Below are 57,671 nucleotides of genomic sequence, written 5' to 3'. Positions count from 1 at the left end.
GCTCCTATGCATGAGGTAAAGCGAGAGTTCTATGTCGAATTACCTATTCAACTTGCAGTAACCGGACAGTATGAACAGTTGGCAACCTTTTTAAGTCGGGTGGAGTATTTGCCTTATTTGATAACTTTTGGGGATTTTAAAGTGAGTAAAATAGTCTCAAAGAGTGCGAAAGACTTATCCAATAAGTTATTAATGAAAGTAACATTTAAAGTTATTACTCATCTATAAAATGACTCCGATAAGAAAAATAGTTTTAGGAGGTTGTATTTTAATGTTGGTATCTTGTGGGGCATCAGACAATGATTTATTTCAATATATTCAAAGGATAAAAAGTAGAAAAACATTGTTTCAAGGAAATATAACTGTATTTAAATCATTAAAAAAATTTAATTATCCCGTAAGTAATAAAAGAAATCCCTTTATTATTAGTAGCGCTGTGGATAAACAAAATTTAGAAGAAAATTATTCAAGGGAATTTAGACAGTTTATTTTTAATTCTTTAAAATTTGTAGGCTCATTGCAGTCAAATTCTAAAAGTTGGGTTTTAGTCAAAGAGCCTAATGGAAAAATTTCAGTCGTTAAGCCGGGGGATTGTATTGGGAAAGAGAATATAGAGCTCGTTAAAATTAATAACGAGGTGTTGCTATTTCGTACCCATTTTTTTTCAGATGGGAAATGGCAACAAAAAATAGTTAGGGTTAGATTAGGTCGTAAGGCTAAGGGTTAAATTTGTATAAATTACTTCTAGGCTTATGCCTGTTCTTTCCTTTTAGCAAAGAGATAGTGGCTCATAATTTTTCAATACCACAACCAACCAAAATGGATGTAAAAAGCGAAAAGAAAGATGGAATTATTAAAAGTAAATTAGGTGATAAGCGAATTTCCTTAAATTTTCAAGATATCGAAGTGAGAGTTGTTTTACAATTATTAGCTGAATTTACTGGAAAAAATATGGTTGTCAGTGATACAGTAACGGGGAATATTACGCTGAGTTTGAATGATGTATCCTGGGAACAGGCTTTGGATATTATTTTAACAACCCAATCCTTAGAGAAACGACGAATGGGAAAGATCATGTTTATCGCACCTACTGACGAGCTGACTAAACGTGAGAAAAATATACGGCAGGCAAAATTTGAAACAACCAATTTAGCTCCCCTACAGTCAATGTTATTTCGAATTAATTATGCAAAAGCTGCTGACATTGCTATTGTATTACAAGAAAAAAAAGAAGCTTTTTTATCAGAACGAGGTAGAGTGGCTGTTGACATTCGAACCAATAGTTTATGGGTTCAAGATCACCATAAGCAACTAAACATTATCACAAGGCTCATCAAACAACTTGATATCCCAGTCAGACAAGTGTTGATTGAGGCGCGTATTGTTAATGTTACTAAAGATTTTGCTCAAGATTTAGGATTGCGTTTTGGCGTTGCTCGAGCGGGAGCTTTGCGTGATCATTTAAAATCAAACGACGGCGCGTTCAAAAACTCAAACTCTTCGAACATTGCGTCGCTAACAGATAGGTTAAATTTTGATCTAACCGGGTTGCCAGGGGCAAGTTCATCTGCTTCTGTTGGTATAGCCTTGGCGAGGCTCAGTAATAATATTTTATTGGATTTGGAATTGTCGGCTCTTGAAAGTGAGGGGCGTGGGGAAGTAATATCTAGCCCAAGACTGATAGCGACTAATCAACAGCCTGCGTTGATTGAGTCAGGAGAAGAAATTCCTTATCAAGAGGCCACATCGAGTGGAGCAACTGCTGTGGCATTTAAAAAAGCGGTGCTCAGTTTAAAAGTTACTCCGCAGATAACTCCTGATAACAGAATTTTAATGGATTTAAAAATTAATCAGGATATACCATCACCAAAAGTTTTTAATGGTGTGCCAACGATTTTGACAAAAGAAATCCAAACCAATGTTTTGGTAGATAATGGTCGAACAATTGTCCTGGGTGGGATTTATAAACAAGATAAAAATAATGAGATTAATCGCATCCCTTTTTTAGGTGAATTACCGGTTGTAGGTCCATTATTTAGAAATCAATCTGTCTCAACTAGAAATGAGGAGTTGCTCATTTTCATTACTCCTAGGATAATATCAAACAATTTATCGCCAAAATCCTTTGATAGCCAAAGGCAGCGTGCTGTAAGAGATGTAAAATTAAAAAAATTTGGTAGGCAGTTGGAAAAAAGGCATTAAATTTTTTCTGGGGTGTACTATGTTAATCAAGGCATAAGGGTTTTCATCTTGTGTCTCAGTGAAGGGGTATGTAATTAAAAATGAGCATAGTTAAAGTACGAAATATATTTTTGATAGGGCCGATGGGAGCGGGTAAAAGCACAATAGGCCGTACTTTGGCAAAGGAGCTCAAGCTTGAGTTCTATGATTCTGACGAAGTAATAGAAGAACGTGCAGGAGCCGATATCTCTTGGATATTTGATATTGAGGGAGAAGAAGGGTTTCGTCGTCGAGAGCAAAAAGTGATTGATGAATTGACACAAAAAACCAACATTGTGTTGGCCACCGGTGGTGGTGTGGTTATGACACCTGAAAATCGTAATGCTTTAGCTGGACGAGGAACGGTTATTTACCTAAAAACATCGTTACAACAGCAATATGAACGCACCAAGCGTGACACGAAACGACCTTTGTTACAAACGGAAGATTTGGAAAGTCGGTTAGAAATGTTGCGAGATGAGCGAGAACCTTTTTACGATGAATTAGCTGATATTAGTTTTGAAACTGATAAATTAACTGTCAAAGCAGTAGCAAATAATATAATTAAATACATTTATGGCGAAGTTTGACTTGTATAAGGAGATAGTGCTTCGTTTACCTAGCCATCAGTATCCCATTATCATAGGATATAACGCCTTAAATGACCCGGCAATACTGAATCGTTATTTAGCAGGTGAACAGGTTCTTATTGTAACGAATGAAAAGATAGCGGCGCTTTATCTTGGCGATCTGCAAAAGGCATTTGCTGATAAACAATGTGATGTTGTTATTCTTCAAGATGGTGAAGAATTCAAAAATCGAGAAAGTTTATTTGCTATCTATGATACATTAATTGCTAAACATCATCATCGAGATACAACATTAATTGCGCTGGGTGGTGGGGTAATAGGTGATATTACTGGTTTTGCTGCAGCAACGTATCAACGTGGAGTGCGATTTTTACAGATACCAACAACCTTATTGGCTCAAGTTGATGCCTCTATAGGTGGCAAAACTGCAATCAATCATCCACTTGGAAAAAATATGATTGGTAGTTTTTATCAACCAGCCGCTGTAATTATTGATTTAAATACATTAAATACATTACCAAAGCGTGAGTTTCATGCTGGATTTGCTGAAATTATCAAGTATGCCCTATTGTCAGGTGGAGAGTTTCTGGAATTGGTTAGGAGTTTTTTACAAGAAGGAATGAATAACTCTTCGAGTCTGGCTGCAGTCATTAGCCAGTGTTGCCAGATAAAGACAAATTATGTCGAACAAGATGAGCATGAGATCACAGGAGTGCGTGCTTTTTTAAATTTAGGCCATACATTTGCTCATGCTCTAGAAGCCTATACCAACTATAGTCGCTGGCTTCACGGAGAAGCAGTAGCTATAGGACTTTATTGTGCAGCACTATTGTCTGAGCAATTTGCTCAATTGGACAAAACAACAGTACAACGTATTGATGAAATGTTGTTAATGGCAGAGTTACCTCGGCGAATTCCTAAAGATATTGACCTTGATCAATTGCGGATTGCAATGTCTCAGGATAAAAAGATAAAAAATAAAAATTTGCGCTTCATATTAATGAGAGCACCAGGAGATTGCTATATAGAGGCTAATGTATCCGAAAACCTGTTGCGCTCGGTATTGGAAGATGCAGTTGAAGGAGATTAATAAAATGCAAAATGTGATGCATGAATCTGAGAATAAAGAAATGACCAGCACTAAAAATACGTTTAAACCCAGTGCCTGGCTTACCAAAATTGATTTCATCAATCACCTGGTTTTATTTAATAATGCTTTAATCGCCATATTGGCTGAAGAGGGAGGCGGTAAGACAACGTTTAGTGAATTGTTACAGACTAGTCTGGATTCACAAATCAAATCATATTTATTAAAAGCCACTCCTCCTTTTTCTCAAGCTGGTTTATTAGCACAACTTGCAACATTGTTGCATTTACGTGCTGACTCTGAACTGACTTTTGCGAATTTGATACAGCAAATCAACGAGAGGAAAGCCCACATTCTAGTCGTTATTGACGATGCCCAACACGTTAGTGACAGCTTCTTAGTGGATCTCTTAACTGAATTAAAACAGCAGGGTGAACAATGCTTTTTCCATGTATGTCTGATTTCTGACTTTTCATTGGTGGCTAGCTTAAATAAACTGGAAGCAGCCTCTTTAGATCATTTAGTTCATCGTGTAGAGCCAGGTGCTTTAACAGAAAATGAAACCAAGACGTATGTTTTAAACAACCTTCCCTCACTTAAACGCATTGACTTAACGATGTCAGATAAGCGATTGGAGCAATTTTATCAGTTGACTGGCGGTAATATTGCACGCATCAATAAAGAAATGATTAGCTATTTTTGCCCAGAAACATTAAATTCTGCAAGTTTGCAAAAATCGTCTTATTCAAAATATATAGGCTTAAGTGCAACATTGGCAGTCGCCTTATTAGCTTCAGTGTATGTTTGGCAAAACCAGGATTTATTCAGGCAAACAAAACCTCCTGTTCAGGAGAGTACTCAACGTGTAGCAGCTGCTGAGAAATTATTACCCTCTGTGATTACTAGTACGCCAGTATTTCCCAACGAAGAACGCACTCTGGCCAGTGAGATACCAAATTACAATGAAAGGACGGATAGTTACATTCCTTCATTAACAGTTTCGTCTACAAGACAAGAAACACAACCCTCCCCACTAAAACGTGTAGTGGATATTGTGCTAGATGAAGAAGAGGAAAACAGCTCATTAGTGGTTATGGATAAGGTAGTTGTAATACCTAAAACTATTGGCAACACACCCGCTAAGCAAGTAGCAAGCCTGGAAAGAAACGTGGTTTCCACCCGAGATACTCCGAAAGCTATGGCTCACCCTGCATTGGCTTCTGAAGTAACAACAACCGTTGCTGTAAAAACTCCTGATAGCACAACACAACAGAAGCAATATACAGTGCAATTGCTTGCAAGTTTGAATCTTGAGGACGTAAAGCGCTTTGTGAATGACCATCATTTAACGAATACAAAAATTCGTCTAACCAAGCGACAAGGGATTAATTGGTACGTCTTAACGCTGGGAGAGTATGGTCGTTTTGATCAGGCACAACAGGCGGCGAAAAATCTTCCTGCAGGGTTAACCCAGTATAAACCCTGGATTCGTTCTACCACAGGGCTTAATGCATTGGGTTAAGCGTACGGTTAAGGCCTGGCGGTAGATTTTTCTGCTGCTTGGCCCAAGCGCGATAGCCAATTATTGACATAACGATGTACAGCAGCATGAGTAAACAATGAAAGGGTAATTGTTTATGAAAATACATGTAGCTATAAATTGCATCTGTTACAAACCAAAGAATCCATGTTGCTCTAATTTTATAACACATTAACCATTGCGCGGTTAAGCTTAGTGAAGTTGTTAAGCCATCTAGTACTGTGATGTCAGAATGGGTAAAATTATTTAGTAGCTCTACGATAAGCACAAAAAGACTGAATGTAATACCGGAAAGTATCAGCCACTGCTTGATGGATAAACGATTAATTACTTTCGTTGCATTTGAAGTTGGACTCTGCCATAAATACCAACCGTAGCACGTGCTGACGAAATAAAATGATTCAAGTAACATATCAGCATAGATTCCCTTTTGCCAATATAACGAACCATTAATTAGAGTGGCTAACAGGCTAGCCGGCCATGCTTTGTTATTCAGTTGAATGAAATAATAAGTAGCTAATAAGGAAGCTATGGTTCCTGCAACATCTAAAAACATACATTATCCCTTCGACGGCATTACCCGAACAGGTTCAATGGGTATTTCTCAGTCCTTAAAAGCATGGTTAGCTTTAAGAACACCCCTAATCTCGTTAAATCCAAGTCTATTTGAATTTAAGAGCAGTAAATTTTATAGTAAACTGCTACTTATGAAAATTAAATTTTCTTTTTTATTAGAACTGATGGGGTCAAGGAGATAGATTATGTACAAAAGAGTGTTATTCGCGACAGATTTTGATGAAGTAGGAATAAAAGCAGCTCATAAGGCAAAAAAAATTGCTGAAGAAAATGGAGCGGATTTACTCTTGGTTCACGTTGTTGAACCTATTCCCGCTTATGCATACCCAGGTTTTGCAGGATTTGCTGAAGTTGAGGTTTCAATTCGTGAGCAAGCTGAGAAAGAATTGTCAGCATTAGCTAAAAAGCTAGGGGTGGACAGTGCACATTGCATGATTGAGTTTGGTTCTACAAAAAATGAAATTTTGCGTGTTGCCAAAGAAAAGAAAATTGATTTAATTGTTACAGGAAGTCATGGAAAACATGGCTTAGCTTTGTTACTCGGCTCAACCGCCAATGCTATTTTGCATGGTGCTGAGTGTGATGTACTTATTGTTCGTCCTAAAGTTGACTAATGAATTATCATCTCTGACTAACCCACTTTTCTCATTGTCATTTCCTTATAGGTAATGACAATGAGCAATTTGTTTGCATTGAGTCTTTATAATTAAGCAATCTCTAGTGTTTCTTCCTTAAGTGATTTCACAATAGCTGGTCTTTTATGGAGGTTAGTAAAGTAACCTGGTAAGTGATCCCAGCCTGATAAGTCAATTTTAAAGTTTTTTGCCCACAATAACATAACGAACATATAAGCATCAGGTAGGGTAAATTGTTCGCCCATAAGAAATTTATGTTTTAGGTGTTTATCAATATATCCTAATTTAGTTTTAATCATGGGGATGTAAACTTTGTCTTTCATCTCTTGAGGAATAGTTGGATTAAAGAGATTTGAAAAACTCTTATGCAGCTCGGTGGTGATGAAGTTTACCCATTCAAGAATTTGGTAGCGCTTAAAATCACCAACTGGTGGTAATAGATCACGAGCTTGGAATTTATCGGCCAAAAATTGTTGAATTACTGCATTCTCAGTGAGTATTTGACCGTCTAATTCCAGAGTGGGTACTGCACCCTTCGGATTGATTTTTAAGAAATCTCGATCTTCTTCGGTGCGTTTAGTTTTTAAATTGACTGCTTCATAGTCACAATCAATACCAATTTCATTAATTACAATTCTTACTGCTAGAGAACAAGCTCCTTTTGTGAAAAATAATTTCATGGTAATCCTTATGAGTTTATAGGCTTCTCATTTTTACCTTTTTAATTTTATTAGTACAAGAGTTATTAGATTATTATTGTTTTCAGCAATCAGGGTGTATTGATATTTCATCTTGAAGCCATGTCCCTTGCCTGTCGTGGTATCCCAGGGATACCGTGGATAAATCACGGCATGTCGGTAATCTAGGGGATTCTCAAGAGGCCCTGGCTAGTCGCGAAATCCATTTAGTCCACGTGCCGCGGCTCGTCCGCGGTATCCAGGGATATTGTGGATAAACTGCGGCATATTGATATTTTATAGTGTATTGAACAGACCTTAGATTTTGCTGGTTTTATTACCAGTTCGATTACTATTCACTAGCGAGATTTGTCTTAAATCAAGCCTGCCAATAAGTGACATCATCGTGGTATTATTTATTTTCCCACTTTTTCTTAACGCGCGTAATTCCTGACGTGCCCCTTCTAAACCTGCTAAGCGTAACTCCAATTCAATCTCCAAGGCTAATTTATTAGAGTCGCTTTCCGCTTCTACAGCAATATTCGATGCGAGGAATTGATTGAGTGTCGCCAGGATAGTATTTCCCACTTGCTTACAGATGTCGGCTTCCGATTCATTCATTGTTTCGCATAACTTATCCATCTTTTTTTCAATGGCTTTAATACCGGCATCTACTGCAGAAACAATCGCTTCTTTCTCTTCATCATTCGGTGAGTTTTTAATTAATTCTTTTAATCCGGGTAGAAGTAACGGAAGTATTACCATACTGACCAATAAAGAACAAAGAATTACGCCCACTGCTATTGTTATTAATAAATCATGCTCAGGAAAGGGTGCGCCATCGGGCATTAAGGTTGGCAGCGAGAGAATTGCTGCCAGGGCTATTGCTCCGCGCACGCCACCCAGTGATATTACAGCAATGACACGTAAGTGAGGACGATGCCAGGCTTTGTGACGATGGCGAGCAATTAGTGCTTCAAAAGGCAAAGTTAAATAAATCCATGCAAAACGTAAGGCAATAATGGAAAAAGTGAGAACAAAAACAATGAAAGCGCAGTGAGGAAAACTGCTACCTGTGTGGGATAATAAGTCATAAGAATTTGCGATATATATCCCTAAAAGAATAAATATGGCGCCGTTTAAAATGGTTTCAATCATTCCACGAACAAAATGACCTTCGATCCTCATTGTGGCAAGTGTTCTATCCAAAAAACCCGCGTTATCAATAGTAAATCCTGCTGCTACCGCAGCTAGTATTCCTGACACTTCAAATTTTTCTGCAACAAGATAGGCAGTAAATGGTAAAAGAATAATTAAAAGATTCTCTGCAGCTGTTTCTTGGGGGTGACCAATGTTAAGCCGCCCCAAAAGAATGATAAACAGATAAGTCATTAGCGCCCCAATGGCAAGCCCGCCCAAACCAATGAGTAATAAACTAAAGCCCACATTGGTGAATGAAAAAACACCGGTAAGCATAGCAGTGACTGCGAATTTAAAGGAAACAAGTCCAGAGGCGTCATTTAAAAGAGCCTCACCTTGTAGAATGTGAAGTATTCGCTCAGGAATAGGTGCGTTGGCAGCAAGAGATCGCAGCGCGACTGCATCTGTAGGGGAAAGAGCGGCTGCCAATGCAAATGAGGCAGGCAAGGGTATCAATGGAATTAACCAATGAATAAAATATCCCATTCCAATGACTGTAAAAAAAACCAGGCCAATAGATAACATAATGATGGGTCTGGTATTGGATAAAAATTCTCGCTTGGGAAAACGCCAACTATCAATAAAAAGAAGTGGAGGGATAAACAACAGCATAAAGAGCTCTGGATTAAATTCGACTTGGGAGCCTGGGAAAAAAAAACCAATTAAAGCACCAATGCTTATCTGGATGAGTGGGGCTGGTAGTGAAGGAATTAACCGCCTAATCATTTCTGCAATAACGAGTAAAAATAAAAATGTAAGGCAAATTAATGCATTTTCCATGTTCTAGAACTCCGATCCCGTTTTAATGGGTGATATAGAGAACAAATTAATTGCTCTTGCTGTGGATAGCAACTGTAATTTTTTTCATTTATTAATATCAAAGGAATTACACTCCAAATTGCTTGTGTTCTAGTGCTATAGTAAAAAGATATTTTATCTGCAAGATGGTTTGGTGCCTACAGGAATATTTGAAGCTATGAAAAAGAAAAGCAGTACACTTGGAGCCTTATTGATACTTTCAACGCTTCTACTTTCTAACTGTGGCGATAAAAAAGAAGCACCTCAGGACACGCCTGAGGTTGGAATAATGACTCTAAAAGAAGAGCCCTTTGTTTTGACTACAGTCTTGCCTGGACGCACTCGCCCTTATCGTGTGGCTGAAGTAAGACCTCAAGTCAGTGGTATTATATTAAAACGGCAGTTTGTTGAAGGAAGTGATGTTAAAGAGGGGCAATCCCTCTATCAAATTGATCCCGCTCCTTATCAAGCCGCCTATGACAGTGCCAAAGGCGATTTGGCTAAAGCAGAGGCTACTGCTGAAATTAATCATCTGACAGTAAAACGATATAAGCCACTATTAGGTACAAATTTTGTAAGCCATCAGGATTATGATACAGCTGTTGCTAATGCAAAGCAGGCAGATGCTACAGTTGTGGCGGCCAAAGCATCGTTAAAAACTGCTCATATTAATCTGATTTACACCAAGGTGATTTCTCCGATTAGTGGACGTATTGGTAAGTCGTCTGTAACAGAGGGAGCTTTGGTTACTGAAAATCAAACCACACCATTATCTACTGTCCAACAACTTGATCCAATATATGTTGATGTGACTCAATCAAGTAGAGATTTTTTACGATTGAGACGTGAATATGATCAAGGTTTTTATAAAAAAAGTACAAAAAATATAGCAGTCGAATTAATTTTAGAAGACGGTACTCTCTATAATCAACAGGGGGAATTGGAATTTTCAGATGTGACAGTTGATGAGACTACAGGGGCAATTACTGTTCGCGCCATTTTTCCAAATCCTGATCATATCCTTTTACCCGGAATGTTTGTTCGTGCTCGATTAAAAGAAGGCACCAAAGAGAAAGCAATTCTTGCTCCACAACAAGGCATCACCCGCAATCCACGCGGTGAAGCCACTGCCTTGGTGGTTGATGCAAACAATAAAGTTGTTCTGCGGGAAGTTAAAGCAGTACAGGCTGTTGGTGATAAATGGCTTGTTACCAGTGGCTTAAAAGCAGGAGACAAGATTATTGTATCCGGACATATGAAAGTTAGACCGGGTATGACAGTCAAATTCATTGAGGTAAAAGCTGATGAAAAAACTTAAGCTTTTCCGGTAAATAGGATAAAAAAAAGGTATATTAACAGATGTCTAATTTTTTTATAGACAGGCCTATTTTTGCATGGGTTCTAGCAATTCTTGTGAGTTTAGCAGGATTTATTGCCATTTTTAATTTACCCATCGCTCAATACCCAAGCGTTGCTCCGCCGGCTATTGAAATTCAGGCAACTTATCCAGGTGCTGATGCTGCTACGGTTGAAAACACAGTAACCCAGGTTATTGAACAAAACATGAGTGGCCTTGATAAATTAATGTATATGTCTGCTCAAAGTGATTCCTCTGGTACTGTGACTATTACACTCACTTTCGATGCCAGTGCTGATCCTGACATTGCTCAGGTGCAGGTACAAAATAAATTACAGTTAGCAATGCCAAGACTCCCGCAAGAAGTGCAGACACAAGGTATTAATGTCAAAAAATCAAGTAGTAGTTACCTGTTAGTCATTGGGGCAATTTCTGAAGACGGTAGTATGGATCAATATGATCTTGCAGATTACGTGGCTTCAAGTATTCAAGATCCTGTGAGTCGTCTTAATGGTGTCGGTGATGTGGAATTATTTGGGGCTCAATACGCGATGCGCGTCTGGCTCGACCCGCATAAATTAAATAATTTTCAGTTAATACCCTCTGATGTGCTTCTTGCAATTCAAGCGCAGAATAATCAAGTTGCAGCAGGTCAATTAGGTGGAACTCCTTCAGTAAAAGGTCAACAACTTAATGCGCCTATTATTGCGCAAACGCGTTTAAAAACCCCTGAGGAATTCGGTAATATTTTACTTAAAGTGAACAAAGATGGTTCCATTGTTCGCTTACGAGATGTTGCACGGATAGAATTGGGCGGAGAAAATTATTCGACTATTTCCAGTTACAATGGCAGACCCGCTGCTGGTCTAGGGGTAAAACTTGTTGTGGGCGCCAATGCTATTGAAACAGCGAATGCGATTAAACAAGAAATTGCGGAAATGGCCCCTTATTTCCCCAAAAGTTTTAAAATAGTCTATCCCTACGACACCACACCTTTCGTAAAGCTATCGATTAAAGAAGTGGTAAAAACGCTTTTCGAAGCAATTATCCTTGTTTTTTTAGTGATGTATCTTTTTCTTCAAAACATTCGCGCGACGTTGATTCCAACAATTGCAATACCTGTTGTATTGTTAGGAACCTTTGCCGTTCTGTCGGTTTTCGGATTTACTATCAACACACTAACCATGTTTGGTATGGTGTTGGCGATAGGATTATTGGTTGACGATGCCATCGTTGTTATTGAAAACGTTGAGCGTGTCATTGTAGAGGAGAAGTTAAATCCCAGGGAGGCGACACGTCGTTCTATGGGACAAATCCAAGGTGCATTAGTAGGAATTGCTACGGTATTGTCTGCAGTGTTTATACCCATGGCTTTTTTTGGGGGCTCAACGGGGGCAATTTACCGTCAATTTTCAATTACTATTGTCTCTGCAATGATTTTATCCGTTCTCGTTGCATTAATATTAACTCCTGCATTGTGTGCAACCTTATTAAAACCCATTTCCGAAGGTGAAATAAGTCATCGAAAAGGATTTTTTGGATGGTTTAATCGCAATTTTGAACGAGCCGTGCATGGTTACCATAATGCAGTTCAGAAAATTCTGTTCCAAACTGGGCGTTATTTAATTATTTATTTGGTGATAATTTTGGGGGTAGGGTATTTATTTTTAACATTGCCCTCTTCATTTCTACCCGAAGAAGATCAGGGGATGTTATTAACAATGATTCAATTACCTCCTGGGGCTACGCAACAGCGGACACAAAAAGTTGCCGATAAAATTACCGAGTATTACCTTACTCAGGAAAAAGACAATGTCATTTCAGTATTTACTGTGGTTGGTTTTGGTTTTAATGGACAAGGACAAAATAACGGGATTGCTTTCGTCACATTAAAAGACTGGGAAGAGCGTCAAGGTGATGAAAATAAAGTAGGCAGCATTATAGCGAGAGCCACACAATCTTTTTCACAAATCAAAGATGGATTGGTTTTTCCTTTTAATTTACCAGCAATTATTGAAATGGGAACAGCAACAGGTTTTGATTTCGAACTTATTGATAGGGCAAATTTAGGCCATGAAAAATTAACAGAGGCTCGAAATCAGCTCCTGGGGATGATAACAGATTATCCAGATACTTTAATTCGCGTAAGACCTAACGGCCTTGAAGATTCACCTCAATTTAAACTCAAAATTGATCAGGAAAAAGCAGAAACACTGGGGGTTTCTATTTCTGATATTAATCAAGCTATCTCAACCAATTTAGGGAGTACTTATGTCAATGATTTTATTGATAGAGGGCGAGTAAAAAAGGTATATGTTCAAGCAGATGCCAGATTTCGAATGCTACCCAATGATATCAAAACCTGGTATATCCGCGGGCGTGACGGACAAATGGTCCCTTTCTCGGCATTCACAGAGACAAGCTGGACATTTGGCTCACCACGCCTTGAACGTTATAACGGATTACCCTCAATGGAAATTCTGGGTGAAGCTGCCCCAGGGAAAAGTACAGGGGAAGCGATGAATTTGATGGAAAAATTGGCCTCGAAACTACCACAGGGCATAGGTTACGATTGGACAGGGATGTCTTTTCAAGAACGATTATCAGGTGCCCAAGCCCCAATGCTTTATACAATTTCATTAATTGTCGTTTTTCTTTGCCTGGCAGCGTTATATGAAAGTTGGTCGATTCCCTTTTCAGTGATGTTGGTTGTACCTTTAGGAGTAATTGGCGCATTACTGGCCACTTACCTCCGTGGTTTGAACAATGATGTTTATTTTCAGGTAGGTCTTTTAACAACGATTGGTTTAGCCGCCAAAAACGCGATCTTGATTGTCGAGTTTGCAAAGGATCTCATGGAAAAGGAAAAGAAAGGACTTATCGAGGCCACACTGGAAGCATCGAGGATGCGTTTGCGTCCAATTTTAATGACGTCCATGGCATTTATCTTTGGGGTTTTACCTTTGGTTGTGAGTAGTGGTGCAGGCTCTGGCGCGCAAAATGCAGTAGGTACCGGAGTTGCAGGTGGAATGCTGACTGCAACTATCTTAGCTATTTTCTTTGTGCCGGTATTCTTTGTGGTGATTCATCGGCGATTGACAAGAGACACTGGAGAATAAAATTACCGTTTTCTCTTAGTGAGATAACACGATTTCTGATGACAAATTAATTTATTTGTATATAATGTTGCCATGTTGTCTGATGATAAAAATCCATGCAAGCAAAAACTGAGAATGTAGAGAGTCCCGGGATTAGTTTGAGAGACTTAGAAAACAAATTTCGAACCTATACATTGGATTGTGGTTTTTTTAGAGCAAGACAAAGAGTTAAATTTGATGATGCAAATAATCTCACTACTTTCGAGCAGTTACATCGCGAAACGATTAAAGAAGTTAACGAACAAATAGCTTTTGTTGGCGCTCAATCTGTACAAGCCAAAAAGTTTGGCGAGGATGGAACTGATCTTTGTATGCGAATGAATAATGAGATAGGTCGACAACGTAAATACATTCAAAGTTTAGAAACGCAATTAGCAGAGAAGCAATTAATAGCAACTCTCCACTCATTAAATGCAGATCAGTTGTTTGAAGAGACGAAAAGTAACAAAGCGGCCGCACTTCTTGTGGCTAGGATCCCTGAGTTTGCAGCCAAAATTGCTAACTCACAATTGCCACTTCTTACTCACCAAGACCCTGAGCTGGTTAAAGCGTTCACAACAGTCTTAACATCGCGCGAATATACGCTTGAGGCTGCAACTGTGTATGGCTCATTTAGGAAATTGGTTGATCTGGAGTCCGATAAGTTATTTATTGATAATCAAGAAAATGAAAGTATTCGTCAATTGCTAGTAAAAATTTCCGAATATCTTGAGAAAAAACTAAACACCTCTATCCAAATGAAAACTATTCCTTGGTCATTGGGTTATTTTGGATCTCGCCATAAATTGATGCATAAAAATCAATCTATTGCTGTGCCACAAGGGATCTTTGAATTAAAAACGCAGTTGCAACAGCTTGAAAAATCGTCGCCAAGACAAATATTATCACATATACAAGCTACAATTTCTAAGAAGATGGATAAGATTTGCGATGAGTCTGTTCTTAATCAGATTAAGCGTTTTATCAGTCACCTTTTTGGCTATCATCAATCGCAAGATACCAGGCAAGACTATCAGTATTTAAATGAACTGCTGCCAGGAAGGCGCCCGTAAAAAAATATCATATAGCTTTAACGAATAATTCTAGATTAGTTTCGCAATCTGTTTGTAAACTCGGTATAATCTTTTCTTTTTATTATTGATAATGAATGAAGCTGCTACGTGGGTTAGAGAACATTCCTTATTTTTCACAAGGCACTGTTGCAACGATTGGCAACTTCGATGGAGTGCATCGTGGTCATCAAGCGCTATTAGCAAAGTTACGCTTGCAAGCTGACCGGATGCAATTACCCTTGGTGGTTGTGTTATTTGAGCCACAACCCGGTGAGTTTTTTCGTAGTTCACAAGCGCCAGCAAGATTGGCAACCCTTCGCGAAAAATTAGAAGTACTCAAGCGCTGCAATGTCGATTATGTCTGTTGTCTTAAATTTAATAATAAACTGGCTTTGATGGAAGCTGAGGATTTTGCGAGACATTATTTTTTCTCCTTACTAAAAGTTAAGTACTTATTGGTGGGTGAGGATTTTCGCTTTGGCAGACAGCGACAGGGTGATATTCACTTGATTCAAAGAATCGCTCAGGAACAAATGGCTCGGATTGATGTATTTCCTGCGGTTTCTATCAATGGAGACAGAGTAAGCTCCACAAAAATTAGAGAAGCACTAGCCAGCGGCAAGTTAAATTATGCGTCTTCACTTTTAGGCAGAACCTATAGTCTTTGTGGGCGAGTCATTAAAGGGGATGGGCGTGGCAAGCAGTGGGGGATACCCACCGCTAATTTGAGTACACAAAGGCTTGCTTTGCCCTTAAAGGGAGTGTTTTGTATTCAAGTCAAAAGAAAAGGGGCATGGTTGAAAGGCGTGGCAAACCTTGGGAGTAGACCTACTGTTGACGGAACTAAAAATGTCTTGGAAGTGCACCTTTTTGATTTTGATGAAAGTTTGTATGGAGAGATGTTGCAAGTATTTTTCTTGCACAAATTACGAGATGAGATTAAATTTTCTTCAGTAGATGCTTTGATAAAGCAAATTCATAATGATATTAATGCTGCTAAAGAATTTTTTGCTGGTCCAAACCTAATTCAAATTTAACGCTTTTAACAGAGTAGATGAAATGGCAGAGTATAAAGATACCTTAAATTTACCCGATACAACGTTTCCGATGAAAGCTAATCTTGCTCAGCGGGAACCTCAAATGTTGGCTGAGTGGGAGTCTAAGGATATCTATAAAAAGATTAGACAAGCACATGAAGGATGCGAGCGATTCGTTCTTCATGATGGTCCTCCTTATGCTAATGGTCATTTACATTGTGGGCATGCCCTTAACAAAATTTTGAAAGATATCATTAATAAATCGAAAAATTTTAGTGGTTTTGACACACCTTTTGTTCCGGGTTGGGATTGCCACGGCTTGCCTATTGAACTTAATGTGGAGAAAAAGATAGGTAAAGCGGGTGTAAAAGTAAGCGCTAAAGAGTTTCGATTAAAATGTCGTGAATATGCTGCCAGCCAAATTGATATTCAACGTGACGAATTTAAACGCCTAGGCGTTTTTGGTGATTGGGCACATCCTTATGCTACCATGGATTATTCTTATGAAGCCAACATCATTCGGGCTTTAGGAAAAGTGATCGAAAATGGGCACTTGCAGCAAGGTTTTAAACCTGTTCATTGGTGTGTTGACTGTGGTTCTGCACTTGCTGAAGCCGAAGTCGACTATGAGGATAAAACCTCCCCTTCGATTGATGTGGCTTTTTCAGCAATCAATCCTGAAGAGATTCTAAGCAAACTATCGCATGATTTGGCTATTAAACCCACCATAGTACCTATCTGGACCACAACGCCATGGACTTTACCAGCTAATGAAGCTGTTTGCTTGCATCCTGAGATTGAGTATGTATTGATAGATACCAATGAACACTATTTCCTGGTTGCAGCAGAACTTGCTGAGTCAGTAATGAAGCGTTATGGAATTGAAAATTACAAGCTAATCGGACACACAAAAGGTAAGCATTTTGAAAGGATTCCTCTACAACATCCTTTTAATGAAAGACAGGTTCCTATTATTTTAGGAGAGCATGTAACAATTGAAGCGGGTACAGGCTGTGTTCATACAGCACCTGCCCATGGCCCTGATGATTATCAGGTAGGCTTGGCTTATGACTTACCCTTGATTAATCCTGTCTTAACGAATGGTTGCTATAGCCAGGATGTTCCCTTGTTTGCCGGTCTTCCTGTCTCGAAAGCCAACGATAAAGTTATCGATGTTTTGAATGAGCGTCATGTACTTTTACACAATGAATCAATTCGTCATAGCTACCCTCATTGTTGGCGGCATAAAACACCGATGATTTTTCTTGCAACGCCACAGTGGTTTATTGCGATGGATAAAAATGGGTTACGAAAGGCGATCTCAACTGTGATTAACGAAGTAAATTGGGTACCAGATTGGGGGAAAGCTCGTATTGCCAATATGGTGGAAACACGTCCTGATTGGTGTATTTCGCGGCAGAGAGCCTGGGGTACTCCAATGACCTTGTTTGTCCATAAAAATACACGTGAGTTACATCCTGCCTCGGTTGAGCTTATTGAGAAAATTGCTGCAAAAGTAGAGCAAAAGGGTATTGATGCCTGGTTTGATTTGAATACTGACGAGTTCTTAGGCAATGACGCTGAACATTATGAAAAGATAACCGATACACTAGATGTATGGTTTGATTCAGGAGTGTCTCACTATTGTGTGTTAAAGCAAAATGCTGAACTGGGGATTCCTGCCGAGATCTATTTGGAAGGCTCTGATCAACATCGCGGTTGGTTTAATTCATCATTGACTACGGCTGTGGCCATTTATGGACATGCACCCTATAAGAATGTGCTCACCCATGGATACACAGTAGATGCGGAAGGACGAAAACTGTCAAAATCCAAAGGAAACTATGTTGCTTTAGATAAGCTAATTAATCAGCATGGAGCTGACATTTTACGACTATGGGTTTCTTCCACTGACTATCGTCATGAAGTCAGTATTTCCGAAGAAATTATCAAACGCAATTCAGATGCTTATCGACGTATTCGTAATACAGCGCGATTTTTATTAGCGAATTTATTTGATTTCACTCCCGACGAACATCGTGTTGAAACCAGTCAATTGGTTGAACTGGATCGTTGGGCTATTAAGCGTACCCAGCAATTACAAGAAGAGATACTGGACGCCTACAAAAATTATCATTTCCATGTGATTTATCAAAAAATTCATAATTTCTGCGCCGTGGATATGGGAAGCTTTTATCTGGATGTCATTAAAGATCGCCAATACACGACAGCCACAAATAGTATTGCCCGACGCTCTTGTCAGACGGCAATGTTTCATATTATTCATGCTTTGACCCGCTGGTTGGCCCCCATTTTGTCGTTTACAGCAGAGGAAATTTGGCAAGTTATTCCAGGAAAAACAAGTAGTTCCGTATTTGAAGAGCGTTGGTATAAAGAGTGGCCAATGATTGCTGATATGGACATGGCGTTTTGGCAGCGTTTGCAGGACATTCGCGATGAAGTAAATAAAGCTTTGGAGAATCAGCGTAAAGAAGGTGTCATCGGTTCTGCTTTGGCTGCCGAGGTAACTATTTATGCAAATGATGAAACCTTATCTCTACTTAATAAATTAGGGGATGAGTTAAGATTTATTTTGATAACCTCTGCGGCCAAAGTGGAGCGTTTAGGAAATTGTCCTACCCCGCTGGAAATTGACTCTGAGTTAGGGGTTGCAATTGTTGTGCATCCCAGTGAACATGAGAAGTGTGAGCGTTGTTGGCATAGACGTGAGGATGTTGGGTATGACACTAATCACCCAACATTGTGCCAGCGCTGTGTGGGAAATATTAGTGGACATGATGAAGTGAGACATTACGCATGAGAAAATGGCCTTGGTTTTTATTAAGTATTGGAATCGTTGTTGCTGATCAATGGACAAAGTATTGGGCTGCCACAAATCTAATCCCTTACCAACCAAAGGCTTTACTTCCAATGTTGAACTTTACCTTAGCCTTTAATTCGGGAGCTGCTTTTAGTTTTTTAAGCGGTACTGGTGATTGGCATCGTTGGTTTTTCGCAGGTTTTAGTGTGTTAATGAGTATTTTCTTAATAGTCTGGCTAATTCGCTTACCAGTAAAAGCCAGGCTGCAATCTTGTGCTGTTGGTCTTATTCTCGGTGGTGCAGTAGGGAATTTGTACGATAGAGCCATCTTGGGGCAAGTAACGGATTTTATCGATCTCTACTACAAAAACCACCATTGGCCTGTTTTCAATCTTGCAGATAGTGCCATTTGCGTTGGTGCTTTTTTGTTACTGGTGGATTTATGCAAGAACACCAGTCGATAAAGCCTGAAGTTGTTTGCTCTCAGGATTTAAAATACTGACAGCTGCTACCGCCGGTAAACTTAAGTAATGCTCTGCCTCGTCCCATTCGACTTCTGCCGGGAATAACCTGAGCATCGGTAAGCATTTGTTCAATGAGGCACAAATTGCCAAGTTTGCGGGGTAGGGCCTTGCCTGGTGATATCCTAGTGCCATTACTTGCATGGCTTCAGAAATGGTGGCAATCCCTGGAAGATAATTCATTGAATAAATGGCTGCCGTTTGCGCAATGGCTGGTAAAAAGCCTGGACTAGAAGCAAAGTGAACACCGGCTTGATAACTGTCTTCTAGTTGTTGTGTTGACGTGATATTTCCAGCACCAATACGCAGGGCGGGAAAATCATTTAATACTTTTTTTAGGATCTCTTGCTCGCTGGTATTAATTTCAACAACAGCAAAGCCTACTCGAGCAATTTGTTTGAGTCTGTCAAACAAAAAAGCATCAACATCTAAAGTTATAATAATTGATTGATTATCAAACAATTTGTCAGTCATCATGATTCATTCGCTAACGGCCGCAATATCTGTCAATGTTAGAAGAGTTGAGGCCGCTTAGCAAGTGTTGATTAACGTTTTTGAAATGGAGAGAGAGTCGTAGAAAATGGATTAGGCGCCGATGAGACATAGTCATCATGTGCTGTTTCCTGTGGGCGAGGAATTGAGGTTACGCCTGGTTTGTATGCAGAGATACCCAGACGTTCCATATTCTTTAATAAATTGTTTATAGTTTGTTGCGGCATTGGACGGCCGTAGCGTATATTTGCCAAAAGGGCTTGAGTTGACGGGTCGACAGTACCATCAGGTCTTCTGAAAATAGATTCTAATCGTGACACGGATTGTTGTGTCGGATTTGACTTCATCAATAGGAGAATATGCCTATAACTTTGCGTTACAACATTTGTACTGGTCTTACTGCTGGGTTGTGGAGTAGGAACTGGGGTCAAAGACTTAGCCATTTCTGGGGCTTCTTTTCTCAGTTGATTCATTAAGACTTCCAAATCTGCTCGGGCAGCCTGAAGCTTTGTGAGCTGATTGGAGAGGAGGAGGATTTCTTGCTGCATTGCTTCGCTGCGTGCAGTGATATTCTCTCTCTTCTGAGTCTGTAGACCGACTTCAAGACCTTTATTATGGTGTACAAGCGTCTTTAAAGAAGAAATACTGGGTTTTGCTCGTTCAAATCGTACTTGAGCTTTGTCTTGCTCTTCTTGAGACATAAACGGGAAATTTTCGGGGGATTGATCCTTGGGCAACAAATAATGTTTACCATTATGGAATACAATTGATTCATCTTTAGAAAGAATAAATGCAGATTCACCAAAATCTGTAAAAGGTGACATGGGCTGGCCATTTAAATTCCAAAGTTTCTTTTCTCCTTTTAAAACAGAGATCATGTCTTTAAGGCCTTCGTATTGGACATGTAATCCATTATGCTCATGAAGCAATTCTCTTGCCTCATCATCTTTTCCTGCCTCGATTAATCGTCCAATTTGAGCGGCTTGTGTTTTAAGGGTCTTTTTAAATCCTTTAAGTTTATTTTCCAAGTGTCCGACTGTAGATTCTGGGGTCTCAGTTTGTTTCTCAAGAATAGAGTAGGTCGTTTGTAAGGTTACCAATCGCTGTGTAAGATGCTCATCCTTTGATAACGCAACTTGTTCTTGTAACCAGGTGATTTGTTGTTGCAAAGTTGTCAATGTTTGAGTTCGCTGCTCAGGAGACATCTCAAATGCTTTTAAAAGTAATTCGTATTGATCAAGAGCATCAAGATGATGGTCAAATATACCGTAACGACTGGTAATGATTGCATCTTCTTCATCAAGTTTTTGCATCGCTAACTCTAATTCTTCCTCGAGTTTCTCGGATTCTTTGAGTTTGTCAGAGAGTGTATTCTGTAATGCATTGATAGATTCAGTGTAAGCGGCGTGCTGAGCCTCTGCTGCCGCCATATCTTCGGCTGCATTCATTGCAGTGGCTGATGGTTTATGTAATTTTTTGTCGATACCTTTTTGTATCTCTGCATTTTTTTCTTTAGCTTTAGCTTCTCTTTCATAAAGCAAACCTAGAAGTAAGGCTGCCAGAGCGCGACCTCTTCTAATTTGATGGTCTCTTTGTTCAAGTTGAATGGCTTCTCTTATAGATTCAATTTCTGCCAGTTGTTTGCCAATCATCGTTATAACATCATGCCCTGCTGGTGATTTCAAAAAAGTAATGACATCTTTAGAGGTCTTAAGGCCATAACGACTCAGGTAGATTGTTGCAAGCTCAGGATCATTGACGTGAGATACAGGGTTGTCGTTCTTCACTTTCTGTGTTCTGCTGGTTTCGAGATTTGCAAACCATTTTTCTAACTGAGAAGCGGTTAAACTAATGACTTTATTCTCTTTAGTTGTAAGCGCAATAGATTCATTAGATTCCTGCTGAGATTTTGTGGGGGGGGTGGGTATGGCTGTGTGTTTTTGATCGAGTTCTTTATTGATATCAGAGCGCTTTCCAGATAATGCGTCTGTAGAATCAACTTTCGTGCTGTTAGCCATGACAAACCCTCAAGTGAAATCAATACTTAAGTATACACTATTTAACTGGTTACACAATAGTCAAAATGGGCGCCAAAAGAGCTAAAATAGTTTCAGTTGTTTAATTATTTCCAGCATTGTGTAGTCGTAGCAGAAGGCTCGCCGTAGGGGCCGGCAGCAATCCCTTTAATTCCCAAATGATCGAGGGTGAATGTTTGACATTCTTTGTCTCTTTTCTGAGCGTTTATAGGAGTAGCATGTAGAATAAAACTATCACTCGTCTGTGACAATATTGTTAAAACATACCATCGTTCTGAAGACAGATTGGTGCTTTTTATATCCGTGCTTTTTCCTGTGCCAATTGTTGCAGTTTTATAAGTCAGTCGCTCAGCATAGAAATGCTCCATTTGAGATGCTAAATCGAGCAATGCAACCTGACCATCATAGCGTCTGTCATGTAGTAGATAAGATTGATACGCAGGATAAGCAATACCTATAAAGATACCTAGTATGGCGAGCACGAGTAATAATTCAATGGCGGTAAATCCGTTTTTCATAGCGAATTAGAAAAGTGAAGGGGAAGATGAATGTCTAAAGATAACCTCGTCGTTTGTTTCCATGCTAATTTGTGAACTATTAGGGTGGGTTGAAAATTGTGTTGAGTGTTCAGAATTATTCTCTGTTGGAAAATAGGGTGCATTATTTAGCAGTTTATTCAAAATACAACTGGTTGAATTATGCGGTAACTTCTCCAATTTCATTGGATCAAGAAGATATTCTACATCGTTATTCACTTTATGTAGAGTTTGCTCTTCTTCTTTGGTAAATGCCCAATGATAGAGTTTACGACGCCCAATATGTATTGCTGCAATCATCCTTTGTTTAATAAAACCTGCAATATTATCCAATTGATTCGCAATATAAGTAATCGCATACGCGGTGAAATTAAACAAAGCTCCGAGAGAATTGTCCCAAAAAATACCGGTAATTTTTAAGAAAAGTCCGATGCCATGAGCAAAACCTCGAATTACAGGATCAAGGAATGTTAGTAAGCAACGCAATCCGAAAGAGAAGCTGTCAATGACAGGTAGGATAACGAAGTTTTTAAGAAGCATTAATGGAGGCAAGAATAAGAAAGCCAGTGAATTTAATGCAATATTAATCCATTTGTTTTCTGCGTAATGTCCGAATGGATTGCTAAAACCATATAAAGGTGACAAGCGGAAACCCGGTAAATAACCCCAGCCATTAGGGCGGGCAGCAAATTCCATGAGTAGCTGGCCAAATACCTGCAAATTGCCAAAAATTGCCAATGTTTTACTGATCAATTTAGTAATACCGCGAAAAGGCACATGAAGGAATAGAGAACTTAATTCCAGTAAAGGGATAGTGATGATTTCCAGACAGAAGTCGGCCAGTGCTGCAAAAAATTGTTTACTTGTTTTTACAAAGAGAAGGCGACTTTTGGTTAAACCTGAGATCAATCCTTTTCTATATCCATAAAAATAAGCCTCGACAAATGGCCCACCAATAAGCTTGGCTAAATTAAGTGCGCCTCGAAGGAACCATTTAATTGAGCCAAGGAGCCAATCATCACCAGGATGCATTACAGTATCATAAATAGCAGCGCCACCTTTAGCCCCTAATGTAGCATAACTAATATAGGGGAATTGGCCCATTTCGTCTTCAAGAGAGGGGATCGTTTTACAAAGACCATAGCCTAGAGTGATGGCTAAAGAAACAATAATCGCCACCTCTGCCGGTTCTTCTTTAACTAAAGTCACTGCCTTAATAAAAAATTGATCAAGATCACCACCGACGACAATACCTTGCCAATAAGTCATAGCCGCAGCAATTGCTTCAGAAGTTGCTCCGTTGCCCATCCATTTGCCTAAAATTTGAGTGGGATGTATGCCCTTTATAAGTCCGTTAAGATGTAATTTTGTTAGCAGGGAGGTGAGTGCTTCTGGGGCTATCACCGCACCCGCACCGTAAGCATAGGCAGCCATTGCTAAAGTACCGAGGATCGGATTTTTTTCGCTGGTATTCACGAAAAAGCTTCCAATATGTCTTAAGACACCTAAAAAGCGATGTAATGGATTTTCATAGGGTGGAGGACTAGGGCGATGCTTCTCACGCACGATAACATAATTGTTTTTTTGTAGTTCATTTTTAACAAATTGCTCTAGAGTCAAACCATCTGTTAATAAACCATGAGCATGTAAGGCTTCTTGTAAGTAACTTAATCGATGAGTTTTTTTAGAGTTTGAGGGTAATGTCTTATGGATTGGCTCATGATCTTGATGAATATGTTTAAAAAATTCTTGATATAAATCGCGTGTAAATTGTTTGATATTATGAAATAAGTGTTTAAAGAAAATCGGTAAACGCGAAAAAAACGCTTTTAATTGCAGGCTTGCACGTTCAGGTAAGTAAAGATGATGTTTTCCCAATTGACTGAGAGTAAATAAATCCTCACCCGTGGGAAGGGGATAAATCAGATTCCCTTCTTTAAAAAAATTAATGATCACCATGTCATCATTTTGCCGTAAAAGCACCTGACTGGGTAGCTGTACCCAGCTTCCATTAGGACGGCTAACTAACCACCGTGTTGCCTCTTCAATTGAAGTAATTTCTGTGTGTGCTCCTTTGGGATTTTTACTGATTCCACAGACTAAATCTTCTAGAGTTGAATAACCAATTTGAGCAAGACCATCAAGACAATAATAGGGTTTAATAGTCGTGATAGATAACCCATCAACTCTTGTTTCAGTTTGCGTTTCTGGACTTGCTTTTTGAGGATAGGCCAAATGATTCATCCAATCACGGCCATCAAGCCAAAGTTTCTTTAAAAATGCTTCCAGACGCTTAAAACGACTGGCGGCAATATTATTGAGTGATGCGGGCGGTGTAAGACCATATTCTTTGCAAATGATTCTAATCGCATCATTTAAGCTTTCTTCATCCTGCCCAATATGCAATTCGCTGTCCCATACAAAGATTTTATTGTCTGTTTCTTCGCTAAAATCAAGTTGATCTACTCTGCTTACTGGATGAACCCGATTAAATTGATAATGTTGAGCAGCTTGACGAGCTTCATAAATAATTGTGTCCAGGGTTCCCTCTGAGATAAGGGGGTGTGTCGCAATTAATAAATTATCCCCTCGTGATTCTTCAAGAATAGCAATAACGTTTTCTCGTAATCTCTCTTGTCCTGCCCAGTCGCTGCTTAATAATTCACGTTCGACTATTAGTAATTGAGACAATTTATCAATACAGGTTGTCGCTAATTGATATTTAGCAATTTGAGCTTTTGTACGTGGTTTCTGATAATGATCAGAACGTATTCGATAGCGATTGATTTGGTTAATTGTGTTAGCTACTAAAGAAGAAGGTCGAGACCCCGGCAAATTTTTTAATTTTTGTGGGTCATCGGTTATTAATAAGATCTGCACATTTTTCTTATTATGGTTTGCAAAAATACGAAGAGAATTATTACCTGGAAATTGATTGTTCCCCGGTAATTTATATTCCATGTTGTAATAACCATAGAATACTGTGCCAGCCTGACTGCTGATTGCCGAGCCGGTAATAGTAGGGATCTCTTCATGGGCATAAGGCTTAATTTGCAGGGGGACTATAGTTTGTAGCCGCTCACTGATTAATTTTACTGGAAACATAGTCTACTTTTAATTGGCCCATCCTTTAGGAAGACTATAAAACTTTGTAGTCTGTTTGCAAGTGGACATCTGAAAAGTTAGATTGCAAAATACTTAAAGAATTGTTGCAACGAGAATTGATAGGGTTTGCTGGCAATCCAGCAGGCTGGCTGTTAAAATGATGCAAAAATAAACAGGAATAGATAATTAATGACAAGTTATTGCGGTTACATTGCTTTAGTAGGACGCCCGAACGTAGGTAAATCAACGCTGCTAAACCGTATTTTAAATCAAAAATTGAGTATTACCTCGCGAAAACCTCAAACTACAAGACATAGCATTCTAGGGATACAAACACTTGAGGATTACCAATACGTTTATGTCGATACTCCTGGTATTCATCAGGGGTCCAAAAAAGTGATGAATCGCATGATGAACAAAACTGCCAAGAGTGTTTTGCGTGATGTCGATGTTATTGCATTTCTCGTAGACGGAACTCATTGGACTGAAGAGGATGAATATGTTCTGCATTTAATTAAGCAGGCTAAAGTGCCTTGTATTTTGCTAATTAATAAAGTGGATAAGATTGTAGATAAAGATCAGTTGCTGCCTTTTATAGAACAGCTAAGTGGACTTCACGAATTTGCCAAAATTATTCCTCTTTCTGCCAAAACAGGAGTACAAGTCGAGGAGTTTGAAGAAACGTTAAAGGCTTATTTACCAGAAGGACCGCATTTATTTGCAGATGATCAATTTACCGATCGTCCGATCCGATTTTTATGTGCAGAATTATTAAGAGAAAAAATTTTTCGCCTTTGTGGTCAGGAATTACCTTATGCAACGACAGTGGAAATTGAGTCTTACAAGGATGAAGGTAATCTCGTACGTATCCATGCTTTAATTCTGGTAGAAAAAGAGAATCATAAGCGTATTATTATCGGCGATAAGGGAAAGAAGCTGAAAGAGATGGCAACCAATGCTCGCCTGGATATGGAAAACTTATTGGGTAAAAAAGTTTTCTTGCAATGTTGGTGCAAAGTGAAAACAGGTTGGGCGGATGATGAACGTACGCTAAAGCAATTAGGCTATGACGGTTGAATTAGTTGAGGCTTGGGTTTTGCATAAACGTCCCTCTGGTGATTCCAGTGTGCTCGTCACCTTTTTTACTCGCGAGAAAGGAATCATTAAATGCTTATGCAAGGGTGGACGCTCTCCTAAAAAACAAGCTGTTCTACAATTATTTACCCCTCTTTGGTTATCTGTAGAGATCAAAAGGGACCGGCATTATGTGCGACAATTTGAAACAACATCGCGCACCTTAGACCTTAAAGGCAATGCACTCTTTGCAGGCCTCTACCTTAATGAACTACTTTATTACAGCCTAAGTGCTTTGGATTACCATCCAGAACTTTTTGAAACCTATCTTAAAACGCTTAATGGATTAGTCGATGCGACTAATAATCTGATGATAGAGGTTCTGTTAAGACATTTTGAATGGTCTTTACTGACTGCGTGTGGACAAGCCATCTCATTCACGGAGGAGGCGAATACAATGCAGTTAATAGATGAGAATAAAAATTATCAATTTATAGCGAAAGAAGGATTTATACCGGCAATTACTGGATTGTCTGGTAAGCACATTTTAGCCTTATCTCAAGGACATTTAAATGATGTGGCAGTACTCAAAACAGCCAAATTAATTATGCGCCAGGCGATAGATTCATTATTAGAGGGTAGAGTTTTACAGTCACGGGCATTGTACATAAAAAAGACTTAAGCCAGAAAGCAATAATTTTTAAAAGTTACCTTGGATAATCGACGGAGTGACTATCCAAGGTTTAATTAAGATCAATTCACTTAGAACGTTTATACCTAGTTATTATTGTTATTATTATCTAAGGACTCAGCAGATAGTTTGTTAGGTCCTGTATTAGCTAATTCCAGAAGTTTTGCAATATTAATATTTCTACATTGAATAGATGGAATACCATTATCGCTTCTTTTTCCAGAACTAACCTCAATAGCTTGGGTTGATTGCAAGTTGAGAACAATGTCTGCAATTTCGTTTGCTGAGTAATCAGGTAAATCAATCCAGACAATCAACTTGCTGTTAGCCGTTTTCCAACCTGTTAAGCCAGTTAATTTTTCCAATGCGTTCACAATTTGCTCTTTTTCAGTTGCAGAAACAGTAGGTTGTGGTAAAAAGAGTTTTGAGAATACTGCATCCATTTTTTTCTCTTCTTCACGGGCTAAATGAATCAACTCCGAAAGAATAATCATGGCAGATTTGTTACTATTTGGGCTTATGCTGATTGCTAACATAGTTATGGGACTAATCTGCTTTTGCAAGCCATCTATGTCCAGCGTAGGGTATTTTTTTAAAATATTTTGTAACAAAGTCGATAAGGTTAGACGTAAGGCAATAACGGTCTTTAATTCTTCATCCACAAAGGGTTTTTCTTGTGCATCTCTTATGCGCTTTAAGATTAGTTCAGTTAGTGGCTCTAAGGTTTTATCAATTTGTGCAATGGCTTGAGAATAGAGGCTCGATTCATTTTCTTTTTCACCTGGATGTCGAAGCAATATACTCGGTAAGTCAAATGCACGTAGAAAAATATTGATTATACAGGTTCCGGTTCGTCCATTTGCATTTGCAAACGGATGAATTTCAGTAAATCTATAAAAAGTTTCTGCCAGACATTTGGCTATTTGAGGTAAATTCTTCCTATCAAGAGTACGTAGCTTAGTAAGAGTCTCGGTTGCAAAATTTTTCATTGCTGGAGGAATGTCCTCCGGGTAGCAACAAATTTTAACGATATTATCAAGGGCTTTTTTTTCTGTAGGTGACAGTTGTTTACTATGATAAGCAGTGATTAGCTTATGAAGGGTCGTAATTCCTTTTAAGTAGGGACTTTTTTTATCGATAAAAGGCAGCTGTGATGGATGTGCCTTAAGTGAAGACTCCCTAATTTGGTATAGAAGATCCACAAAAACTGTTGCATCATCAAAGCTAATTTTTGATTCAACCAGAAAATCAACAAATTGACTCTTTGATTTGCACTTAGGATGTTTATTTGACATAAATAAGGCGACATCAGACCCGATTTGTGCTCCTTGATGCCAGCGAAGAACAGCTTCTTTTGTATATTCGCCAGATTTTCTTCCATGAGCCGCTAGCAAGGCTTTACCTATGAACTCATGCAATGTATTAATCCACTCCAGAAAAAGTCTCTCATCTACTTTTTCAAACCCATTTTGACGAATGAATGGTAAAATTATTTCTTGGGCATAAAGATAAGCGCGCAACATGTCTTCATGTTGCTCAGCTTCAGGGAACAAAGCATCTTTAAACGTTTCAGAACCTGATAAGCGTGCTGGTGATGATTCTGGTTCAAAGGCATAAATTAACGCGTGATTAAATTCAGTTAAGTTTGATATAGATGGCATTTTATTGATCAATATATGGTCATTGGGGGAGAAAATATATCATTTTGGTGAATAAAAAACAAATAATCACCATGTCTTAATATGATGCCAGGAGTGAGCTCTTTAATTAGGTTGATAAAGTTGCCATTGAGAATAAGAAGAGGGAAGTGGGATTTTTTTAAGCCAGGAGCTTGTTTGAGGATTAAACGCGGTGGATTGCTCTAAAGGACAAATCAATATTAAATCCACGTTTCGTTGTTGCATTAATTGTTTTGCTTCCTCATTACTCGCTTTAAAAAAGCGCAGGCTGGTTTTTAATCCCTCTGGATTGTGATGGTCGTTAGTCGCAATGATGGAATATCGTGTGGAGTAAAGCAGTAACGGACCATAATTACTATGGACAAAAATAATGTTGTCTTTTTTAAATTGAGGCTTCTCTAAAAATTTATCTTGAAGCATTCGATAAAATTGCTGTTGGCATAATTGTTGTGAGTCAACAAAATAATCGTTGCTAAGTGAGAAAATGAAAAGCGGTAGGGCACTAAGAATTGCCACTGATATTAGTTGAAAAGACAGTCTGCTATGTTTTATTTCATGAAGAATAAAAGACGCAAGAATAATAGTCAGCGGAACTGCAAATTCAACCCAACGATACATGTATATTGTTAGCAAGATAGTGAACGTTGCAGCGCTTAAGAAGAATAGCTTTGTCCCGCAAAGTGAATTTTGAAGATAGAGAAAGTAACAATACCCAGCACCTATTAAAAAATAACTAAGGATTGCTAGTGCCAGTGAAGGATCGATACTAAATGGTGAATAAAATTCGGAAAGAGTTGGGAAAAAATGCTGTAACAAATAAGCGTCGACATGATTATATGGACCTAAATAAAATCCCGAAAATAAAAAATTCATCATCAAGAATAGAGCAAGCACTGCTGTGAACGCAAAGAGAGTTTTAGTCACTCTATTTTTATTTTGTAAAAGTAGCACATATAAACAAAAAGTTAGCGTCAAAAGAAGGACAAAAATAAGATGAACAATAGAAATAACATCATGAGCTACTGTCAAAAAATTACGATGCTCAAGAAGGATAATCACTGCAAATCCAACACAAAGACTTAATAAAAAAACGGCGACAGAGTAAGGGCGAATTTCGTGTTTAACTAGTGCTAACCCAAAAAGGAAGCCAAGCCCAATTAACAATAACAACATAAAGCTGATACTTGTCCACACGGCCAAACTAGCCACAATTGCAGTAGTTATAGCCAAGCTGATTCTATCTGTCTGCATAAACCGTAGTAAATATCCCCAGTAGATGATGCTTAAGGGAATTAAGAAAAAATCATAATCAACGCGCAGAGGAATAAAATAACTGTGCATAAAAGGATTAAATAAAAAGGCCAAAAGTACAAAAAATTGCTGGGAAGCAGACGGTTTTAAAGGGTTAATAACCCACAACATAGCCCAAGCTGAAATAGCAAAAAAAATAATAGGCAACCAAAAACTCCAATTGTAAAGAGCGGATGAAAGAGGCATGAAAATGCTAAGTAGTAGACCTCCACTTGCTAATAAAACCGTGATAGCAGATGTCCAACTATGCGTGTCTGCTCCAAAAGGCGCATTAAGGCGTGGGTTAAAATGTTGATACCAATCTCCTTGTCTGAGTAAATCTGAGGCAATGACTAAGTGCATATAAGCGTCTTGTTCGTAGACGAAATATTGATGATGCATAAAGTCTTTGATGTTGTGGAGATTGCTAATGAGAATAATAAAAAGGGTGATGATGACGAGAATCGATGTTCTTATTCGAGAGGTGTTAGGCTCAATCAAGTATTTTCGGTAAAGAAACGACATAGCGTCAGTGGTAGAGTTTTACTAAGACTATACAACCTGGCAGACTCCATTGAAAGGTCCTTTCGATGTCCGAGCAATTTAAAAATTTGGCACATAAATCGCTTATATTATTCAATCAAACTAAAAATGATCATCACTGCTCTAGATGCAAAATACGTTTCAGGTCATAATTCGTGCATTTTACTTGGTTAATGGTGAAGCTATGACAAATGAAATTTTGCTTGGTGTTAATATTGATCACATCGCGACAGTGCGTCAGGCACGCGGTACACCTTACCCTGATCCGGTACAGGCTGCAATGGAAGCAGAAGAGGCTGGTGCTGATGGAATTACCCTACACATGCGCGAAGATTTGCGTCATATCCAAGCTCGAGATGTTCGATTAATTAAAGCCGTCTTGCAAACACGCATGAATTTGGAATTAGCAGTGACTGAAGCAATGCTTGATTTCGCGGAAGAAATTAAACCGGAGCATGCCTGTTTAGTGCCCGAAAAACGAGAAGAACTAACCACAGAAGGCGGATTGGATGTTATTGGGCATTACCAAAGCGTTGCCAATGCAGTAAAACGCTTAAAGACGATAGGAAGTGAAGTCTCTCTATTTATTGATCCTGATATGAAACAAATTGAGGCTGCTGCTGCGGTAGGAGCTCCAGTGATTGAAATTCATACTGGTTGTTATGCGGATGCTACGAATCCAACAGAACGGGCACACGAATTGCAACGAATAATTGAAGCAACAAAATACGCCGCTAGCCTCAATTTAATTGTTAATGCTGGTCATGGTTTAAATTATCATAATGTGAAACCAATTGCGGCTATTAAAGAATTACATGAACTTAACATTGGCCATGCCATTATCGCACGTGCTTTATTTAGTGGTTTGAAAGATGCGGTAAGACACATGCGTCAACTCATGTTGGAAGCGAGAAACTATGCCTAATACTGACGCAATCGTTATACGATTAACCGGAGACTCTGGAGACGGTGTGCAGCTCGTTGGTGAACAGCTAACGATTACGGCTGCACTGACAGGAAAAGATGTAAGAACACTTCCTGACTTTCCTGCAGAAATTAGAGCACCTGCTGGAACGGTTGCTGGGGTGTCTGGTTTTCAACTAGCGATGTCAGAACAAGCTATTTTTACTGCCGGGGAAACACTTGATGTGTTGGTGGCATTAAATCCAGCTGCCTTAAAAAATTCATTGCAACATTTAAACCCGGGTGGTTTGTTAATTGTTAACGAGGATAGTTTTCAGGAAAAGGATTGGCAAAAAGCAGGATTAACCAAAGACTTTCTTGATAATGCGGCTGAACATTATCAACTCGTTTCGCTACCACTTATCACCCAAACACTTCAGGCGGTTGCTGCACTAGATATGAATCATGCGCAAGCAAAGAAAGCTAAAAATTTCTATGTGTTGGGATTGGTACTGTGGCTATTTGATTTACCAACGGAAAGTTGTATTGAATTTATTAAGAAAAAATTTAAAGCAAACCCGCAAATTGCAAAAGCCAATGAGCTCACCTTGCTGGCAGGATTTAATTATGCAATGACGCTAGAGCTTGCAAGGCGGCAGTTTATGTTAGGGCAAGTCAGCCGTGACGATGGGGATTATCGACAAATAACAGGCGTTGAAGCATTGTCACTGGCGATTGCAACGATGGCTACCAGTACACAAACGCCAATGTTAGTTTCAGGTTATCCGATTACTCCTGCCTCTGCAATCTTACACGAATGTGCTCGTTTGGAAGATTATGGGGTGCAGTTACTCCAGGCGGAAGATGAAATTGCTGCAATTTGTGCGTGTATAGGGGCTGCCTATGCAGGTTGTCTTGCTCTTACGTGTACCTCAGGACCTGGTTTTGATTTAAAAAGTGAAAGTTTAGGACTTGCCGTAATGGCTGAGTTACCCCTGGTTTTAGTGGATGTACAACGAGCCGGGGCTTCAACCGGCTTGCCTACGAAAACAGGCCAAAGTGATCTTCGTCAAGCATTGTATGGTAGACACGGGGAAGCGCCTTTGCCGGTGTTTGCAGCCAAATCTCCTTCCGATTGTTTCAATACAATTTTAGAGGCATTTAACGTCGCAATTAAATATATGACGCCTGTTATTGTATTATTGGATGCCTACATTGCTAATGCTGCAGAGCCATGGAAAATACCTGGCCTCGAATCGTTGGAAATTCCAGCTATCCAATTCAATCGTTTTCCTAAGCCTTATCAAAGGGATGATGTGCTTTCTCGCAGTTGGAATGTTCCTGGCACTGAAGGATTTATCCATCAGTTAGGGGGGTTAGAGAAGCAAGGGGAAGAGGGGCGAGTGAGTTATGATGCGGAAAATCATCAGAAGATGGTTAAGCTAAGAGCGGATAAAATTGCGGGAATAGCACGCGAATACCCCAGTTTACAGCTTGAAGGGATTAAGAGCGCTGAAACAGTAGTGCTTGGTTGGGGAAGTACTTATGGCAGTTTGAAATCTGCTGTAAATCAATGCCGCGCCGATGGATTAGCACTGGCCTTTCTCCACTTACGCCATTTAAATCCTTTACCAAATGAGTTAGGTACCTTGCTGCGCCAATATAAGAACGTCTTGGTTGCAGAATTAAATTCAGGTCAGCTATGCCAGTTATTACGTGCTAATTATCTGGTTGATGCTAAATCAATAAATCAGTGCAATGGCCAGCCTTTCACAGTCAGTCATTTGGTTAACGCCATTAAATTGGAAATTAATCATGAATAACAGTTATAAACGTGAAGATTTTGCCAATTCCACAGAGGTTCGTTGGTGCCCTGGATGCGGGGATTATGCGATTTTGGCTGCTTTGCAGCGAGTGCTACCCGAGTTGGGGCTTCCTCCTGAAAAACATGTGTTTGTCTCAGGCATTGGGTGTGCAGGGCGATTGCCTTACTACATGAATACTTATGGTTTCCATACGATCCATGGCCGAGCAACTGCAGTGGCTACTGGACTTAAAGCCATGCGTGATGATTTAACGGTTTGGGTCATTACTGGTGATGGTGATGCGTTAAGTATTGGGGGTAATCATTTAATTCATTGTCTGCGAAGAAATGTTAATGTGAATATTTTGCTCTTTAATAATCAGGTGTATGGTTTAACTAAAGGACAATTTTCACCTACCTCACAAAAAGGGCAAATCACAAAAACCTCTCCTCAAGGAGTGAATAATGAGCCGATTAATCCATTAACTATAGCTTTGGCTTCCGGTGCAAGTTTTGTTGCTCGTGCTGTGGATAAGGATCCAGCGCATCTTGCAACTGTTCTTAAAAAAGCTTACGAGCATAAGGGTTGTTCTTTTGTTGAAATTTATCAAGATTGCAATATTTTTAATAACGGCGCCTTTGATGCATTTGCAGTTAAAACAAATCGTGCTGAACAAACCATTGCCTTAGCGGATGGGCAACCGCTGTTGTTTGGTGCGCAGCAGGAATGGTCTTTGACTTTGCAAGATGAAGTATTAATACGTAAAACTGCAGCAGAGGCTAGCTATCGCCATGATTCTAGTAGCTTTATTGCGGCAATGCGTCTTGCCCGACTTAATTTTCCTGAGTTCCCAGTACCTTTGGGGGTCTACTATCAGAAAGAGCGTGACATGTTTGCCTTGAATAAGCCCTTTAAAAAAACACGGATGGATTTACCAGAGCTGTTCCGTGCTAAAGCAAGTTGGCAACAAGGTGGGAAAAATTAATTATAAAAATTGTTTATGTTGACGGGTGCTTCCTGGAGCCGTTTTCTCTTGAAGTGCTTTGTTAACATCATCCATTTTCTTGATTCGCGATAACTCAGCTGGGGTAAAAGAAATGTTAGATGAAGGGATATCCAAATTGGCTTTTTTTAATAAGCCTCGCAATTCTTGAACACTATGGGGTTCGAATAAACCGAAAAAATTGCGTTTAATAGAGCACGTATCTCGAATAAGGGCGATAATTGCCTCTTGCTGTCCTTCATTGGGTTGAAACTTCGAGAGCCATTGGGAAATAGCGGTAAGTTTCTCAACTTTTGTATCGGAATTCATGTTAAACCAGGAGGCTCGCTCATTTTTCTTTTTTTGAATATTATTAATTAATGTATCGACAATAGATTTTATCGCAGGATTTGAAGGTGTAGTCACCATTTCTACTGGAATAGTCTCAGTTGTTTTTGCTGTAGTTAGAATAGTTGGGGCCGGAGGAGGTGAGTGAGCATCTGAATTCTCAACTCTTGTAGATAATTCAGTATCACCAATCTCTTCGAATAATTCGGATTGGTTATCTTGAATTTCCTGTAAAGTGTGTTCGCAAGCAATATAACCTTGTTTGGCAATGTTCTCTAAGGTTTGCCTGCAGTCATTCTCAAAATTTACCAACTTAAGGGAAGGGTCATCAGTTAACATCAATAAATGTTCGGCTGCTGCGTGAAATAGCGTTAAACTTGAAGCGAGTTTTGTTGCATCAGCCTCCCAACCCATCAACGTAGTTATATCGATGTTTTTTGACAACTTTTCTGCAACCAGTTTTACCATGTCATGGTAATGGTCGAAAAGAATAGGATTTTTTAAATAGGCACAAGCTTCCTCAAGATTGAGGATGCCATATTTTTTCGACGAAGGACTGTAACCTAATGATTGGAGTTGAGGAAATATATACCAAATCCAGTGAGTTGCTTTTTTTCCAGATGAGATTTCTTTATGCGCCCTCTCATAATTTAGCTTTTGAGCGTCGAGAAACCGACTGAGGTCAATTGTAGAAGTCTCAAATTTTTTCTTTGACATGGGTATCTCAATTTATACGAATATAAAGAGGTTAGCACAGCATTGTTAATGGAATATTACGTACTGAATGGTTTATGAATAAAGAATTAATGACTAGCCAACCAGCTCTTTATTTCTTTAATACTCTCGTTAATGACTCTTAATAATTGCTGATATAGCTTTTCCAAGAGTTCCCTTTGTCCGGTTTTCCAATATTGCTCTAGATGTTGACAGGCTATGTTTATTTTAACTGTTCCAACATAAACAGCACCGCCCTTAATCTTATGCGCAATTTGCTGTGTTTTACCCCAATCGTTCTCATCATGGGCTTTTTTCATCAGTTCCAGGTCATTAGGTAATGACTCATTAACCATAATAGTTAGCATTTCGGCTAACATAGCTTCACTTCCCGTGGTGTTAATTCCTTCTTCAGGATCCAGAATTGGAAACTCGGTTAAATTAAATAAATTTGCGTTTTCTTCGGATAGATTGGATGTGCGCGCGATTTCCTGTGTCATTTCTTCTTGTTTTCGTCCAGGGATGAATGTGGCAACGATATCAGCACAGTTTTTTGCTGTGAGTGGCTTATTAATTACTGCATTCATTCCTGCATCAATGCACCGCTTTTTATTCTCTTCACCCACATGTGCTGTGAGAGCGATAATCGGCGTATGGGTTTTTTTAGGCAACTCTTGTACACGAATAAGATGGGTGACCTCATAGCCATCTAAATCAGGTAAACCAATATCCATGAATATCAGGTCATAAGGGTTAGTTTTCCATTGTTCGATTGCTTTCTTTCCCGTCTCTGCAATATCAACATTACAGTTGAGACTGGTAAGTAGTGATGTGGCAATGGATTGGGCAATAGGGTTATCTTCAACCACAAGTACTTGATATTGTTTCTTTGAATCGTCGAGTTGAACAGATCTGATTTGTTCAGCATAAGTTGTTTGATAGGGAGCATCCAAGGCTTTTTCCAACTCCTCATCAACCCCTAAGTCATCATCAAGAAGCGGCTCCTGCAATGGAATAACACAAGTAAAGCGAGACCCTTTTCTGGGGGCGCTTTTGACATAAATTTCACCCTCTAACTCATCAATAAATTGTTTAACAACGGAAAGTCCCAAACCTGCTCCTTTATACAATCCTTGATAGGAGGGTGTAAGACGCTTAAATTGTAAATAAATTTCTTGTTGTTTATCTTGAGGAATGCCGATGCCAGAATCCTCAACGATTAACTTAATAATTAATTCCCGGTTGTTTCTTTTTGCCAAATGGGCAGAAAGTTTAACGAAACCGAAGTCTGTGAAGTTCAGGGCATTCGCAATGAGCTCAAGGATGATACGATGGACTCGGACTTTATCCCCAATGACATAGGCAGGAATGTTGGTATCAATATCGAGGCTTAAATCCAGATTTTTGTGTGCGGCTTTAGCACGGTTTAGCTTAATAATATTTTCCAATGTCTTATAAAGGCTAAATTTTTTCTTTAATTTAGGAATTTCGCCTGAACTTACACGAATAGCCTCCAAAACTTCGTCTAATAAGTCCAAAAGAGCATGGCTTGAGGCGATTAAATTTTCAGCATATTCCTTAATGTGCGGACTATCCGCTTCCATTTTAAGAATATCTGCAAAGCCTACAATTCCTGTGAGTGGCGTTCTGATATCATGTCGCATGTTTTCCAAAAATTCCGTTTTTGCAAGACTTGCAGCTTCTGCTTTTTGCCGGGCAGCAATTAAGTCTTGTTCTAAATTTTTCTGTTCGGTGATATCCATTGACGTACCGATAACGCCAACAATTTCCTTTTTTTCATTGTATAGAGGACTTTTTATAGTCAGTTCTGTGATAATCCGGCCGTCGGCTAATTTGGCTATTTCTTCTCTCTTGTAAGTTTTATTTTCGCGCATTACGTCTAAATCGAGATTACGCCAATCTTGAGCAAATTCCTTCCAACATAAATCAAAATCCGTTTTTCCAATGACATGCTCTGGGTGGTCAAAACCAGCCATATTGGCAACAGACTGATTGCATCCCATATAACGACCCTCTTTGTCTTTCCAGTATATGGCGCCCGGTAAAGTATTAATGATGGTATTGATATAAGCTTTCAACGCTTCGTTTTTTCTATCAATCAGCGTAAAAATGACTACATAGTTAGATCCTGTATAAGCTATGGATAGCATGTATTCATGGCTTAGGTTTTTGTCGTGAAATTCAGAGTGCTCAAATAACGTGGTCTTGGCCTTTTTGATTAAATCAGGAATGTCGTTTGCATCAAGACCCATATAGGTGAGAGCTTCGGTAAAAGGTTTCTTGGAGTAGATAGACAAGCCAGTGAAATAAGGCTGATTTGTTTTAAGAATAATTTGTTCAATCTTGTGCTGGGTATCGATAAAAAAAACGATTTTTTCAGTTTTTTGGAGAGATGAAAGAAAAAATAAGCTATCAAGTTTTTCATTAATTGCTTGACTAGATAGGGAGAGTGCATTATTTGCCATTAAAACTCCTTTGCTCATCATGATAGCGAGGTATCCAGTAATTTTTCAATGTAGCTAGCAACCTTTTCCATCGTGTTATGCTGATGGAATTCATGATAAGTCATATGCAAATGAAACGTTTCATTGATAGTTGCTAAAAAATAATACATCGATAATGAAGAGACTCCATGTGTCCAAAATTCCTCGGTAATCAAGGCATTATCACCCGTTATGTTAAGCCACATTTGTTTCAGCTGTGATAGAACAGAACCTTTATCTTGTTCATAAGTATAGGTTATCGGAAGAGATAGTTTCTTTTTATCCAATTTGCCATTGATTGTTTGAGGCCATTTTTCAACCCAAATGTAGATAGAAGGGTTTACCCAAGTCATCACATGTTTTTTGACGCTCATTTTTATATGATCAAAGCAAAATTTTTGTAGCCATGGACTAAAGGGTTCTCGGCAATGGGCATGGAATGAATCAATTTTCTCTTTCTCGATAGGTCTTATTAACGGTAGGGTACCGGACGTTGGAATTAATAGCATCTGCAAATAGTTTTGAGGGGCATTATGTTGGTATTGAATAAATGTCTCATATCCTTCGAAGTGACGATGTAGAAGCTCTTGTGCAATTTTTCGTTTTCTTTCATCCAGAGAGGGATTTGAGAGTCTTAGCAAATCATCGAGATAACCTCCTTTTTTAATTGCCAAGGTACTACAAAGATTATCAAGATAATCATAAGGAATGTTCTGAATTTTAATGGGTTTAGCCTCATGATTTTTCACAATGTCTGAAATCTCTTCGTGATTAAATTCGTTAAATGCCATAATTTGACAATCAACCTGACTTACTTCCTTTTCAATGTGCAGGATTACATCGTAGCGAAAATAATTCAGTTCATTGGAGTAAAGACCATGTTTGACATTAATGTCGACCCAACTTATGCGTTTAAACTGTTCTTTTAATGCATAAAAGAAAAGAGGGGACAGGGCAATTTCAGTCTCTCTTGATTTGTAATATAAATGAGAGGGACATATTTCGCTGTCCTCAGCATGATGACTAAAATGTTTAAGAGCAAGAAAGATATCTAACAGTTCAAGCGAACGTACATCACCAACAAATAATGTGCCCCCTGGTTTAACGGCTTTAATTAATTGTCTTAATGAATCAATGACTGATTTGATACTAGGCAAATATTGAATCACAGAATTAATAATGATGCAGCTATATAGATTTACTTCATGAATATTAATAATTGATTCTAGCTTGAAAGCAATTTTACTCAAATAAGCTTTGGGAGTGATTGATTTAACATAATCAATTGCATTTTGTGAAATTTCTACCAAAGTGACTTGTTGTGCCTTTGGCAAATAATCCAGGAGCAAACTACCGGTGCCACAACCCACTTCCAGGACCTGTGAGAGATCGGCATTTTGAATGTATCTTCGAATATTTTGATATGATTCTGCAAGTTCATCGGCTTCAAATGTATTGCCAGTAAATGAATTCTGCCAACCACAAGTGTTTATGACATCATGTTCAAACTCTTTAGCATGGGTATAGACTTCATCGTATATTTTTTCCATATAATACGAGGAATCTTCACTAATAATAGATGAACCGTGGGAAAATAAAGCTTCTTCATCAATTTCAACATAGGCTGCTAGTGTCTTGTAGTAATCATGATGCTCATGAATTTTTACCACTGCTTTTTTTACAAAGACTTCCCGCTCGATCGAGGCTTCAATTTCTCCAGCTTCAATACGAATACCCCCAAATTTTAATTGGTCATCTTTTCGTCCTACATAGCAGAGATCGTTGTCTATTTGTACGACTAAATCGCCTGTTGTATAAAAACGATCATTGCTAACTTCATCAGTAATAAATTTCGTATCGGTGAGCTCTTTGGCATTTAAATAGCCACGCGCAACACCTAGACCACCAATGTAAAGTTCCGCCTGATTAGAGTCTTCTTCATAAACAAGTTTAAGAGTAGTATTGGCAATAGGTTTTCCTAATGGTACTGATTCTGAAATAATGGGACTTTTTAAATGATGAATCATTGACCACATGCTGGTTTCGGTTGGACCGTAAACATTCCAAACGTTTCCTTTTTCATAGTCCAGTTTTATAGCAAGACTCGTTTTAAACTTTTCACCACCAACGAGAATTCGAGCCAAGCCATTATTGGCCCAGCCATTCTTTAATAAAATTTCCCAGGTAAGCGGTGTGGCTTGTATAAAACTAATATCAAAATTTGTAAGGAATTGTTTTATTTTTTTTCCATCAGCAACTACACCATGCTCTGTGAGCACAATCGGAGCACCAAGGGTTAATGGCATTAATAATTCAATTAAAGAAATATCAAATGTGTAATCGGTGAGTGCCAGGAATAAGTCATTGTTTGATAAAGCCAGAGTTTCAACTAATGAAGAAAAAAGATTCATCATGGATTGATGTTCAATTAACACACCCTTGGGCTTTCCTGTCGAGCCTGAGGTATACATCACATAAGCAAGATCATTATCACTATAGTCTGTAGAAAACTGAGTTTCTGTGTCAGTATAAAACTCCTCTGGCGTAACTCTTGTTATTCCCTCTGGTAACTTAAACTGGACGGGTATATCACAAAATAATAGTTTGGCTCTGGTTTCTTCTAAAATGTATTCAATACGATTGCAAGGAGAGGAGGGGCTGATTGGTAGAAATGCACAGCCTGCTTTTAATATCCCCACTATGGTAATAATAATATTCGGTGTTCTTTCTAATAACAAAGGAATAATTGTTTCCTTAGAAAGACCCAATTTGGAAATTTGCGTGGCTATACTATCTGACAACCGGTTCACAACCTTGTATGTGTATACTTCTTTTCCAAAGTAGATTGCTGGTTTATCTGAATAGTTTTTAACTGCTTGAGAAAATGTCTCAATAAAGTGAGGGTACATTATCCATTCCCATTGGTCGATTTTATTGTCATAATGGTAATTTTATCATCAGTTTGCATTTCTGTCCTTTTCTACTCAAGCAATAAGTATTTTGAGTTTATTAACAAAAAGTTATAAAAAGAATTGGAATAATATTAAACGTCAGGTAGATCGTCGTTTCCTACTTCCTCCCGCTTTGGGGAGATTCCTAGTGATTTGCTTTTTTACAGGAGCTGCTTGAATGTTTTTAGCAGGAAGACGATGATTGGGTTCAAAATTATCAATTTCTACTCGTTTAAGACGCTGATTAATAATTTTTTCAATATCTTGTAATTGTTTGTATTCATCGGCGCACACCAGTGATACAGCCATTCCATTATGTCCTGCTCGACCCGTACGGCCTATGCGATGCACATAATCATGAGCAACTTGAGGTAAATCAAAGTTAACTACCAAGGGTAGTTGTTCAATATCAATTCCTCTTGCAGCAATATCCGTGGCAACTAAAATTCGTATTTTTCCTGCTTTAAAGTCATTGAGTGCCTTAACGCGTTGAGTTTGACTTTTATTCCCATGTATTGCTAAAGCAGAAACATTAACTGCAGTGAGCCCTTTAACAAGTTTATTCGCTCCATGTTTGGTGCGGGAGAACACGAGGGCTTGTTGCCAGTTTTGATGGTGAATCAAATGACACAGCAACGCGGTTTTTTGTGATTTATCGACAGGATGTACGACCTGGTCTACTTTAACTGCTGTTGCATTGGGAGCAGCCACTGAAACCTCAACTGGATTTGTAAGAAACTGTTTTGCTAAATTTCGAATTTCATCTGAGAATGTCGCTGAAAATAATAAATTTTGTCGTGAACGGGGTAAAAACGAAATTATTCGTTTGATGTCATGAATAAAGCCCATGTCCAACATGCGATCGGCTTCGTCTAAAATCAATGTTTTTATTTCATGAAAACGAATGGCATTTTGTTTGTAAAGATCGAGTAACCGCCCCGGAGTAGCTACAAGAACTTCAATGCCTCCTCGTAATGCCATCATCTGTGGATTGATTTTCACACCTCCATAAACGACAGTAGAACGAAGCTTCAAATATTGACTGTACTGAGTCACATTCTCATAGACTTGTAATGCCAACTCTCGAGTGGGGGCTAGAATTAAAGCCAAAGCATGATTCGCTTTTGCTTTTGGCATTTCACTGAGACGCTGTAACAATGGTAGGGTAAACGCTGCTGTTTTGCCGGTACCAGTTTGGGCGGCAGCTAACAAATCAACGCCTTTTAAAATTTGGGGAATAGCTTTGCATTGTATCGGCGATGGGTTTTTATACCCTTGCTCATTTACAGCTTGTAACAAAGGCTTAATTAGATTTAAATTTTCAAAATTCATGGTGATACCTCTTCTTCAATCCGTGGTTTAACCACGAAGGTTTCATATTCTCAGTTATGGAAGTTGATACTCACTTGAATAGGAAAGAGGTAGTTTAAAAAATTCTTGCGTGCTCAATCGTTTAATAGAAAGTAAATATCTAAATTTCTCGGAAGATTTTCAATAATATCTTTACGAGGAGTATATTTTCTCAAAATTATGGAATAAGTTCAACTTGTGAACTTGTAGCTCTTTATTTTTCCTTGGAAAATTGATCTTAAAAATAATGCTAGTCAAGACTTTTTATTTAAAATTATTTTATATAGAATATCCTTCCGAATTAGTCTTTGTTGAAAATCCTTCTTTGTGGATATCTTTTTTGTTCCGATCCCCCTTTTTAAATGACTTACTTCATTAATTCCTAGAAAACCGTTATTTTAACGGGCGTGAAAAAAAGGAAACCCTAAAAACTTATCCCCAGAATTTGTGGATAAGTCTGTGAAAAGATCGTTTAAATCCTAAAAAATGTTCAACGTCAAGCCTAATCTTAATCTTCGTTGAAACTTGTAATCCACCATTCCTGAGAAGAGTCTGCAGTTTTCGGTACAGGTTCGATAGTAATTTTTTGTGTTAAGGGAGGTTGAAAGGGACCAGAGGCAGTGGCCCATTGATAGGTTATTAAAAATTCACAGGATGTTTTTGTTTGTGCCATTTTCTTTATGGCATAAGAAGTAATCCAGGGGCTTGAAGTTCCTGAAACCCAGTAAGGCCAGTTATTTTTAAATTCAGATTTTAATGAGTCAGAAAATAACATAAATTGAACAGCGCCGTTTCGTTCTTTATTTGCTTTGGCAAATAGTGCAGCAACTTCTTCAGGATCTTTAGGGGCCAGAGCTTTTTCCAACATTAAAATACGAGCCGCATCTGACTCAGATTGCGAAATTGTTTCGGTCATACCATAAGCAGAGAAAGATAAAAAGAAAACCAAGCCAATCAAAGTAGAATTTAAATGTGAAAATTTCATATTCTTAATAGTCGATTAGATTGTTCTCAGCTTATCTTCTTCCACCCAATAAATCTATGTATGGGTAGATATACCCATTTTGTATAAAACAAATACAGTTTAAAATTGTGCATTTATTGACCTATTTGCTTGGTAGCTTTATCAAGTACCCATCTAAAAGGAAAAATATGCATATCTATCAATTCGTTCAAAGATTTAATCAGATTATCGATGATTTAAATAAGGAACTTCAAACTTCCCCTGAAATTATCAGGGATATACTGGGTTTTAGAGATAATTTAACTGAGATATACAGTAAGCGTAATGCATTTTCACAGGCCCAGTATTGGCTTTTACAAAGGATTAACCAGTCTTTTCCAATAGAGCTTCATTTTACTGAAGAACAACATTATTTTAAAAATCAACTTATCGAGGTTATCAATACGAAGTGGCAATGTATTATTGAAATCATTGATACATTAATTTCTGGTGATTTTACTAATGAATATATCGAGTATTATCTGGATGTAATTGCCGAAGAAACCAAAACTGTACCCTATATTTATCAGGATCCTGGAGCTGATGCGCAGAATATCCGTGATGATCAGTCGTCATTAGCCTCGGTAAATGAGAATGCCCTAGATAAAAATCAAGAGATAGATTTTGCAACACCCATCGATACCAGTAGTGTCATGACAAAATATACTCTTGAGGAATCTGAGAGACGAATGAAAATGAGGCACGACATTACAGGAAAAGCAACCCCTCTTTTTTTTAAATCAACGAACAACGAGGCCTATTCCAACGATCCTATGATGTGTGTATTCAAGGTTTAAAAAAAATCCCGGCAAACTCACCGGGATCAAGTTGAGGAGATGATTAATCACGACCAGAAAAAGCACTTAGCAGATTAAGCAGACTGACAAAAAGATTATAAATTGATACAAATAAAGAAACGGTTGCTGAAATGTAATTGGTTTCACCGCCGTGAATAATTTCACTGGTTTGGAATAAAATTAAACCGGAGGAAATCAGTACAAAAGCAGCTGATATAACCAATTGTAAGGCTGGTATTTGAAAGAAAATACCTGCAATCATAGCTAACAGGGCAACCATGACACCCACAAAAAGAAAACCGCCTAAATAACTAAAATCTTTTCTGGTTGTTAATGCGTAGCCTGATAAACCAAAGAAAATTATCCCCGTACCCCCCAAGGCTGTACCAATTAATTGGTGGCCATTTGAGAAATTGGAGACATAAAAATTAAGAATTGGGCCTAAGGTGTAACCTAAAAAGCCTGTAAAGGCAAAAACAGCAATTAAGCCTAGAGCACTATTTCTTAAGGCGTGAGTTAAAAACATTAAACCATAAACCCCCACAATCATTAACAGAGGATTAAGTGGTTTGGCGTTCACGGCAAATGCTGTGTAGGCTGTCAAAGCACTAAATAAAAAGGTCATTCCGAGTAAGAGGTAGGTATTGCGTAAAACTTTGTTCGTCGCAAGTACCGCTTCACTTCGTTGCCCTAACAAGGTAACGTCATTTCTGTTCATTGCAAATAGCTCCAATTGTTTATACTGCTAGTTTAGCATATATATAGGCGTGTTGCTGCCTTTTCAAGTCTATAGAGATGCAGGTTAACTAGCAAGATTGTTCTATTTTTTTGGCACTCATGCTTTCTGGAAATTGGGACCTTCTTGCTTATATAGAAAAGCAAAAAATTATATCTAATTAAGGCATTGAAACCTTATAAATTAATCGCAGATAATGAGCTAATTACCTCCTTAATTGGAATCAATATGCCAAAAGTTGCAGCTGTGCAAATGACTTCATCAGTTTCGGTAGCTGATAATTTGAAACAAGTACAAAATTTTTTTGCGAGAGCCCACGATGAACAAGTGGATTTATTGGTTTTACCTGAAAATTTTGCCTTTATGGGCAAACAGGAAACCGATAAATTACACAAAGCAGAAAAATATGGCTCAGGGGAAATCCAGGAGCATCTAAGTCGCTGGGCCAAGACGTATAATTTGTGGGTTATTGCTGGTACAGTCCCTTTAAAAGGACTTAAAGAGAGGGCTAAATCAAGTTGTTTAGTATTCGATGATAAAGGAATGTGTGCAGCCCGCTATGATAAAATTCATTTATTTGATGTGCGTGTTTCTGAACAGGAAGCCCACCAGGAATCATCTACAATAGAAAGAGGGGATGAGATTGTTGTGGTTGATACTCCGGTTGGTCGAGTAGGTCTATCAGTTTGCTATGATTTGCGTTTCCCAGAATTATATCGACAATTAGTATTAAGAGGCGCTGAATTGTTCACAGTCCCGTCGGCATTTACAGCGGTTACCGGCGCCGCTCATTGGGAGGCCCTCTTACGAGCGCGGGCCATCGAGAATTTATGTTATGTGATTGCTCCAAATCAGGGCGGTGAACATGAAAATGGACGTCACACTTACGGACATAGCATGATAATTGAACCTTGGGGGAAGGTTATTGCGGAACAAAAAGCAGGTACAGGTATGATTACAGCAGAAGTTGATTTACAAAGACTACAGCAATTAAGACGACAATTTCCTAGCAATGATCATCATGTGCTTAATTAATGAACTAACAGTTTAGCAAAAGGTAATATTATGACTCAGGCACTAGCACTTGCCAAAGATTTACTACTAAAACCTGCATCGTTAGATGAATCAACGTTAGAGAGGTTGATTCGCTCCATGATGAGCCATCATGTTGATGATGCCGATCTTTATTTCCAGAGCACGAGTTATGAATCGTGGTATCTGGAAGATTCCGAAGTAAAAAGTGGCAGTTACTCTATTGATAGAGGAGTAGGTATTCGCGCAGTGAGTGGGGATAAAACTGGTTATGCATATTGCGATGACATCTTATTGCCAGCCATGCAACGAGCAGCTGACGCTGCGCGCTCCATTGCTTTTACCGGAGCGAAAGTAGCACAAGCAATTCAAGTAGGAGGAAAACCTGTTGCTCGCTACGCTCCACTTAACCCTATTGAGGGAATGTCTAAACAGGAAAAAATAGCCTTGCTGGAAGCCATTGATAAAGAAGCAAGACGCCTCGACTCTCGTGTTATTCAAGTGAATGCTTCTCTAAGTGGTTGTTATGAAGTAGTCATGGTTGCAGGCCTTAACGGTCAAATGATGGCTGATATTAGACCATTAGTCAGTATCCATGTCAGTGTGATTGTTGAAGACAAAAACGGACGTCGAGAGTCCGCCCGTTCAGGAGGCGGAGGACGTGTTGCCTATTCTTATTTTCTTGAAAAAGAAAGAGCGATGGAGTATGCCCGTGAGGCAGTTCGTGAAGCCTTAATTAATCTTGAGGCAGAGGATGCACCAGCTGGAACCATGCCTGTGGTTTTAGGTTCAGGCTGGCCTGGCGTTTTGTTACATGAAGCTGTAGGACATGGGTTAGAAGGGGATTTTAACCGCAAAGGACTGTCGGCATTTTCCGGGCTCATGGGACAACAAGTTGCCGCGAAAGGAGTAACCATAGTTGACGATGGGACGTTAAAAGATAGACGTGGTTCACTGACTATTGATGATGAAGGAACGCCTGCTCAGTGTACGACTTTAATTGAAGATGGCGTTTTAGTGAATTACATGCAGGATAAATTGAATGCCAAATTAATGGGAATGAAACCCACAGGAAATTGTCGTCGAGAATCGTATGCACATTTGCCGATGCCGCGAATGACAAATACATATATGCTCGCTGGTAAGTATCATCCTGATGAAATTATTCGTTCAGTAAAACGTGGATTATATGCTGTCAACTTCGGCGGAGGACAAGTTGATATTACTTCAGGTCAATTTGTATTTTCAGCCAGCGAAGCCTATTTAATCGAGGATGGAAAGATCACCAAGCCGGTTAAGGGAGCTACTCTTATTGGTAATGGACCTGAGGTTATGAAAAAGGTTAGCATGATTGGCAATGATCTTTCATTGGATGGTGGTATTGGCGTTTGCGGCAAAGACGGGCAGTCAGTGCCAGTCGGTGTTGGCCAACCCACGCTAAAAATTGATGCCTTGACGATTGGTGGAACTCGATAGTTAAATCTTAATCAGTTTCTTTCCAACGTTTAACGACATCGGTATCAATATCGAATAAATCTAAAGTTCGTCCTATGCTGTGAGTGACGATATCATCGATTGTTTGAGGCTGATTATAGAACGCAGGAACTGGGGGGGCAACGATTGCTCCCATTTCCGTCACTTTTTTCATATTTTCAATGTGCCCTAAATGCAGTGGTGTTTCACGGACCAATAATACCAATCGGCGACGTTCCTTTAATACGACATCTGCGGCTCTGGTTAATAAATTCGAGGTAGTACCGCAAGCAATGCTGGCTAAAGTCCGCATTGAGCAAGGCGCAATAATCATCCCTGAGGTTTTAAATGAACCGCTGGCAAGAGGAGCCGCAATATCGTTAATGGAGTAGCAAACATCAGCTAAAGCAGCCAATTCACTAGCGGACAAATTGGTTTCAAACGCGCGAGTTTGTTGGGCGGCTTTGGAAATAACTAGATGAGTTTCATAGTCGGTTTTTGCTAATAATTCTAAAAGGCGAATCCCATAAATAATTCCTGATGATCCTGAAATTCCTATAATGATACGTTTTTTACTCATGGGTTGATGCCTTATTACGATTGTTATGTCAATTATACCTCTAGTAATCCCAGAAATAATCAATGGATATTAAATTAAGAGCATCAATGATTTAAACAATGATAAATTCAGGTTACTTTTAGCTTAGAGTTTTGGGTAAACAGAGCTCACGCAGAGTGTGAGCTCATTAGTCAATACAGAATAATTGAACTATGATAGATGGAAATTAGTCCGTAAAGAGCCAGAGGAAAAATTTTCACCAAAGTCTTCTTTGCTTTCATTTTCTAATCCCTTCTTTAGATTACTGTAATTTTTATATTCAAAAATTGTGCCTGTTTTAGAACGGATCTATCTTGATACTGCAAATTACAGTGGAATGAATGATTTTTTGTGTGGATATGAATTGGCATAACAAGTGCTAGTGTAAATTATAAAACATTAACTATCTTGGCTATAAATGCGTTCCAGCTTCATTTAATTGTGGAGTGTTTGATTTGAATACTATCATTATCAATATAATTAACAGGAAAACGAGCCATGACAATGCAACCCCAAAAAACATTAAATCAAATTTTATTGGAGAAGGAAAAGAAGCTCCATGACAAAGTTTACCTAAGACAACCTCGCGATGGAAAATGGTATGAATATACCTGGGGGATGGTAGTTCACCAGGCAAAACAGGTAGCGAAATTGTTGCAGGATCTTGGGCTTAAACAAGGTGATCGTGTTGCTATTTTTTCAAAGAATTGTGCGGAGTGGTTTATTACTGATTTTGGAATAAGTTTAGCCGGCATGGTGAATGTGCCTTTATTTGCAAATCAACATAAAGACAGCATCAACTATGTACTTGAACATGCTGAAATCAAACTCGTATTTGTTGGAAAACTGGATGATGCGCAACGTGTCCGCAGTTATATTCCCGATGGATTGCCTACGGTAAATTTTGATTATCACGATAATTTAAATTGCTCATATCGCTGGCAGGACCTTTTAAAGAAAGAACCATCTCAAGACATTATTGCGGAACCTTCGCCTGATAATCTGTACACGATTATTTATTCCTCAGGTACTTCAGGCCAACCCAAAGGTGCTGTATATACTCATGGAATCATTGCAAATTACCTTCAATTATTTCCACAAGATATCAAGCGAATAAGAGTAGCTGATATGTACCATTTAATGTCTTACTTACCCTTAGCACATGTTTATGAGCGGTCAGCCATACAGCTTGGAAGTTTGGTCATTCCTTGCGATGTATCATTTGTTGAGAGTCTTGAGAAATTTGCAGACAATTTGCAGGAAGTCCAACCCACCTTTTTTACGGCTGTCCCACGCATCTGGGGAGTATTTCAGCAAAAAATTGAGCTTAAACTCCCCCCTAAAAAAATGGATTTTTTGCTCAAATTACCTCTAATTTCCAATTTAATTAAAAGGAAAATTAAACGTCATCTGGGTTTAGGACGGTGTACTAATTGTTTTTCCGGCGCATCACATCTCCCTGTTTCCATTCTTGAGTTCTTCGATAAGCTTGATATTAAAATTCAAGAAGGATATGGACAAACAGAAAATCTGGCTTATGCAACTTTTTCTTTACTCGGTAAGCGTCGTCCAGGCTATGTAGGTACTCCAAGGCTTCAAGTCGAATTGAAGCTCGCTGAAGAGGGTGAATTAATGATTAAATCGCCTTGTTTAATGAAAGAGTATTACAAAGACGAAGCTGCAACAAAGACTGCTTTAACATCCGATGGTTGGTTACATACGGGTGATGTTGCTGAGCTCGATGAGCAAAATAATGTGAAAATAATAGGGCGGATTTCTGAAAACTTTAAGAATCAGAAAGGAGAGTTTATCATTCCAGCACCGATTGAGAAGCGGTTTGCAGCGAATACTGTAATTGAACAATTATGCATTGTAGGCAGAGAATTACCTAATAATGTCTTGGTGGTTACTTTAAGTGAATCTGGTCGCAAACAAAATAAAGAGAATATTAAACAGGCCTTGCAAGAAAGCTTACATAAAGTAAACAGTGAACTTGCCAATTATGAAAAAATTAGTCATGTTATTGTCTTAAAAGAAAGCTGGACTCCTGAAAACGGAATTTTAACACCCACTCTCAAAGTCAAACGACGCATGGTTGAGTCTAATTATAGTGATGTTATCAAAGGCGCAATTACTCAGTCTAATTCTATAGTTTGGGCATAAATGAAAATCCAAATAAAAAAGACTGCTCATGCAGTCTTTTTTATTTAAGGGGTTAACCTATTTCATTTTGAACTGTTCTGAGTACTTATTCGCTAAATCTTTAGCTTGTTGTAATTGCTCAGGGGTTAATGTTTTTTCCAGGTCGTCACGAGATTTGCTTGAATCGGTAAAACCATTAGTCACTGCAACACTAAACCAAGCATAGGCTTCTACAGGATTAGCGGAGACGCCTATACCATCTCGATAAAAAACTCCCATTTTATTTTGTGCACGACCATATCCTTGTTCGGCTGATTTGCGTATCCAGCTAACCGCTTGCTCTAGATTTTTTGTAACCCCATCGCCGTACAAGTACATGTCACCAATATTGAATTGGGCATTAGGATTGCCTTGATCGGCACTTTTTTGATACCAGTAGGCTGCTTTTTGTAAATCCGCAGTTCCAGCTTTTCCAGTATCATAAAAATAACCAACCTCTAGTTGGGATTTCGCATGTCCCTTATCAGCTGCTTGTTGGAAATATTCGAAAGCCTTTGCTTCATCTTTGGGAACACCTTCTCCATATTTATTCAGGAGACCAAGGTTATATAAAGCGCCTGGATTGCCAAGATCGGCTGCTTTTTTATACCAGGTAATGGCCTCATTGATGTCTTTAGGAACTCCAGTTCCTGTGTCATACATAAAGCCAATGGATAATGCGGCTTCCGAGTTACCTTGTGCTGCCGCTTTTTTATACCAGGACATGGCTGTTTCGTAATTTTGTGGAACGCCAGTAGCATGATCATACATGTACCCCAAAGCATATTGGGCATCTGAATTATTCTGCGCAGCAGCTTTTTCGTACCATTGAAGTGCTTTACTGTAGCCATCTGGTGTTTCTTGATACCAATAAAAACCTGCTAACAGCACCTGAGCATCAACATTCCCCTGATTGGCTGACGCTAAGAGTAATTGCTCTGTTTTATCAGGATTATAGGTAACCCCCTGACCGTAGTAATACATTCTTCCTAGTAAATATTGAGCTTTAGGATCTCCCTTCGATGCTTCATCAGAAAGGAGGATGAATGCCTTCTCATAGCGCTGCTCATTGTAAGCTGCTTCACCTTCTTGAGTGGTGGCATATACTGAATTTAGTAATAGGGTACTGATTGCAACTGATAAAATATATTTTTTCATGTCCATGGTAGAAACCTTATACTAAATGTCCTCGTTTATAGTATATATGCAAGTTAAATTTTTGCGCGTTTAGAAGTTTAATATTGAATTCGGGGCTTAAATTTAATCCTCTATATAAATTATTCCCTATTTTTCATCACCATAACAGTGTTTTTAATAAAAATTTTACTGACCTATCAACCGACTTAAAATCTATTCTTCAATCTTGGTGTGTATTTTTAACTATATTTAAATCATGGGAAGCGCAAGCTAAGGATAGAAGTATGCCTAAGATAACTGCTGATAACATGCGTGATTATTATGATTTTAAAGCTGCCAAGGAAGGCGGAGCAGTTACAGTCTTAATTGGTAAGAAAAAATCAACAGATGATGATCCTACCCATCCTGAGTCGATTGTTTTTAAACAAGGATTAGGAGCTGCGGCGGATTTAAATGCTTCCTTAAGGCTACAAGGGAAGGCTCCCGGATTTTTGCCGGTTATTGCTTCTGGTGATGATTATTTTATCCGGGAGGCTTATCCTGAAAAAATTGCAACCAAATGGTCACAATTAACAGGGCAGGCAAAGAGTTTAATCAGTCAAGCAATGACATTATCACTCGCCATGCTTGATGCGGGCGTTGTCGATAGGGATCGCAGCATTACTAAGGGAACAGGAGATAACCTTACTGCAAGAAATTTGGTAATGAGTGACAGACTCTATTTTTTTGATTTCGAACCTGAGCGCATTATTGATTGGGGAAGTGAGTTATCGGTTGAAGATATTGAGGCGATTGAATTATGGAAAAGCACTCACGAAAATCTCATTAAAGGTTTGGCAACTAATCTGGGATTCGCTGGGCAGGTTGAAACACTACTAATAGGATTTCGCGGTGCTGCTGAAAAAGTTATTAGTACAAAAGGGGAGAGGGCATTAAAAATATGGCATGGATTGCTTGCTCCTGTTGCTGATAGTGCTAGTGAATACCAACCTCCAGTGCATTTAGTCAATACAGGAGAGTCTACTCCGATGCCTTCTGTTTCATCCTCATCAAGGCATGTTCACGAACCCCCAGTATCAGCACTCACAGTGGACACCGTCTTTAAATTAATGAAGGATTATCATACTGCAACTACTAAGTCGGCATTTTTTCTGCCAAATGAACGAGAGACCATTGAAAAAATGGCCAGAGCAATTCATGTGGTAAACAATCGTCAAGGCTCCTCTTATGAGACGTTGGAAGCCATGATTAACAGGGATAAGGATCTTGGGTTTAGGAAAACTGCTCATTCATTATTGGATAATGCAAGAGAGTACTTAATTAAAGCCTATGAAGTACAGTTGCACGACAAAGATGAACTGTGGGCCAAACCAAGAGGCCCTTGGGGACATTGATAGTCGCCCGAATGAAGCTTCTTAGGGTAAGAGTTTTTGGGTAAGTGCTTGCGCTATTGCCATGATATTCTCAATGTTCATACCTAGCTCCTTGGTATTTAGTTGCTTTTTTATCTCTTCCCACCGCGCATCGGAGCGAACAGATTCCAGAAAGTCGTGTCCAAGCCAGGTAAGGCGAATTAAATGAAAACCGTGAGGGGAACCTCCAGGTGTTTTATGAATCTTGCCATGAATTAATCCTGCTTCTTCCATAATTTCTAAATGATAAGAGATTTGAGGGTGTTCATTATTTGGAAAGCTGTCTAATGTTAAAAGCGCATTCGGTTCGAGTTCCTCTACTCGTAAGAGGATGTTTCTAATCATATCCCAGTTACGTTTCATATAAATGGCCTTAATAAACCTATTACATAGCCTATAGCAATTCTGGAAGACATTGCAAAAAAAAACCAATTATCGTAAAATGCGCAAAATGAACAAATCTGAGTCAGTCTTATTTGATAAGTTCATCGCTACTGAGGAGTCCTATGTCCTACTTACTGCCTATTAATCTCAATCATTATAAAAAGAAGATCAAAGATAGAACTACATTTCTAATTGATTCTTCTTCACAAGAAATCCCAGATGATCCTCTTTTTAGCTGCTATGAAGATTCTGAAGAAATTCGCTTAATTTCAAAAGAAACACTTGAGACATTTCAAAAGAATTTAGATGAAGTGCGGAAACTCATTCAACGGCATGGTAGTGATGGGAGTCAGATCAGTATCGCATTAGAAGCATTGGGAGAAAGTGATGATTTATCCCTCTTGCAACAAAAATACAAAGAAATATTATTAAAAAAAACAGGACAGAATATAATGGCGATACGACAATTCTGTCTATTTATGGATGTTTTGGTATTTTCGGCGCGCACTACTCCTTATTTTTTTGATACCATATTTTCTCAAAATTCCCCAGTTCTACACGATGAAATAATAGAGATTGTTATTCTAGCAAACCAAACTCCCACACATTATATGAGTTTGAGCGATTTTTTAACTCTTCTGCAAATTCATCAAGAGAGTCTAATCCAAGAAAACAGAAAAAAATTATTACATAACGGAGAAGCCTTAGGTGAAACCACCGTGGTTTGTCCTTACACCAGGAAAAAAATCTCTGTTTCTGCATCATTAGAAACTGCTGATGTTGCAAAAGATTTTTTAGCTATTTTTGTTGCTCTTTATACTTTGGCTGACTTACCGTTTAGTGAGCTTAAGGCGCATGAGTCCAAAGATTATTTGTATCAAGCCCAAGAAACTCTTTTGCGTTATTTAAAAAATCCAACGGTTTTTACTTTCACTGAAACTCAACGCAAATTTTTGGATGAGTTGGGTATTAATGACGTTAAAAATCAGCTTAATCAATTAGCTGTTCATAATCGTTTAAACTGTCAGCCAGTGTACAATCGATATAATCACTTATGGGAAAATCAAGCAAACGAAGAGACTACGATTGAAGAGAATGCCTTAAAGTTGCTTATCGATTACAACAAACAGAACTGGATTTTGCCTTCAGTTGGATTATTTTTCACCGGACACTGGCGTCGTCATCACTATGGAATAGTTGCTAAAGCGATTGAGCGTCTGCAAAGAGGCGATGATCTTCAGTCAACATTAGAAGAGTTGGAAACAGCTGCTCGAATACATCCTCAATTTAATGAGGAAGGGTCCTTAATCAACAGGCTTAATTGTATTCGCTATCATTATCAAGAAAAGGCTGCTTTTGCTGCATCTATGGAAGATGAAGTGCCCTCTTTAAACACCTTTGGAGGCTCGTAATTGATACGGCTAATTAGCGCCGTGCCCAAAGCACGGCGTGTTAGAACTTAGATAGTTATGTTTAATAGTTTTTGAGCTTCTCGAACCGTCTCATCACTAAATTTTTCTGAATCTCTATCTGCAAATAAACTGACTAGTTTAAGCAAAGAAGCAGTCTTAGCAATTTTCTCTTTTGAACCACGTATAGCCACTAATTGCTCAGGATTTGCTTGATCACTGTACAAACTAAACTTGCTGATGCCCACATATTCAGTTTTATAGTCTGTTTCTTTGGTGATAGCTGCGTAACTGCTGTCGCGATTTTTAGCTTGTTTTCTAAGAAGCTTCACTTGTTGTAATTCGCTGACATTGGCTACTAAAGTTTCTTGGCCTCTATGTTCAAAAGCATAAACAGCAGTTTCGCGAAAGTGATTCATTGAATCAATGACAGGAGAAAGAATGTGAACAGGGATGTCAATTAAAGATTTAACCAAGCTTATTGCTATTCCTATTGTGCCAAAAACTAAACCCACAAGCCCTTTCAATAGGAAGCGTGTTATACCGATAAATGAAAAAGGATTAGGACCTCTTGCTGCTCCTACTTCCAATAGGCGATTTACTAATAGATGGAGAAATTGCCATGCTCCTAGAACGACAGAGACTGGATTTAACAGTGTGTAAATAATAAAACGACCTGCTGTTTTTTGTAGGGATATTTCACCTTGGGCATTCCTTTCTAGAAGGCCCTTAATAATTGGAAAACGCAAAAATATACTTTTAAAATCAATTTTTAAATTTTTAGAATAAGAAATTCCAGGGTTTTTAAATTCATTAGTAACATTCGCTAAGAATTCATAATAGATAAATGAAGGGCTAAAATAGTTTCGTAGATAGGCTTTTTGAACGTTCTGCGTAAACGATATATTTAAAAAGAGTGGCGAAGACTTCGAGGCTGACTCATCAATTATTTGTGATAATATTTTGGAGTGCTGTTCCAGTTTTTCGTAAAGCTGTTGGCTAACTTTATAGGCATTTGTGCCAGGGATAAAGCGCAAGAGACTTCCTAAACCTAGATACTGTTTTGTGCAAAGCGTATAGACCTCAAAAATATCGTCTAACTGCTCAAGGTGAATCTTGTCATTATCTCGTGAAAAAGCTCGAGACACTGACTTAAAGCGTCGGTACATAAGACCCGGCGAAATATAAAAAGCCATAAATTGCCCTCTATTGTTAAAGGGTTTTAATTTTACACATTGACCCAAATAAATGCAATGCGTTAATTGATAACATAACTGCTGTGAATTACCATTCCATTTCTTTATTCGCTAATTTAATCAGCAAGGATTGAATTTCATGAATACGCTCTTCAGCAGAAGTATTATCTAACGTAAATCTCAGGCGAGTAGGACCATCAAGCTGATAACGTTTGGCATGGACTTGGATAAGATTGATTAAAACGGCTGGATCAATTACCGGTTGTTCACTAAATTCAAGTTTCCCTTGCTGTTGTGCGGCATTAATTTTATTAATCCCTAATTTTGTAGCTAACAGCTTAAGTTCGGTAACGAGTAAAAGATTTTTGGCAGGTTTTGGTAGTAAACCGAATCGGTCAATCATCTCTACCTGTAAATCGCGCAATTGCTGCTTATCTTTAGCATTCGCCAAACGCTTATACATAATCAAACGAGTATGTATATCAGCAATATAGTCATCAGGGAGGATGGCACTTATACGCAAATCGATCTCAGGACCTTGTTGCATGGGGGTTGCCAATTCGGGTGTTTTGCCCGCCTTTAAATCATTCACCGCTTTATCAAGCATTTCCATAAATAAACTGAAGCCGATAGCTTGCATGTTACCACTTTGATCTTCGCCTAAGAGCTCACCAGCCCCCCGAATTTCCAGATCATGCGTAGCAAGTGTGAATCCTGCACCTAAGTCTTCCAAAGAAACAATAGCTTCAAGACGTTTTACTGCGTCAGAAGTTAATAACTTTTCATTAGGGGTTAATAAATAGGCATAGGCTTGATGATGTGAGCGACCTACACGACCACGTAATTGGTGAAGTTGTGCTAAGCCAAATTTATCTGCTCTATCAATAATAATAGTATTTGCCGTGGGGATATCGATTCCTGTCTCAATAATCGTTGTGCAAACGAGCACATTGAAACGATGGTGATAAAAATCAGACATAATCCGCTCTAATTCTCGCTCTCTCATCTGACCATGAGCACCGCGAACTTTAGCTTCTGGTACCAGGGTTTGTAAATCCTGGCAAACCCGCTCGAGGGTTTGCACATTATTATGAAGAAAATAAACCTGGCCGCCGCGCAAAATTTCACGCAGTATTGCTTCGCGTAAAATGTAATCACTTTTTTCTTGCCAGAACGTTTTAATCGCCAATCTTTTTGCTGGCGGGGTCGCAATTAGAGAGATATCGCGTATACCAGCCATGGCCATATTTAATGTTCTGGGAATCGGGGTTGCTGTCATTGATAAAATATCAATATGGGTACGTAATGATTTAATATGTTCTTTTTGTTTAACGCCAAAACGATGTTCTTCATCGATAATAAGCAAGCCTAAATTCTTAAAATTAGTCTCTTGAGAGAACAATTTATGAGTACCAATGACAATATCGACTTGCCCACTTTTAAGTGACTCAATCACTTTTTCTGATTCTTTACTACTACGAAAACGTGAGAGTAATTCGATATTTACGGGGAAATCTGCAAAACGATCCCTGAATGTTTCAAAATGCTGGGCAGCGAGTAAAGTAGTAGGCACTAACACGCAAACTTGCTTTCCATTTTGTACGGCAATAAATGCTGCTCGCATGGCAACTTCGGTTTTTCCAAAACCAACATCACCGCAGATAAGTCTATCCATGGGACGGGAAGATTCCATATCTTTAACAATTTGCTCAATGGCGCGTAACTGATCGGTTGTTTCTGTAAATGGAAAGCCGCTGGCAAAGCGTTTATACTCGTTTTGCGGGAATTGATAAACATGTCCAGGTTTAGCTTCACGCTTGGCATAAACCTCAAGCAATTGTACAGCCACATCATGAATTTTTTCCGCCGCTTTCTTTTTCTCTTTACTCCATTGGTCAGAACCTAATTTGTGCAGAGGCGCATGCTCACTGTCCATGCCTGTATATCGGCTAATTAAATGCAGCGAAGTTACAGGCACATAAATTTTATCATCGCCCGCATAAGTTAAGACCAGAAATTCATTCATCGTGCCATTACTATC

At 38.7% G+C, this 57,671-nt stretch carries 44 protein-coding genes and 1 riboswitch (2 of these 45 cut by a window edge); of the genes, 24 read left to right on the top strand and 20 right to left on the bottom strand.

The genetic code is table 11. The features are described 5' to 3' along the window. The 6 genes from LHA_RS10105 to LHA_RS10080 all read left to right on the top strand — a co-directional run. Positions 1–228: the final stretch of a type IV pilus inner membrane component PilO gene (locus tag LHA_RS10105; RefSeq protein ID WP_052673676.1), read on the top strand. 372 nt of this gene lie to the left of the window's left edge; 228 of the gene's 600 nt are visible here — the last part of the coding sequence; its start codon lies beyond the left edge, outside the window; its stop codon occupies positions 226–228. A 1-nt stretch (position 229) separates the two neighbouring features. Continuing rightward, positions 230–727 carry a pilus assembly protein PilP gene (locus LHA_RS10100; RefSeq protein ID WP_082060331.1) on the top strand — a complete coding sequence of 166 codons (498 nt, stop codon included), beginning with the start codon at positions 230–232 and terminating at the stop codon, positions 725–727. 2 nt (positions 728–729) lie between these two features. Next, on the top strand, positions 730–2,202 hold the full coding sequence (locus LHA_RS10095) for a type IV pilus secretin PilQ (RefSeq protein ID WP_231861898.1): 1,473 nt from the start codon (positions 730–732) through the stop codon (positions 2,200–2,202). 80 nt (positions 2,203–2,282) lie between these two features. After that, positions 2,283–2,810, top strand: a complete 528-nt coding sequence (gene aroK / locus LHA_RS10090) for a shikimate kinase AroK (RefSeq protein WP_045106431.1) — start codon at positions 2,283–2,285, stop codon at positions 2,808–2,810. Beyond that, on the top strand, positions 2,797–3,900 hold the full coding sequence (aroB, locus tag LHA_RS10085; protein ID WP_045106430.1) for a 3-dehydroquinate synthase: 1,104 nt from the start codon (positions 2,797–2,799) through the stop codon (positions 3,898–3,900). Before aroK ends, aroB begins: the two co-directional genes overlap by 14 nt. Positions 3,901–3,904: 4 nt before the next feature. Beyond that, positions 3,905–5,419: an AAA family ATPase gene (locus LHA_RS10080; protein ID WP_045106429.1), complete on the top strand. Its 1,515-nt coding sequence runs from the start codon at positions 3,905–3,907 to the stop codon at positions 5,417–5,419. Here LHA_RS10080 and pnuC read toward each other — a convergent pair. After that, positions 5,403–5,993, bottom strand: a complete 591-nt coding sequence (pnuC, locus tag LHA_RS10075; protein ID WP_045106428.1) for a nicotinamide riboside transporter PnuC — start codon at positions 5,991–5,993, stop codon at positions 5,403–5,405. The genes LHA_RS10080 and pnuC overlap by 17 nt on opposite strands. Continuing rightward, positions 5,982–6,090, bottom strand: a riboswitch (TPP riboswitch). Its footprint overlaps the gene before it by 12 nt. Positions 6,091–6,198: 108 nt before the next feature. Here pnuC and LHA_RS10065 point away from each other — a divergent pair. Next, positions 6,199–6,627: a universal stress protein gene (locus tag LHA_RS10065; RefSeq protein ID WP_045106426.1), complete on the top strand. Its 429-nt coding sequence runs from the start codon at positions 6,199–6,201 to the stop codon at positions 6,625–6,627. A 92-nt stretch (positions 6,628–6,719) separates the two neighbouring features. On the opposite strand, the gene gstA is transcribed toward LHA_RS10065, so the two are convergent. Both gstA and LHA_RS10055 read right to left on the bottom strand, forming a co-directional pair. Further along, positions 6,720–7,328, bottom strand: coding sequence for a glutathione transferase GstA (gene gstA / locus LHA_RS10060; protein ID WP_045106425.1), 609 nt, complete (start codon positions 7,326–7,328; stop codon positions 6,720–6,722). Positions 7,329–7,643: 315 nt separating this feature from the next. Continuing rightward, positions 7,644–9,305, bottom strand: a complete 1,662-nt coding sequence (locus LHA_RS10055; RefSeq protein WP_045106424.1) for a Na+/H+ antiporter — start codon at positions 9,303–9,305, stop codon at positions 7,644–7,646. A gap of 196 nt (positions 9,306–9,501) precedes the next feature. Between LHA_RS10055 and LHA_RS10050 the strand changes: the two genes are divergently transcribed. The 6 genes from LHA_RS10050 to lspA all read left to right on the top strand — a co-directional run bounded on the left by LHA_RS10050 (position 9,502) and on the right by lspA (position 19,212). Continuing rightward, complete coding sequence (locus LHA_RS10050; protein WP_045106423.1) at positions 9,502–10,641, top strand: efflux RND transporter periplasmic adaptor subunit; 1,140 nt, start codon at positions 9,502–9,504, stop codon at positions 10,639–10,641. Between the two features lie 41 nt (positions 10,642–10,682). Then, positions 10,683–13,799: an efflux RND transporter permease subunit gene (locus LHA_RS10045; protein WP_045106422.1), complete on the top strand. Its 3,117-nt coding sequence runs from the start codon at positions 10,683–10,685 to the stop codon at positions 13,797–13,799. A 95-nt stretch (positions 13,800–13,894) separates the two neighbouring features. Continuing rightward, positions 13,895–14,890, top strand: coding sequence for a hypothetical protein (locus LHA_RS10040; RefSeq protein ID WP_045106421.1), 996 nt, complete (start codon positions 13,895–13,897; stop codon positions 14,888–14,890). A 95-nt stretch (positions 14,891–14,985) separates the two neighbouring features. Then, the gene (ribF, locus tag LHA_RS10035) at positions 14,986–15,927 is read left to right on the top strand and encodes a bifunctional riboflavin kinase/FAD synthetase (RefSeq protein ID WP_045106420.1); all 942 of its coding nucleotides are present in this window, start codon (positions 14,986–14,988) and stop codon (positions 15,925–15,927) included. A gap of 22 nt (positions 15,928–15,949) precedes the next feature. Beyond that, positions 15,950–18,748, top strand: coding sequence for an isoleucine--tRNA ligase (gene ileS, locus LHA_RS10030; RefSeq protein WP_045106419.1), 2,799 nt, complete (start codon positions 15,950–15,952; stop codon positions 18,746–18,748). Next, complete coding sequence (gene lspA / locus LHA_RS10025; protein ID WP_045106418.1) at positions 18,745–19,212, top strand: signal peptidase II; 468 nt, start codon at positions 18,745–18,747, stop codon at positions 19,210–19,212. Before ileS ends, lspA begins: the two co-directional genes overlap by 4 nt. Here lspA and LHA_RS10020 read toward each other — a convergent pair. From LHA_RS10020 to LHA_RS10005, 4 genes are all read right to left on the bottom strand, one after another. Further along, a complete protein-coding gene (locus LHA_RS10020; RefSeq protein WP_045106417.1) occupies positions 19,189–19,746 on the bottom strand; it encodes a multidrug DMT transporter permease in 558 nt (185 codons plus the stop codon). The two genes, lspA and LHA_RS10020, sit on opposite strands and share 24 nt — an antisense overlap. Positions 19,747–19,814: 68 nt before the next feature. After that, positions 19,815–21,779 (bottom strand): hypothetical protein, encoded by a 1,965-nt coding sequence (locus LHA_RS10015; RefSeq protein WP_045106416.1) that lies wholly within the window; start codon positions 21,777–21,779, stop codon positions 19,815–19,817. Between the two features lie 104 nt (positions 21,780–21,883). Further along, positions 21,884–22,315 (bottom strand): type IV pilin protein, encoded by a 432-nt coding sequence (locus LHA_RS10010; protein ID WP_045106415.1) that lies wholly within the window; start codon positions 22,313–22,315, stop codon positions 21,884–21,886. Positions 22,316–22,321: 6 nt separating this feature from the next. Continuing rightward, on the bottom strand, positions 22,322–25,438 hold the full coding sequence (locus LHA_RS10005; protein WP_052673674.1) for a hypothetical protein: 3,117 nt from the start codon (positions 25,436–25,438) through the stop codon (positions 22,322–22,324). A gap of 189 nt (positions 25,439–25,627) precedes the next feature. Here LHA_RS10005 and era point away from each other — a divergent pair, with 189 nt between their 5' ends. Both era and recO read left to right on the top strand, forming a co-directional pair. Then, complete coding sequence (gene era, locus LHA_RS10000; RefSeq protein ID WP_045106414.1) at positions 25,628–26,515, top strand: GTPase Era; 888 nt, start codon at positions 25,628–25,630, stop codon at positions 26,513–26,515. Beyond that, entirely contained in the window at positions 26,505–27,194 is a 690-nt protein-coding gene (gene recO, locus LHA_RS09995) for a DNA repair protein RecO (RefSeq protein WP_045106413.1), read from the top strand. The genes era and recO overlap by 11 nt, the downstream gene beginning before the upstream one ends. A gap of 95 nt (positions 27,195–27,289) precedes the next feature. On the opposite strand, the gene LHA_RS09990 is transcribed toward recO, so the two are convergent. Continuing rightward, entirely contained in the window at positions 27,290–28,864 is a 1,575-nt protein-coding gene (locus LHA_RS09990) for a Fic family protein (protein WP_045106412.1), read from the bottom strand. A 102-nt stretch (positions 28,865–28,966) separates the two neighbouring features. Beyond that, positions 28,967–30,673: a glycosyltransferase family protein gene (locus LHA_RS09985; protein ID WP_231861897.1), complete on the bottom strand. Its 1,707-nt coding sequence runs from the start codon at positions 30,671–30,673 to the stop codon at positions 28,967–28,969. Positions 30,674–30,899: 226 nt separating this feature from the next. Between LHA_RS09985 and pdxJ the strand changes: the two genes are divergently transcribed. The 3 genes from pdxJ to LHA_RS09970 are packed head-to-tail and all read left to right on the top strand — an operon-like array spanning position 30,900 to position 34,408. Then, on the top strand, positions 30,900–31,640 hold the full coding sequence (gene pdxJ / locus LHA_RS09980) for a pyridoxine 5'-phosphate synthase (RefSeq protein WP_045107527.1): 741 nt from the start codon (positions 30,900–30,902) through the stop codon (positions 31,638–31,640). Beyond that, positions 31,633–33,441: a 2-oxoacid:acceptor oxidoreductase subunit alpha gene (locus tag LHA_RS09975; protein WP_045106410.1), complete on the top strand. Its 1,809-nt coding sequence runs from the start codon at positions 31,633–31,635 to the stop codon at positions 33,439–33,441. Before pdxJ ends, LHA_RS09975 begins: the two co-directional genes overlap by 8 nt. After that, positions 33,434–34,408: a 2-oxoacid:ferredoxin oxidoreductase subunit beta gene (locus LHA_RS09970; protein WP_045106409.1), complete on the top strand. Its 975-nt coding sequence runs from the start codon at positions 33,434–33,436 to the stop codon at positions 34,406–34,408. Before LHA_RS09975 ends, LHA_RS09970 begins: the two co-directional genes overlap by 8 nt. Here LHA_RS09970 and LHA_RS16100 read toward each other — a convergent pair whose 3' ends face one another. The 5 genes from LHA_RS16100 to LHA_RS09945 form a co-directional block, all read right to left on the bottom strand. Further along, positions 34,409–35,470: a DUF1810 family protein gene (locus LHA_RS16100; protein WP_052673673.1), complete on the bottom strand. Its 1,062-nt coding sequence runs from the start codon at positions 35,468–35,470 to the stop codon at positions 34,409–34,411. An 86-nt stretch (positions 35,471–35,556) separates the two neighbouring features. Continuing rightward, the gene (locus tag LHA_RS09960) at positions 35,557–37,953 is read right to left on the bottom strand and encodes a response regulator (protein WP_231861896.1); all 2,397 of its coding nucleotides are present in this window, start codon (positions 37,951–37,953) and stop codon (positions 35,557–35,559) included. Between the two features lie 17 nt (positions 37,954–37,970). Next, positions 37,971–40,880 (bottom strand): amino acid adenylation domain-containing protein, encoded by a 2,910-nt coding sequence (locus tag LHA_RS09955; protein WP_045106408.1) that lies wholly within the window; start codon positions 40,878–40,880, stop codon positions 37,971–37,973. Between the two features lie 141 nt (positions 40,881–41,021). Continuing rightward, positions 41,022–42,254, bottom strand: a complete 1,233-nt coding sequence (locus tag LHA_RS09950; RefSeq protein ID WP_045106407.1) for a DEAD/DEAH box helicase — start codon at positions 42,252–42,254, stop codon at positions 41,022–41,024. A 526-nt stretch (positions 42,255–42,780) separates the two neighbouring features. Beyond that, entirely contained in the window at positions 42,781–43,257 is a 477-nt protein-coding gene (locus tag LHA_RS09945; RefSeq protein ID WP_082060329.1) for a hypothetical protein, read from the bottom strand. Between the two features lie 167 nt (positions 43,258–43,424). On the opposite strand from LHA_RS09945, the gene LHA_RS09940 reads away from it, so the two are divergent. After that, positions 43,425–44,072, top strand: coding sequence for a hypothetical protein (locus LHA_RS09940; protein ID WP_045106406.1), 648 nt, complete (start codon positions 43,425–43,427; stop codon positions 44,070–44,072). 43 nt (positions 44,073–44,115) lie between these two features. Here the strand turns inward: LHA_RS09940 and LHA_RS09935 are convergent, their stop codons facing one another. Continuing rightward, positions 44,116–44,790, bottom strand: a complete 675-nt coding sequence (locus LHA_RS09935) for a Bax inhibitor-1/YccA family protein (RefSeq protein ID WP_045106405.1) — start codon at positions 44,788–44,790, stop codon at positions 44,116–44,118. Between the two features lie 246 nt (positions 44,791–45,036). Here LHA_RS09935 and LHA_RS09930 point away from each other — a divergent pair, with 246 nt between their 5' ends. Together LHA_RS09930 and tldD are read left to right on the top strand one after the other, a co-directional pair. Further along, complete coding sequence (locus LHA_RS09930; RefSeq protein ID WP_045107523.1) at positions 45,037–45,843, top strand: carbon-nitrogen hydrolase family protein; 807 nt, start codon at positions 45,037–45,039, stop codon at positions 45,841–45,843. Between the two features lie 30 nt (positions 45,844–45,873). Further along, entirely contained in the window at positions 45,874–47,316 is a 1,443-nt protein-coding gene (gene tldD, locus LHA_RS09925) for a metalloprotease TldD (protein ID WP_045106404.1), read from the top strand. Positions 47,317–47,323: 7 nt separating this feature from the next. On the opposite strand, the gene LHA_RS09920 is transcribed toward tldD, so the two are convergent. Continuing rightward, positions 47,324–47,893, bottom strand: a complete 570-nt coding sequence (locus LHA_RS09920; RefSeq protein WP_045106403.1) for a UbiX family flavin prenyltransferase — start codon at positions 47,891–47,893, stop codon at positions 47,324–47,326. 516 nt (positions 47,894–48,409) lie between these two features. Here LHA_RS09920 and LHA_RS09915 point away from each other — a divergent pair. Next, a complete protein-coding gene (locus tag LHA_RS09915; protein ID WP_102046648.1) occupies positions 48,410–50,074 on the top strand; it encodes an AMP-binding protein in 1,665 nt (554 codons plus the stop codon). A gap of 57 nt (positions 50,075–50,131) precedes the next feature. Here LHA_RS09915 and LHA_RS09910 read toward each other — a convergent pair whose 3' ends face one another. Beyond that, on the bottom strand, positions 50,132–51,256 hold the full coding sequence (locus LHA_RS09910; RefSeq protein WP_045106402.1) for a Sel1 repeat protein: 1,125 nt from the start codon (positions 51,254–51,256) through the stop codon (positions 50,132–50,134). 257 nt (positions 51,257–51,513) lie between these two features. Between LHA_RS09910 and LHA_RS09905 the strand changes: the two genes are divergently transcribed. Next, positions 51,514–52,623: a hypothetical protein gene (locus LHA_RS09905; protein ID WP_045106401.1), complete on the top strand. Its 1,110-nt coding sequence runs from the start codon at positions 51,514–51,516 to the stop codon at positions 52,621–52,623. A 21-nt stretch (positions 52,624–52,644) separates the two neighbouring features. On the opposite strand, the gene LHA_RS09900 is transcribed toward LHA_RS09905, so the two are convergent. Continuing rightward, positions 52,645–53,004, bottom strand: a complete 360-nt coding sequence (locus tag LHA_RS09900; protein ID WP_045106400.1) for a DUF2513 domain-containing protein — start codon at positions 53,002–53,004, stop codon at positions 52,645–52,647. A 143-nt stretch (positions 53,005–53,147) separates the two neighbouring features. Between LHA_RS09900 and LHA_RS09895 the strand changes: the two genes are divergently transcribed. Then, positions 53,148–54,437 carry a DUF5617 domain-containing protein gene (locus tag LHA_RS09895; RefSeq protein WP_045106399.1) on the top strand — a complete coding sequence of 430 codons (1,290 nt, stop codon included), beginning with the start codon at positions 53,148–53,150 and terminating at the stop codon, positions 54,435–54,437. A 47-nt stretch (positions 54,438–54,484) separates the two neighbouring features. Here LHA_RS09895 and LHA_RS09890 read toward each other — a convergent pair whose 3' ends face one another. Both LHA_RS09890 and mfd read right to left on the bottom strand, forming a co-directional pair. Beyond that, complete coding sequence (locus tag LHA_RS09890) at positions 54,485–55,630, bottom strand: hypothetical protein (RefSeq protein ID WP_045106398.1); 1,146 nt, start codon at positions 55,628–55,630, stop codon at positions 54,485–54,487. 88 nt (positions 55,631–55,718) lie between these two features. Beyond that, positions 55,719–57,671, bottom strand: the 3' portion of a protein-coding gene (gene mfd / locus LHA_RS09885; RefSeq protein ID WP_045106397.1) for a transcription-repair coupling factor. 1,506 nt of this gene lie beyond the right edge of the window; 1,953 of the gene's 3,459 nt are visible here — the last part of the coding sequence; the start codon falls outside the window, past its right edge; the stop codon is at positions 55,719–55,721.

The organism is Legionella hackeliae (genome assembly GCF_000953655.1).
Classification (GTDB): domain Bacteria; phylum Pseudomonadota; class Gammaproteobacteria; order Legionellales; family Legionellaceae; genus Tatlockia; species Tatlockia hackeliae.
This window is presented reverse-complemented; position numbering and strand designations above follow the sequence as displayed.

Excerpts from the sequence above, each read along its gene's own strand:
- LHA_RS10100 (WP_082060331.1), top strand. The coding sequence starts at position 230 with ATGACTCCGATAAGAAAAATAGTTTTAGGAGGTTGTATTTTAATGTTG.
- aroK (WP_045106431.1), top strand. The coding sequence starts at position 2,283 with ATGAGCATAGTTAAAGTACGAAATATATTTTTGATAGGGCCGATGGGA.
- aroB (WP_045106430.1), top strand. The coding sequence starts at position 2,797 with ATGGCGAAGTTTGACTTGTATAAGGAGATAGTGCTTCGTTTACCTAGC.
- LHA_RS10080 (WP_045106429.1), top strand. The coding sequence starts at position 3,905 with ATGCAAAATGTGATGCATGAATCTGAGAATAAAGAAATGACCAGCACT.
- pnuC (WP_045106428.1), bottom strand. The coding sequence starts at position 5,993 with ATGTTTTTAGATGTTGCAGGAACCATAGCTTCCTTATTAGCTACTTAT.
- LHA_RS10065 (WP_045106426.1), top strand. The coding sequence starts at position 6,199 with ATGTACAAAAGAGTGTTATTCGCGACAGATTTTGATGAAGTAGGAATA.
- gstA (WP_045106425.1), bottom strand. The coding sequence starts at position 7,328 with ATGAAATTATTTTTCACAAAAGGAGCTTGTTCTCTAGCAGTAAGAATT.
- LHA_RS10055 (WP_045106424.1), bottom strand. The coding sequence starts at position 9,305 with ATGGAAAATGCATTAATTTGCCTTACATTTTTATTTTTACTCGTTATT.
- LHA_RS10050 (WP_045106423.1), top strand. The coding sequence starts at position 9,502 with ATGAAAAAGAAAAGCAGTACACTTGGAGCCTTATTGATACTTTCAACG.
- LHA_RS10045 (WP_045106422.1), top strand. The coding sequence starts at position 10,683 with ATGTCTAATTTTTTTATAGACAGGCCTATTTTTGCATGGGTTCTAGCA.
- LHA_RS10040 (WP_045106421.1), top strand. The coding sequence starts at position 13,895 with ATGCAAGCAAAAACTGAGAATGTAGAGAGTCCCGGGATTAGTTTGAGA.
- ribF (WP_045106420.1), top strand. The coding sequence starts at position 14,986 with ATGAAGCTGCTACGTGGGTTAGAGAACATTCCTTATTTTTCACAAGGC.
- ileS (WP_045106419.1), top strand. The coding sequence starts at position 15,950 with ATGGCAGAGTATAAAGATACCTTAAATTTACCCGATACAACGTTTCCG.
- lspA (WP_045106418.1), top strand. The coding sequence starts at position 18,745 with ATGAGAAAATGGCCTTGGTTTTTATTAAGTATTGGAATCGTTGTTGCT.
- LHA_RS10020 (WP_045106417.1), bottom strand. The coding sequence starts at position 19,746 with ATGATGACTGACAAATTGTTTGATAATCAATCAATTATTATAACTTTA.
- LHA_RS10015 (WP_045106416.1), bottom strand. The coding sequence starts at position 21,779 with ATGGCTAACAGCACGAAAGTTGATTCTACAGACGCATTATCTGGAAAG.
- LHA_RS10010 (WP_045106415.1), bottom strand. The coding sequence starts at position 22,315 with ATGAAAAACGGATTTACCGCCATTGAATTATTACTCGTGCTCGCCATA.
- LHA_RS10005 (WP_052673674.1), bottom strand. The coding sequence starts at position 25,438 with ATGTTTCCAGTAAAATTAATCAGTGAGCGGCTACAAACTATAGTCCCC.
- era (WP_045106414.1), top strand. The coding sequence starts at position 25,628 with ATGACAAGTTATTGCGGTTACATTGCTTTAGTAGGACGCCCGAACGTA.
- recO (WP_045106413.1), top strand. The coding sequence starts at position 26,505 with ATGACGGTTGAATTAGTTGAGGCTTGGGTTTTGCATAAACGTCCCTCT.
- LHA_RS09990 (WP_045106412.1), bottom strand. The coding sequence starts at position 28,864 with ATGCCATCTATATCAAACTTAACTGAATTTAATCACGCGTTAATTTAT.
- pdxJ (WP_045107527.1), top strand. The coding sequence starts at position 30,900 with ATGACAAATGAAATTTTGCTTGGTGTTAATATTGATCACATCGCGACA.
- LHA_RS09975 (WP_045106410.1), top strand. The coding sequence starts at position 31,633 with ATGCCTAATACTGACGCAATCGTTATACGATTAACCGGAGACTCTGGA.
- LHA_RS09970 (WP_045106409.1), top strand. The coding sequence starts at position 33,434 with ATGAATAACAGTTATAAACGTGAAGATTTTGCCAATTCCACAGAGGTT.
- LHA_RS16100 (WP_052673673.1), bottom strand. The coding sequence starts at position 35,470 with ATGTCAAAGAAAAAATTTGAGACTTCTACAATTGACCTCAGTCGGTTT.
- LHA_RS09960 (WP_231861896.1), bottom strand. The coding sequence starts at position 37,953 with ATGGCAAATAATGCACTCTCCCTATCTAGTCAAGCAATTAATGAAAAA.
- LHA_RS09955 (WP_045106408.1), bottom strand. The coding sequence starts at position 40,880 with ATGTACCCTCACTTTATTGAGACATTTTCTCAAGCAGTTAAAAACTAT.
- LHA_RS09950 (WP_045106407.1), bottom strand. The coding sequence starts at position 42,254 with ATGAATTTTGAAAATTTAAATCTAATTAAGCCTTTGTTACAAGCTGTA.
- LHA_RS09945 (WP_082060329.1), bottom strand. The coding sequence starts at position 43,257 with ATGAAATTTTCACATTTAAATTCTACTTTGATTGGCTTGGTTTTCTTT.
- LHA_RS09940 (WP_045106406.1), top strand. The coding sequence starts at position 43,425 with ATGCATATCTATCAATTCGTTCAAAGATTTAATCAGATTATCGATGAT.
- LHA_RS09935 (WP_045106405.1), bottom strand. The coding sequence starts at position 44,790 with ATGAACAGAAATGACGTTACCTTGTTAGGGCAACGAAGTGAAGCGGTA.
- LHA_RS09930 (WP_045107523.1), top strand. The coding sequence starts at position 45,037 with ATGCCAAAAGTTGCAGCTGTGCAAATGACTTCATCAGTTTCGGTAGCT.
- tldD (WP_045106404.1), top strand. The coding sequence starts at position 45,874 with ATGACTCAGGCACTAGCACTTGCCAAAGATTTACTACTAAAACCTGCA.
- LHA_RS09920 (WP_045106403.1), bottom strand. The coding sequence starts at position 47,893 with ATGAGTAAAAAACGTATCATTATAGGAATTTCAGGATCATCAGGAATT.
- LHA_RS09915 (WP_102046648.1), top strand. The coding sequence starts at position 48,410 with ATGACAATGCAACCCCAAAAAACATTAAATCAAATTTTATTGGAGAAG.
- LHA_RS09910 (WP_045106402.1), bottom strand. The coding sequence starts at position 51,256 with ATGGACATGAAAAAATATATTTTATCAGTTGCAATCAGTACCCTATTA.
- LHA_RS09905 (WP_045106401.1), top strand. The coding sequence starts at position 51,514 with ATGCCTAAGATAACTGCTGATAACATGCGTGATTATTATGATTTTAAA.
- LHA_RS09900 (WP_045106400.1), bottom strand. The coding sequence starts at position 53,004 with ATGAAACGTAACTGGGATATGATTAGAAACATCCTCTTACGAGTAGAG.
- LHA_RS09895 (WP_045106399.1), top strand. The coding sequence starts at position 53,148 with ATGTCCTACTTACTGCCTATTAATCTCAATCATTATAAAAAGAAGATC.
- LHA_RS09890 (WP_045106398.1), bottom strand. The coding sequence starts at position 55,630 with ATGGCTTTTTATATTTCGCCGGGTCTTATGTACCGACGCTTTAAGTCA.